This is a genomic window from Chitinilyticum aquatile DSM 21506 (assembly GCF_000430805.1).
GTDB lineage: Bacteria > Pseudomonadota > Gammaproteobacteria > Burkholderiales > Chitinibacteraceae > Chitinilyticum > Chitinilyticum aquatile.
In genome coordinates, this window is sequence record NZ_AUMS01000008.1 from 114,225 (window position 1) to 171,348 (window position 57,124).

The 57,124-nt window shown below is 61.5% G+C and carries 53 protein-coding genes and 1 pseudogene (2 of these 54 only partly in view); 24 read left to right on the top strand and 30 right to left on the bottom strand.

Going from position 1 to position 57,124, the window contains the following annotated elements; translation table 11 throughout:
* Together H559_RS19330 and H559_RS21560 are read left to right on the top strand one after the other, a co-directional pair.
* Positions 1–370, top strand: the 3' end of a protein-coding gene (locus tag H559_RS19330) for an ABC transporter permease (protein WP_034640135.1). Its footprint begins 2,081 nt before the window's first position; the window shows 370 of its 2,451 coding nt (coding positions 2,082–2,451); its start codon lies off the left edge, out of view; its stop codon occupies positions 368–370.
* A gap of 88 nt (positions 371–458) precedes the next feature.
* Positions 459–1,382 (top strand): phosphotransferase, encoded by a 924-nt coding sequence (locus H559_RS21560; protein WP_028452152.1) that lies wholly within the window; start codon positions 459–461, stop codon positions 1,380–1,382.
* A 107-nt stretch (positions 1,383–1,489) separates the two neighbouring features.
* On the opposite strand, the gene erpA is transcribed toward H559_RS21560, so the two are convergent.
* The 5 genes from erpA to rplM all read right to left on the bottom strand — a co-directional run bounded on the left by erpA (position 1,490) and on the right by rplM (position 4,152).
* The gene (gene erpA, locus H559_RS0107230; protein WP_028452153.1) at positions 1,490–1,840 is read right to left on the bottom strand and encodes an iron-sulfur cluster insertion protein ErpA; all 351 of its coding nucleotides are present in this window, start codon (positions 1,838–1,840) and stop codon (positions 1,490–1,492) included.
* A gap of 60 nt (positions 1,841–1,900) precedes the next feature.
* Positions 1,901–2,311, bottom strand: a complete 411-nt coding sequence (locus H559_RS19340) for a bactofilin family protein (protein ID WP_034640138.1) — start codon at positions 2,309–2,311, stop codon at positions 1,901–1,903.
* 2 nt (positions 2,312–2,313) lie between these two features.
* Entirely contained in the window at positions 2,314–3,033 is a 720-nt protein-coding gene (locus tag H559_RS0107240) for a DUF6776 family protein (protein ID WP_028452154.1), read from the bottom strand.
* 271 nt (positions 3,034–3,304) lie between these two features.
* Positions 3,305–3,697, bottom strand: a complete 393-nt coding sequence (gene rpsI, locus H559_RS0107245) for a 30S ribosomal protein S9 (RefSeq protein WP_028452155.1) — start codon at positions 3,695–3,697, stop codon at positions 3,305–3,307.
* Between the two features lie 26 nt (positions 3,698–3,723).
* Complete coding sequence (gene rplM / locus H559_RS0107250; RefSeq protein WP_028452156.1) at positions 3,724–4,152, bottom strand: 50S ribosomal protein L13; 429 nt, start codon at positions 4,150–4,152, stop codon at positions 3,724–3,726.
* Positions 4,153–4,339: 187 nt separating this feature from the next.
* On the opposite strand from rplM, the gene H559_RS0107255 reads away from it, so the two are divergent.
* Complete coding sequence (locus tag H559_RS0107255) at positions 4,340–4,759, top strand: OsmC family protein (protein ID WP_028452157.1); 420 nt, start codon at positions 4,340–4,342, stop codon at positions 4,757–4,759.
* Between the two features lie 39 nt (positions 4,760–4,798).
* Here H559_RS0107255 and H559_RS0107260 read toward each other — a convergent pair whose 3' ends face one another.
* The 5 genes from H559_RS0107260 to coq7 all read right to left on the bottom strand — a co-directional run bounded on the left by H559_RS0107260 (position 4,799) and on the right by coq7 (position 9,326).
* Positions 4,799–5,455, bottom strand: coding sequence for an MCP four helix bundle domain-containing protein (locus tag H559_RS0107260; RefSeq protein WP_028452158.1), 657 nt, complete (start codon positions 5,453–5,455; stop codon positions 4,799–4,801).
* An 8-nt stretch (positions 5,456–5,463) separates the two neighbouring features.
* On the bottom strand, positions 5,464–6,099 hold the full coding sequence (locus tag H559_RS0107265) for a cytochrome b/b6 domain-containing protein (RefSeq protein ID WP_028452159.1): 636 nt from the start codon (positions 6,097–6,099) through the stop codon (positions 5,464–5,466).
* Positions 6,099–6,926, bottom strand: coding sequence for a formate/nitrite transporter family protein (locus H559_RS0107270; protein WP_034640141.1), 828 nt, complete (start codon positions 6,924–6,926; stop codon positions 6,099–6,101). The genes H559_RS0107265 and H559_RS0107270 overlap by 1 nt, the downstream gene beginning before the upstream one ends.
* A gap of 131 nt (positions 6,927–7,057) precedes the next feature.
* Complete coding sequence (locus H559_RS0107275; RefSeq protein WP_034640144.1) at positions 7,058–8,356, bottom strand: L-lactate MFS transporter; 1,299 nt, start codon at positions 8,354–8,356, stop codon at positions 7,058–7,060.
* Between the two features lie 325 nt (positions 8,357–8,681).
* A complete protein-coding gene (gene coq7 / locus H559_RS0107280; protein ID WP_028452162.1) occupies positions 8,682–9,326 on the bottom strand; it encodes a 2-polyprenyl-3-methyl-6-methoxy-1,4-benzoquinone monooxygenase in 645 nt (214 codons plus the stop codon).
* Positions 9,327–9,489: 163 nt separating this feature from the next.
* Here coq7 and H559_RS19345 point away from each other — a divergent pair, with 163 nt between their 5' ends.
* The 3 genes from H559_RS19345 (at position 9,490) to H559_RS0107295 (ending at position 11,466) form a co-directional block, all read left to right on the top strand.
* Positions 9,490–10,113, top strand: coding sequence for a peptidylprolyl isomerase (locus H559_RS19345; RefSeq protein WP_081412919.1), 624 nt, complete (start codon positions 9,490–9,492; stop codon positions 10,111–10,113).
* A 57-nt stretch (positions 10,114–10,170) separates the two neighbouring features.
* Entirely contained in the window at positions 10,171–10,671 is a 501-nt protein-coding gene (locus H559_RS0107290) for a peptidylprolyl isomerase (protein WP_028452163.1), read from the top strand.
* 72 nt (positions 10,672–10,743) lie between these two features.
* Positions 10,744–11,466, top strand: coding sequence for a UDP-2,3-diacylglucosamine diphosphatase (locus tag H559_RS0107295; protein ID WP_034640147.1), 723 nt, complete (start codon positions 10,744–10,746; stop codon positions 11,464–11,466).
* Positions 11,467–11,607: 141 nt separating this feature from the next.
* Here the strand turns inward: H559_RS0107295 and H559_RS0107300 are convergent, their stop codons facing one another.
* Positions 11,608–12,069, bottom strand: a complete 462-nt coding sequence (locus tag H559_RS0107300; RefSeq protein WP_028452165.1) for a hypothetical protein — start codon at positions 12,067–12,069, stop codon at positions 11,608–11,610.
* A gap of 147 nt (positions 12,070–12,216) precedes the next feature.
* On the opposite strand from H559_RS0107300, the pseudogene recG reads away from it, so the two are divergent.
* Together recG and H559_RS0107310 are read left to right on the top strand one after the other, a co-directional pair.
* Positions 12,217–14,313, top strand: a pseudogene (recG, locus tag H559_RS0107305) (ATP-dependent DNA helicase RecG); the annotation flags it as partial.
* A gap of 114 nt (positions 14,314–14,427) precedes the next feature.
* Positions 14,428–14,886, top strand: coding sequence for an acyl-CoA thioesterase (locus H559_RS0107310; RefSeq protein WP_028452167.1), 459 nt, complete (start codon positions 14,428–14,430; stop codon positions 14,884–14,886).
* 25 nt (positions 14,887–14,911) lie between these two features.
* Here H559_RS0107310 and H559_RS19350 read toward each other — a convergent pair whose 3' ends face one another.
* Positions 14,912–16,252, bottom strand: a complete 1,341-nt coding sequence (locus H559_RS19350; protein ID WP_051279051.1) for a sensor histidine kinase — start codon at positions 16,250–16,252, stop codon at positions 14,912–14,914.
* A 198-nt stretch (positions 16,253–16,450) separates the two neighbouring features.
* On the opposite strand from H559_RS19350, the gene H559_RS0107320 reads away from it, so the two are divergent.
* From H559_RS0107320 to H559_RS0107335, 4 genes are read left to right on the top strand one after another with little or no spacing between them, the layout of a single operon-like run.
* Complete coding sequence (locus H559_RS0107320) at positions 16,451–17,404, top strand: HlyD family secretion protein (RefSeq protein WP_034640263.1); 954 nt, start codon at positions 16,451–16,453, stop codon at positions 17,402–17,404.
* Positions 17,401–18,381: an ABC transporter ATP-binding protein gene (locus H559_RS19355; RefSeq protein ID WP_051279053.1), complete on the top strand. Its 981-nt coding sequence runs from the start codon at positions 17,401–17,403 to the stop codon at positions 18,379–18,381. The genes H559_RS0107320 and H559_RS19355 overlap by 4 nt, the downstream gene beginning before the upstream one ends.
* The gene (locus H559_RS0107330; RefSeq protein ID WP_028452169.1) at positions 18,371–19,510 is read left to right on the top strand and encodes an ABC transporter permease; all 1,140 of its coding nucleotides are present in this window, start codon (positions 18,371–18,373) and stop codon (positions 19,508–19,510) included. The genes H559_RS19355 and H559_RS0107330 overlap by 11 nt, the downstream gene beginning before the upstream one ends.
* Before the next feature lie 58 nt (positions 19,511–19,568).
* Positions 19,569–20,390, top strand: coding sequence for a symmetrical bis(5'-nucleosyl)-tetraphosphatase (locus H559_RS0107335; RefSeq protein ID WP_028452170.1), 822 nt, complete (start codon positions 19,569–19,571; stop codon positions 20,388–20,390).
* Positions 20,391–20,591: 201 nt separating this feature from the next.
* On the opposite strand, the gene groL is transcribed toward H559_RS0107335, so the two are convergent.
* The 6 genes from groL to H559_RS0107365 form a co-directional block, all read right to left on the bottom strand.
* Positions 20,592–22,229 carry a chaperonin GroEL gene (groL, locus tag H559_RS0107340; RefSeq protein ID WP_028452171.1) on the bottom strand — a complete coding sequence of 546 codons (1,638 nt, stop codon included), beginning with the start codon at positions 22,227–22,229 and terminating at the stop codon, positions 20,592–20,594.
* A gap of 54 nt (positions 22,230–22,283) precedes the next feature.
* Positions 22,284–22,571 carry a co-chaperone GroES gene (groES, locus tag H559_RS0107345; protein ID WP_028452172.1) on the bottom strand — a complete coding sequence of 96 codons (288 nt, stop codon included), beginning with the start codon at positions 22,569–22,571 and terminating at the stop codon, positions 22,284–22,286.
* A 147-nt stretch (positions 22,572–22,718) separates the two neighbouring features.
* Complete coding sequence (locus H559_RS19360) at positions 22,719–24,479, bottom strand: SulP family inorganic anion transporter (RefSeq protein ID WP_051279055.1); 1,761 nt, start codon at positions 24,477–24,479, stop codon at positions 22,719–22,721.
* A gap of 246 nt (positions 24,480–24,725) precedes the next feature.
* Positions 24,726–26,354 (bottom strand): methyl-accepting chemotaxis protein, encoded by a 1,629-nt coding sequence (locus H559_RS0107355; RefSeq protein WP_051279057.1) that lies wholly within the window; start codon positions 26,352–26,354, stop codon positions 24,726–24,728.
* Positions 26,355–26,483: 129 nt separating this feature from the next.
* Positions 26,484–27,641: a L,D-transpeptidase family protein gene (locus H559_RS0107360; protein ID WP_028452174.1), complete on the bottom strand. Its 1,158-nt coding sequence runs from the start codon at positions 27,639–27,641 to the stop codon at positions 26,484–26,486.
* Between the two features lie 193 nt (positions 27,642–27,834).
* A complete protein-coding gene (locus H559_RS0107365; protein ID WP_028452175.1) occupies positions 27,835–29,022 on the bottom strand; it encodes a response regulator transcription factor in 1,188 nt (395 codons plus the stop codon).
* A gap of 144 nt (positions 29,023–29,166) precedes the next feature.
* Here H559_RS0107365 and bioA point away from each other — a divergent pair, with 144 nt between their 5' ends.
* From bioA to panD, 6 genes are all read left to right on the top strand, one after another.
* Positions 29,167–30,483, top strand: coding sequence for an adenosylmethionine--8-amino-7-oxononanoate transaminase (gene bioA / locus H559_RS19365; RefSeq protein ID WP_034640151.1), 1,317 nt, complete (start codon positions 29,167–29,169; stop codon positions 30,481–30,483).
* Between the two features lie 17 nt (positions 30,484–30,500).
* Positions 30,501–32,060 carry a cyclic-di-GMP receptor FimW-related protein gene (locus H559_RS0107375; protein WP_028452176.1) on the top strand — a complete coding sequence of 520 codons (1,560 nt, stop codon included), beginning with the start codon at positions 30,501–30,503 and terminating at the stop codon, positions 32,058–32,060.
* A gap of 55 nt (positions 32,061–32,115) precedes the next feature.
* Positions 32,116–33,144, top strand: coding sequence for an oxygen-dependent coproporphyrinogen oxidase (hemF, locus tag H559_RS0107380; protein ID WP_162143304.1), 1,029 nt, complete (start codon positions 32,116–32,118; stop codon positions 33,142–33,144).
* A gap of 110 nt (positions 33,145–33,254) precedes the next feature.
* Complete coding sequence (locus H559_RS0107385) at positions 33,255–35,102, top strand: ribonuclease catalytic domain-containing protein (RefSeq protein ID WP_028452178.1); 1,848 nt, start codon at positions 33,255–33,257, stop codon at positions 35,100–35,102.
* 151 nt (positions 35,103–35,253) lie between these two features.
* Entirely contained in the window at positions 35,254–35,832 is a 579-nt protein-coding gene (locus H559_RS0107390) for a hypothetical protein (protein WP_028452179.1), read from the top strand.
* A 95-nt stretch (positions 35,833–35,927) separates the two neighbouring features.
* Positions 35,928–36,308, top strand: a complete 381-nt coding sequence (gene panD, locus H559_RS0107395) for an aspartate 1-decarboxylase (RefSeq protein WP_028452180.1) — start codon at positions 35,928–35,930, stop codon at positions 36,306–36,308.
* A 106-nt stretch (positions 36,309–36,414) separates the two neighbouring features.
* Here the strand turns inward: panD and H559_RS0107400 are convergent, their stop codons facing one another.
* Entirely contained in the window at positions 36,415–37,326 is a 912-nt protein-coding gene (locus tag H559_RS0107400) for a PP2C family protein-serine/threonine phosphatase (protein ID WP_028452181.1), read from the bottom strand.
* Positions 37,327–37,333: 7 nt separating this feature from the next.
* Positions 37,334–38,299 carry a serine/threonine protein kinase gene (locus tag H559_RS0107405; RefSeq protein ID WP_028452182.1) on the bottom strand — a complete coding sequence of 322 codons (966 nt, stop codon included), beginning with the start codon at positions 38,297–38,299 and terminating at the stop codon, positions 37,334–37,336.
* Between the two features lie 103 nt (positions 38,300–38,402).
* On the opposite strand from H559_RS0107405, the gene H559_RS0107410 reads away from it, so the two are divergent.
* The 3 genes from H559_RS0107410 (at position 38,403) to H559_RS19370 (ending at position 42,321) form a co-directional block, all read left to right on the top strand.
* Entirely contained in the window at positions 38,403–39,260 is an 858-nt protein-coding gene (locus tag H559_RS0107410) for a YicC/YloC family endoribonuclease (protein WP_245579345.1), read from the top strand.
* Between the two features lie 191 nt (positions 39,261–39,451).
* Positions 39,452–40,675, top strand: a complete 1,224-nt coding sequence (locus H559_RS0107415; protein WP_081412921.1) for an MFS transporter — start codon at positions 39,452–39,454, stop codon at positions 40,673–40,675.
* Positions 40,676–40,752: 77 nt separating this feature from the next.
* Positions 40,753–42,321, top strand: coding sequence for a YiiX/YebB-like N1pC/P60 family cysteine hydrolase (locus H559_RS19370; RefSeq protein WP_051279061.1), 1,569 nt, complete (start codon positions 40,753–40,755; stop codon positions 42,319–42,321).
* 28 nt (positions 42,322–42,349) lie between these two features.
* On the opposite strand, the gene H559_RS0107425 is transcribed toward H559_RS19370, so the two are convergent.
* From H559_RS0107425 to H559_RS21565, 4 genes are all read right to left on the bottom strand, one after another.
* On the bottom strand, positions 42,350–43,834 hold the full coding sequence (locus H559_RS0107425; RefSeq protein ID WP_034640153.1) for an ATP-binding protein: 1,485 nt from the start codon (positions 43,832–43,834) through the stop codon (positions 42,350–42,352).
* Positions 43,835–43,939: 105 nt separating this feature from the next.
* Complete coding sequence (locus tag H559_RS0107430) at positions 43,940–44,650, bottom strand: response regulator (RefSeq protein ID WP_034640275.1); 711 nt, start codon at positions 44,648–44,650, stop codon at positions 43,940–43,942.
* A 2-nt stretch (positions 44,651–44,652) separates the two neighbouring features.
* Positions 44,653–45,933, bottom strand: a complete 1,281-nt coding sequence (locus H559_RS0107435) for an ABC transporter substrate-binding protein (RefSeq protein WP_245579346.1) — start codon at positions 45,931–45,933, stop codon at positions 44,653–44,655.
* A gap of 198 nt (positions 45,934–46,131) precedes the next feature.
* On the bottom strand, positions 46,132–49,137 hold the full coding sequence (locus H559_RS21565; RefSeq protein WP_051279066.1) for a bifunctional diguanylate cyclase/phosphodiesterase: 3,006 nt from the start codon (positions 49,135–49,137) through the stop codon (positions 46,132–46,134).
* Positions 49,138–49,416: 279 nt separating this feature from the next.
* On the opposite strand from H559_RS21565, the gene H559_RS0107445 reads away from it, so the two are divergent.
* Entirely contained in the window at positions 49,417–50,031 is a 615-nt protein-coding gene (locus tag H559_RS0107445) for a LysE family translocator (protein ID WP_028452188.1), read from the top strand.
* Between the two features lie 138 nt (positions 50,032–50,169).
* On the opposite strand, the gene panC is transcribed toward H559_RS0107445, so the two are convergent.
* The 5 genes from panC to pcnB all read right to left on the bottom strand — a co-directional run bounded on the left by panC (position 50,170) and on the right by pcnB (position 54,514).
* Positions 50,170–51,009 (bottom strand): pantoate--beta-alanine ligase, encoded by an 840-nt coding sequence (gene panC, locus H559_RS0107450; protein ID WP_028452189.1) that lies wholly within the window; start codon positions 51,007–51,009, stop codon positions 50,170–50,172.
* Positions 51,010–51,038: 29 nt separating this feature from the next.
* Positions 51,039–51,650: a transglutaminase-like domain-containing protein gene (locus tag H559_RS19380; protein WP_034640155.1), complete on the bottom strand. Its 612-nt coding sequence runs from the start codon at positions 51,648–51,650 to the stop codon at positions 51,039–51,041.
* A gap of 10 nt (positions 51,651–51,660) precedes the next feature.
* A complete protein-coding gene (panB, locus tag H559_RS0107460) occupies positions 51,661–52,449 on the bottom strand; it encodes a 3-methyl-2-oxobutanoate hydroxymethyltransferase (RefSeq protein WP_028452190.1) in 789 nt (262 codons plus the stop codon).
* A gap of 98 nt (positions 52,450–52,547) precedes the next feature.
* Entirely contained in the window at positions 52,548–53,048 is a 501-nt protein-coding gene (gene folK / locus H559_RS0107465; protein WP_028452191.1) for a 2-amino-4-hydroxy-6-hydroxymethyldihydropteridine diphosphokinase, read from the bottom strand.
* 122 nt (positions 53,049–53,170) lie between these two features.
* Entirely contained in the window at positions 53,171–54,514 is a 1,344-nt protein-coding gene (gene pcnB / locus H559_RS0107470; protein ID WP_028452192.1) for a polynucleotide adenylyltransferase PcnB, read from the bottom strand.
* A 209-nt stretch (positions 54,515–54,723) separates the two neighbouring features.
* Between pcnB and H559_RS0107475 the strand changes: the two genes are divergently transcribed.
* Positions 54,724–55,569 (top strand): PhzF family phenazine biosynthesis protein, encoded by an 846-nt coding sequence (locus H559_RS0107475; RefSeq protein ID WP_028452193.1) that lies wholly within the window; start codon positions 54,724–54,726, stop codon positions 55,567–55,569.
* Positions 55,570–56,061: 492 nt separating this feature from the next.
* Here H559_RS0107475 and H559_RS0107485 read toward each other — a convergent pair whose 3' ends face one another.
* Positions 56,062–56,880 (bottom strand): carcinine hydrolase/isopenicillin-N N-acyltransferase family protein, encoded by an 819-nt coding sequence (locus tag H559_RS0107485; RefSeq protein WP_081412923.1) that lies wholly within the window; start codon positions 56,878–56,880, stop codon positions 56,062–56,064.
* A gap of 204 nt (positions 56,881–57,084) precedes the next feature.
* Between H559_RS0107485 and H559_RS0107490 the strand changes: the two genes are divergently transcribed.
* Positions 57,085–57,124, top strand: partial view of a D-alanyl-D-alanine carboxypeptidase family protein gene (locus H559_RS0107490; RefSeq protein ID WP_028452195.1) — the beginning only. The gene runs 1,097 nt beyond the window's last position; the window shows 40 of its 1,137 coding nt (coding positions 1–40); it begins with the start codon at positions 57,085–57,087; its stop codon lies off the right edge, out of view.

Below are 57,124 nucleotides of genomic sequence, written 5' to 3' on the forward strand. Positions count from 1 at the left end.
GCAGCTGGTACTGGGCTTCTGCCTCGCCGCTGGCCTGACCGTACTCGCCGCTGCGCTGGAACTCAACGCCAGCGAACGCAGCCGCGAAGCTGCCCTGCTGCGTGCGCTGGGCGCCACGCAGGGACGACTGCGCAGGCTCTGGCTAACCGAGCAGAGCCTGCTGGGAGCCGCCAGCGGCCTGACGGCGGGGCTGCTCGCCAGTGGCACCGGCTGGGCGCTGGGACGGTATGCACTGGAACTGCCGGTGGGCTTCAACCTGTGGCTGCCGGGTGTCACGCTGCTCGCCGGCGCACTGCTCGCAACCGGGGTCAGCCAGTGGCGATTGCAGCGACTGGCACGCAGCTCGCCGGGGGAACTGTTGCGTAACTGACAACGTGCAGCAGCATCTTTGCGCGCGCGCAAAACGGTTGTCACTGACAGCAGGCATGCTGGCGTTCAATCATCACCGGAGCGCCCACATGTCAGCCCAGAGAATTGAAGGACTTCTTCCCGCCGGCCTGCCCGCCCTGATCCGCAAGCAACTTGGCGGCGCGATTGCGCATGTGGAGAAGTCTTCGGGCAGTCTGGCCGACATTTTCCGGGTAGAAGGCAATGGGCGCGAGCTGATCGCCAAATGCTACCGCCAGCCCGGCCAGGCCGCCCGCGAAGCCGCCAGCCTCGCGTTGCTGCAGTCGCACAGCCGCATCGCGCTGCCGGAAGTGATCGCCATCCATGCCGCGGGCGAGCCGGGCGAAGCGCTCCTGATGACCGTCATCGCCGGCGAACCGGCCAGTCATGTGCTGGATTCGCCGATCATGATCGACCGCTTTGCCGATGAATGCACCGATCTGCTGCTGGGCTGGCATGCGCTCGCCGGCGACGGCGTCTTCCAGACGCGTGCCGGAGCCCCATTCGACACCTTCACCGAGAGCTACCGCAGCGAACTTGCCAGCCTGTGCGACTGGCTGCATACGCCAGCGGCGGCACAGCTGCTGTATCTGAGCCAGCGGGATGCCCTGCTCGACCTGGCCCGCCATTTTGATGCCCTGCCGCCGTCGAGCGCCGGCACGCCCAGCCTGATCCATGACGAATGCCACGCGGCCAACTTCCTTGTCGATCCGGAAAGCCAGCGCCTGTGCGGCGTGCTCGACCCGGGCTGGGTGCGCTTCAGCCATCGCGAGCTCGACCTGCGCCACCTGAAGGAAGTGCGTCCGGATTTCCGCCTGCTGGAAACCTATCTGGCCAAATTCCCGCTGGATGCCGGCGTGCACAGCAGACTGGCCTTCTTCGGCGTCTGGGAAGGTGTGCGCCATCTGGAAGCTGGCGGCCGCTACAACCAGGAAGAGCTGAACCGCAAGATCGCGCGCGCGAAGCAGCTGCTGGCCCGCCCGGTACCGGCCTGATATACACAGCCATGTATCAAGTCGTAGCCATTTCCTATAAATGGCTACAGACAGATACCCAATAAAAAACCTCGCCGCAGCGAGGTTTTTTATTGGGATGTTCCGCCTCAGACCGAGAAGGACGAACCGCAGCCACAGGTCGATTGCGCATTCGGATTCTTGATCGTGAATTGCGAACCTTCCAGGCTTTCGACGTAATCGATTTCGGCGCCGACCAGATACTGGTAGCTCATCGGGTCGATCAGCAGCGTCACGCCGTTTTTCTGTACGGCGGTGTCGTCTTCGTTGGTGATCTCGTCAAAAGTGAAGCCGTACTGGAAACCGGAGCAGCCGCCACCCGTTACAAAAACACGCAGCTTCAGGTCAGGGTTGCCCTCTTCCAGAATCAGCTCATTCACTTTGGCTGCCGCATTATCGGTAAAAATGAACGGCATCGGGGTATCAGCAGCGGTGCTCATGCGAGGCTCCGAGAATAGTTGACTAATAAAGTAGGATTATCCGCGCTCTGCGCCGGCAGGTCAATTGGCGTCCTTGACCGGTTCGATCGACGCCGGGTCGACTTCGACGCGCTGGCCATTGGCCAGATGGATCAGCCTGCCTTCGATAATGGCTCCAGCGTGCATTTCCAGCGTCTGATAGCTCAGGTCACCGCGTACCCTGGCCTTGGGCTGCAACTCGACATACTTGAGCACCTCGATGGGGCCATTGATCTCGCCATTCAGAATCAGGTGACTGCAGCGCACGCTGCCGGTAATCACAGCCTTCTCGCTGACAACCAGCGTGCCGTTCTTCGGATCAGCGGCTACCACATCCCCTTCGACGCGGCCGTCGACGCGCAAACCGCCGGCAAAGTTGAGATTGCCGGAAAGACTGGTGCCCTGCCCGATCAGGCTGTCGATCTTGGTGCTGCCCTTCTTGTTGCCAAACATCCTTAATCCCCCTGTTTCTGCTGGCAGGATGCCAGCACATTGTTGTTGTCACCGACCACCCTGGCCTCAAACAGTTGTGCCCTGGCTCCGGCAGGCAGAGTCAGTACGCCTTCGCGGTTGCCATAGTGCCGGAAGCTGATCGCCTCGTCCGGCGCGGATTGCGCGGCAAGCTTGCCATCCTGGCGGTATTGCATACTGACCAGCAGCCTGCCCTTGAATTCGGCATCACGGTTGATTCCCTGCACCAGCAGGAGGCGGTAACGCAGCCTGTTGCCAGCCTCGGGAACGACACTGCAGACGGCCACGCTCACGGGACGGCTGCGGTCATTGGTTTGCAGCAGTGACTGGAAGAAAGCCAGCGCTTCCTGCTGCACGCTGAGTTGCCCGCGCAGACCGGCCAGCTCGTTCGCCTGAGCAGCCCGCTCGGCATCGCCAATACGCAGCTTCTGGTTCAGCAAGGCCTCGCGTGCCAGAACAGCGGCAAGCTCAGCCTCCAGGCTGGCACCACGCACCGCCGAAGCCTGTGACGATACGGCCGCTTGCTGCGGCCCCACCAGTGGCGGTTGGGCATAACGGTAGCCACCGTAGCCGCCAGCGGCAAGCAGCAAAAGCGCGACCAGCAGGCGCAGAGCCCAGTCCCGCAGCGGGTGGCCGGTCCGTATCCGGGGCGGGGCTTCCGCCAGGCGGCGGCGATGCGCGCGATGCCAGCGCTTCAGGGGCATGTGCGGCTCTCCTTATAACTGCAGTGGCACACAATCGAGCCCCGCCATGTTCGGCATGCCGAACCGTAGTCTCCTGTACCCTGCTCCGCCAGCAACCCCAGCCTTAATCATGCAGACTTCCTTTCAACCAAGTGTCCGCCTGCGATATTAAAGCAAAAAGCCGCCAGACGGCGACTTTGCGGGCATGGATTCTGACCACGAAAAACACAAAAGCCACCCCGGAGGGTGGCTTTTTGCGTGGGCAAGCAGTCCGGCGAAATCGGATGAACGATTAGCGCTTGGAGAATTGCTTGCGACGACGGGCGCCGCGCAGACCCACTTTCTTACGTTCAACTTCACGAGCATCGCGGGTAACGAGGCCGGCAGCCTTCAGGGTACCCTTCAGAGTAGCGTCGAAGTCGATCAGGGCGCGGGTCAGGCCGTGGCGAATAGCGCCAGCCTGGCCGGTTTCGCCGCCGCCGTTCACGTTAACCATCACGTCGAAAGCTTCGAGGTTGCTGGTCAGAACGAGCGGTTGACGAACAACCATGCGGCCAGTTTCGCGAGCGAAATACTGATCCACCGGCTTGCCGTTAACAACGATATTGCCAGTACCCTTGATCAGGAACACGCGAGCAACTGCGCTCTTGCGACGACCGGTACCGTAGTTGTACTTACCTACCATTTTACAATCCTTTCCTCAACGCCGGCTTACAGAGCCAGGGCTTTCGGTTGTTGCGCAGTGTGCGGATGCTCGCCACCGGCATAAACCTTCAGCTTCTTGATCATGGCGTAGCCGAGCGGGCCTTTCGGCAGCATGCCCTTCACGGCCATTTCCAGCGCACGACCCGGGAACTTGGCTTGCATCTCGGAGAAGGTACGCTCATAAATGCCACCCGGGAAACCGGTATGGCGGTAATACTTCTTGCTGGTGGCTTTGTCACCGGTCACGCGCAGCTTGTCGGCGTTGACTACTACGATGTAGTCGCCGCAATCTACGTGCGGGGTGTACTCAGCCTTGTGCTTGCCACGCAGGCGCTTGGCAACTTCAGCCGCTACACGGCCGAGCACGAGGTCGGTGGCATCAACAACGAGCCACTCGCGCTTCACCTCATGAGGCTTGGCAGAAAAGGTTTTCATGACTGCTATTCCACGTTTTCTGATTTCGAGAAAGTCGCAGATAATAAACGAGGAAGCAAGGCGATGTCAAACCCTCAATGCCACCGATCGCAAAATGTGTCTGCTCCGATTTACGCACCAGCATCCCGCTGGCTGCGCTAACCCGCTACAATGCGCCATCCTGCCCGATATCACAAGGTAAATCGTCATGAAAGTGCGTTTGAAGTGGGTTGAAGAAGTCAGTTTCCTCGCGCAAAGCGAGTCCGGCCATGCGGTGCTGATGGATGGCCCGCCCGAAGGTGGCGGCCGCAATCTGGGCCCGCGCCCGATGGAAATGCTGCTGATGGGTGCCGCTGGCTGCTCGACGTACGACGTCATCCACATCCTGAAGAAAGGCCGCGCCGACGTGCGCGACTGCGTGGTGGAAGTCGAGGCGGATCGCGCGGACACCGAACCCAAGGTCTTCACCCGCATTCACCTTCATTTCATCGTCAAGGGCAAGGGCCTGAAGCCCGAGCAGGTCGAGCGCGCCATCAGGCTGTCGGCCGAGAAATACTGCTCGGCCACAATCATGCTGGCCAAGACGGCGGAGGTCACGCATGACTTCGAAGTGCTTGAAGCTGACTGAAGTGATGTGCGCAGCGTCCAGCGCGCTGCGCCGGCCCTTCTAGGGCTGCTGGCTGCCGTGCAGGCTGCGCCGGAACAGCCAGGCGACCGCCAGCACCAGCAGAACGCCGACAGCGGTCACCAGCAGCAGAATCCAGGCGTTGCGGCGCCCGCTGTGCATCGATTGCTGCACAACCTGATCGACCAGGCGCTCCTTGTAGCGGGTATGGTCGGCGAACGCCGCGGTCAGGCGTTCGCCCGCCGGTTTCCACTCCCCTTCCACCACCGCCAGCGCCTCTTCGCGCTGGCCGGCATTGGATGCCGCCAGCACCTTCTCCAGCGCAGCCAGGTACTCGGCGAGCAGCTGGCGATCTCGCTGCAACAGTTCGCCATCCTGGCGGTTCACGATCAGCTCTTTCTCGTAATCATCAAGATGCTGGTGAATCTGGGTGATGTTGTGCCGGATGGTGTTTTCGTGCGGCGCCCGCCGGTTTGCCTCGGCATAGGAAAGATGGTACAGCGCGTTCACCCGGATCAACAGGAAGTCGCGCTCGACACTGGAGAGAATCGCAAGGCTGCGGATGATGTTTTCATCGGTAAATTCCAGCTCTTCGGTCATCTGCTGAGAGCTGAAAAAACCGATCAGGCCAGTGGCCACCACGGCGACTATCGCGCCGATGACCACTGCCAGAAACCGCTGATTGACCCCGCGATTCACGCATCACCCTAACGGGTATTACCCAGGGACCCAGTATCAGCAAGATCCAGACGAGCATACCCGTCAGACTCAACCGGAGCCGACACATAATCGGCCAGCTTGCCCTCGACGGCCATTTTCTGCATGACGGGCTTGCCTCCCAGCAACTGCATGGCCAGCGCCAGCAGGATATGAGCCAGGCTGACAAATACCAGCGCCATCCCGGCCATGACATGCACCTGTGATGTCAGCTGCATAGCGCCGCCAGTCATCAGCAGCGGAACCGTCCAGCCCAGTACCTGATAACCGGCTGCGTGAGCAGCCATCAGCAAGGTGCCGGTACAGGCCAGAAACCCCACCAGGCCGTACAGCAACGCGTGCAGCACGCGAGCGACCAGTACCTGTTGTCCATCACACCCTTCCGGCTCGGGCGTGCCAAAGGCGCTGAAAACCAGCAGGCGCAGCAGATTGACCAGAAAGAGCAACTGGCCACTGATCAGGTGAACATTCATCAGCGTGGCATGCCAGGAGCTGAGCCTGCCCACTTGCGTAGCCAGCAGAATGCTGAGCATGCACACCAGTGCCAGCACTGCAACCAGCCAGTGACTGACAACCGAAAGCGGATGATACGACGCAGGAGCAGGAGCGGTCATGGTGGCACGCATCAGGGCAGGTCAATGTCGGTCGGATTTTCCACACGGCCATCCGTTTCGGAATAGAGCCACGCATAGGGCAGACCGATCAGGACTGCGCCACCGACAATATTTCCAAGCGTAGCAGGAATCAGGTTGTTGATCACGAACTCGCCGATGCCGATGTCCGCGCCGGCCAGCATTGCCGCGGGGATGAAAAAGAGATTGGCGATACTGTGCTCCATGCCCAGCGCCACGAACGCCATCACAGGCGCCCAGATGCCGACCATGCGACCCAGCGTATCTTTTGCCGAATACCCCTGCCAGGCCGCGACGCACACCAGCATATTGGCCAGCACGCCCTTGATGAATACCACCAGGAAAGGCTGGTCCACCTTGTGTTCGGCCAGATGCTGCGCATAGGCAGCCCAAGGCTGGTGTGCATCCAGCAGGCCGGTCATGTAAGCAAAGAAAAAGGCAGCAAAAAGTGCGCCGACCAGATTGCCGCCATAAGACACCCCCCAGACACGGAGCACTTCACTCAGTTTGATCTGGCGGCGGTAGAGCGGCACCATCTGGGTGGCACAGTTGGACGTGAAGAGATCGGCACCGGTCAGCACCACGGCAATAAAGCCGACTGGAAAGACTGCTCCGAAGAGCAGCTTGTCGAGCCCGGGATTTTGCGCTGCAAGCGTCGTTGCGCCGCCGGCGACCACCAGCGCAAGCAATGCGCCGAGGGCAATATAGACGCCACCGAGAAATGCCATCACCAGCAGCCGCGGCTGCTGCAGACCCGCCTTGCTGACGGCGGAATCGTTGATGTAATTGACCAGGTAATTCGGAGAAAGAATCTGAGCCATGACAACCAGACAAAAATGACGGAAGAATACGGAATACTCTACGCCGCAAGAGCCTGGCCGGCTTTGTGCATAATTAACAAAAAGGGCGCCGGGCGCCCTTTTTGTATCAATCATTGTGCCAGATCAAACAGCTACTTGACCTCTTCGTCGGCCGCAGCCAGAGCCAGGCCATCCGCCTCGACCTGGGCGTAGCCCAGATGACGGCGTGCCAGCTCGCGATTCACGAACAGCTTCATGGCGATCGACACGCCCAAAGCCACCACGAAGATGCCGGCAAAGACTGTCGTCATTGCGGCATAGCTGCCGGTTGCCTCGCGCAGGAAGGAAGCGAAGGACGAACCAACCAGACCGGCCATGGCCCAAGCTGTCAGTACATAGCCATGAATCGCCGAAACCTGCTTGGTACCGAACAGATCACCGATGTAGGCAGGCAGGGTCGAGAAACCGCCGCCGTAGCAGGTCATGATCAGATACAGCACCACCTGGAATACCAGAACGTCCTTGAGCGACGGGAGCAGGAAGAACGCCACTACTTCGATGAGGAAAAACGCGATATAGGTATTCGGCCGGCCCAGCACATCGGAAAACGCCGCCCAGCCCAGACGGCCACCGCCGTTGAAAAGGCCGATCATGCCGACCACGGCACCGGCTGCCAGCGCACTCATGCCGGTTACTTCCTGCGCCATCGGGGATGCGACCGAAATCACGGCAATACCGCAGGTGATGTTGATGAACATCATGATCCACAAGCCATAGAAGGGCTTGGTTTTCACCGCCTCGTTGGCCGTCATCGGCATCAGGTCCATCGCCACCTTTTTCTTGCCGCTTGCCTGTGCCTCGTCAAAACCGGCCGGTTTCCAGCCTGCCGGCGGCGGCTCCAGATAGCGCGCAGAAGCAAGCATGACCACGGCGTAAATACAGCCCAGCGTATAGAAGGTATTGGCAATACCGACCGACTGGATCAACTTGGCCATCAGCGGCGCGCCAAGGAAGGATGCAAAACCGAACCCCATGATGGCCAGCCCTGTCGCCAGGCCACGACGATCCGGGAACCACTTCATCAGGGTGGACACGGGAGTCACATAACCGGTACCAAGACCGACACCACCGACCACGCCGAAGCTCAGATACAGCAGCCAGAGATTGCCCATGTCAACGGCAGCTCCGGCCCCCAGCAGACCCAGCGACCAGAAAATGCCGGCGAGAGTGCCCGAAAAGCGCGGGCCGCGCTTTTCAACCACATGCCCCATGACTGCAGCCGACATGCCGAGCATGAAAATGGCCAGACCGAAGGTGAATCCGACCTCTTTCAGGCTCCAGCCAAACTGGGCCATCAGCGGCTTGGAGAACACGCTCCACGCATATACCGAGCCGATCGAGATGTGGATGCCCACCCCCGATGCAGCGATCAACCATCTGTTCTTGACCATCACTCGCTCCTGGTTTTGTAAATAATTACGTACATGAATTTTTAACGAGAGTGCCACCGGCCTGCTCCGTGAGAGTTGACAGGCATCAATGAGCACACAGAAGCAACACCCCCGCACGGCGGAAACAAGGAGCTGTTTCGCAATGCCTTTTACATAAGTTAACAAGCAGAAAGGCACACGAAAGGCCGTGCACGAACAATAAAAAAACCGCTGCACGCAGCAGCGGTTTTCAAGACTATCCGGACTGCTGTTGCAATCCTCCCTTCTGGCCAGCAACGGCTTGCAGTCCGCCGGGCATCGGCAAAGCTGGCCTTTCCGGGCAGCCCTAGACCCGGTAGGACAGCGATGTCATCACCCGGGACGACTGCTGCATCAGCAGCTTCACCGGCGCCGGCAATTCTGCGGCACCCAGCTCGACCGCCTTGTCGGCATGGTTCATTTCATCACTGTACATCTGCGCCACGATGGCGCGGCTTTTCGCATCCAGCTCGGGCAACGACTGCAGGTGCGATTGCAGATGGGCGCCGACCTGCCGCTCGGTCTCCGCCAGAAAACCCAGATTCCACTTGTCACCGATCAGGCCGGCCGTTACACCGATGGCCAGGCTGCCGGCATACCACAGCGGATTGAGCAGCGACTTGTGGCTGCCCAGCTCGGCAATCCGCTGTTCGGTCCATGCCAGATGCTCGACTTCCTCGTGCGCGGCTTCGCGCAGGGCCTCACGTGCTGCCGGGTCGCGCGCGGTGAGCGCCTGCCCCTGGTAGAGCGCCTGTGCGCAGACTTCGCCGCAATGATTCACCCGCATCAGCCCGGCCGCATGCCGCTTTTCGGCCGCCGAGAGCTCCGCTTCATCCACCTGCCGGTCCGGATGCGGGCGCACGCTCTGTGCACTGGCCGCCAGAGTGCGCAGCACGGTATCGAATTCGCAAATCAGGGTATCCAGGCTTGGCGGTGCGGGCAGTTTGAACATGTATCAGGCATCCTCGAATCGGTACGGGCAGGAAGGGTGGATTGAAAAGCCGCTCCCGTGCCCGCAATTCTATCATCCTATCACTGCCTGTCGCCCCACTGCAGGGCACGCCGGGCATGCTATATTCTCGACTTCATCGTTCAATTCATTCACGGGCGCCCGCATGAAACGTTTTATTGCCTCCCTCACACTGACACTGCTCAGCTGTGCAGCCTTCGCTGCCAATCCACAAGTGGAACTCAACACCAGCCAGGGCAAGATTGTGCTGGAACTCTATCCGGACAAGGCACCGAAGACTGTGGCCAACTTCCTGCAATACGTGAAGGAAAAGCAGTATGACGGTGTGATTTTCCATCGCGTTATCAATGACTTCATGATCCAGGGTGGCGGCATGACCCCCGACATGAAGGAAAAGCCCACCCGTGCCCCGATCAAGAACGAGGCGAACAACGGCCTGAAAAACGATGCCTACACGATTGCCATGGCCCGCACGCAGGACCCGCATTCGGCATCAGCCCAGTTCTTCATTAATGTGAAGAACAACGATTTCCTGAACTTCACCGATGAAAGCATCCGCGGCTGGGGCTACGCCGTCTTCGGCAAGGTCGTCGACGGCAAGACTGTCGTCGACAAGATCAAGGCAGTACCGACCGGCACCTCCGGCTACCATCAGGATGTGCCGACGACACCGGTCGTCATCCTCAGCGCGCGCGAACTGCCGGCAACTGATGCCAAGACCAAGGCTCCGGCCAAGGCAGGCGCCAGCAAGGCAGCAGCCAGCAAGTAAACTGTAAAAGCAATCCGGGCCGGCGCCGGCGCGCCGGCATCACGACAAGGAAAAAACATGACCAAAGTAAAGCTCAGCACTTCGATGGGTGACATCGTTCTGGAACTCGACGAAGCCAAGGCGCCGATCACCGTTGCCAACTTCGTGCAGTACGTCAACGATGGCCACTACGACGGCACCATCTTCCACCGCGTCATCGACGGCTTCATGATCCAGGGTGGCGGTTTCGAGCCAGGCCTCAAGCAGAAGAAAACCCGCGACAACATCCAGAACGAAGCCAAGAACGGCCTGAAGAACGTGGCCTACAGCATCGCCATGGCGCGCACGCCGGACCCGCATTCAGCCTCCTCCCAGTTCTTCATCAATGTCAGCAACAATGACTTCCTCGACTTCCGCAGCGAAAGCCCGCAAGGCTGGGGCTACGCCGTATTCGGCGCGGTCGTCGAAGGCCGCGATGTCGTCGACCAGATCAAGAGCGTGAAAACCGGCAGCTCGGGCTTTCACCAGGATGTACCGAAAGAGGACGTACTGATCAACAAGGCCGAAGTGCTCGCCTGATCACGATCCTTCACGACGCGGCCTGTCATATCCGATAGGCCGCGTTTTTCTTTGCCCAGCCCGCCGCTAGCCATGACCGCCCCCACCCTGTTCATCGCCGACCTGCATCTGAACCCGAATGACCCGGCCACCGCTGCGGCATTCCGGTCCTTTCTGGAAGGCCCGGCACGCGTAGCGGCCAGCCTCTATATTCTTGGCGATCTGTTCGATTACTGGCTGGGTGACGATCAACTCGACGATCCGTTTTACGCCGAGCAGGCTGCCGCGTTGCGCACGCTGTCCGCTCATGGCGTACGCGTGCATTTCATGCCCGGCAACCGCGACTTCCTCTGTGCGCGCCGCTTTGCGGCTGCCGCCGGACTGAGCATCATCCCCGACCCGAGCATCATCACGCTTGATAATGAGCGGCTGCTGCTCGCGCATGGCGATGCCTACTGCACCGACGATGTCGCCTACCAGCGCTTTCGCCGTGTCATCCGCAACCGGCTACTGCAGGCCATCCTCTGGCATGCGCTGCCGAAAAGCTGGCGCCAGAAGAAGGCGCAGCAGCTGCGCGAACGCTCGCGCCAGAGCAACCGCCGCAAGGATTACCGCATCATGGACGTAAGTGCCGCAGCGATCGACCTCGCGCTCGAAAAAGCAGGCAGCCGCCAGCTGATCCACGGCCATACGCATCGCCCGGCCACGCACGAACACACGCAAGGCCTGCGCCATGTCTTGCCGGACTGGCACGATGGCCAGGGCGGCTACCTGTGCTGGCAGGACGGACAGCTCAGCCAGCACCAACTACACTAAAGGGTATTGCCCTGCAGCCATTTACCAAGAATGGCTACAGGGCAATACCCTTCAAATCCAGATGAATCGTGTGAAATACTGAACAGCAGAAATCGCTGTTACCACCCCCGGCACCATTGCGCACCGGGGAAGCAGGAACGGTCAGGCTTTGGCCTCGGCAGTTTCGCCATCCTCCGTATCCTCGTCGTCATCCCGGCTGTTCCTGCGACCATAGATATACAGGCCGACCAGACCAGCCAGCATCAGCCAGATGCCGAACCTGTTCCAGAATGAACGCTTGATGTCGCTCAGCGGGTATTTGCTGCCCAGTTCAGTGGCCAGCTCGTCGGGCAAGTCGTAGTAGGTGCTGGCTTCCTGGTTTACCAGTGCGATCTTGCAATCCCAGGTCCAGACATCCGCCCAGAAAATGCCGAAATGCTGACAGAAATAGCCAACCTTGGTGTTCACCGGATCATCGACGCCCGCCTTGAAGGACTCCGGCAAATCGGCCACTTCGAACATTTCATCGCCCGTGTTGAAAATCATCGGCGCTTTGGCGGCAAGGGCCGAGCCGCTCCAGCCCAGGGCCAGCATCGCAACCAGCAACAACAGAAAATGGCGCATCACTACTCTCCTCATGAATGACATTGTCAGTATTTTGATATTGCAGCGTCACAATAAATCACACAACGAAAGCATGTCGAATGATTTGAGTCAGAAAAAGGCCAAATCTGTGAATGATGTAACAGCTCGCCAGCCCGCCACGCAAGGCACTTCCGTGCATCCGGCAAACCGGTTAAAGTTGCCAAATCGAACGTTCGTACACCATTAAGCGGCATGGACTTCAACGCCCTTTCCCCTGCCATGCAGTCGCGCCTGGCCAAGCTCGGCATCACCCGCTCTTTCGATCTGGTGCTGCACCTGCCCTTGCGCTACGAAGACGAAACGCAGCTCTACCCGATTGCCGAGGCGCCACTGGGCTGCCCGGTGCTGGTCGAGGCGACCGTCACCAGCGTGGAAAAGCAGTTCAAGCCCAGAAAACAGCTGATTGCCCGCGTGAAGGACGCCAGCGGCACACTGAACGTGCGATTGATCCACTTCTACCCCAGCCAGGCCCAGCAGCTGATGACCGGCAACACGGTACGCCTGTACGGCGAGATCAGAAGGGGCTATTTCGGCGACGAGATGGTGCACCCGAAAATCCGTGTCGGTGGGGAAGAGAAATCGCTCAATGACGCGCTGACCCCGGTCTACCCGACCACCAGCGGGCTCAACCAGAACACGCTGACCAAACTGATCCACATGGCACTGCGCCACACGCCACAGCCGGAAACCCTGCCGCCGGCGCTGCTCGACGAACTGGGCCTGCCCGGTTTCGCACAAAGTGTCGCGCTGCTGCACGCGCCGCCACCCGACATTGCCCGCGTACTACTCACCGAGCGCATCCACCCGGCCTGGCGACGCATCAAGTTCGACGAACTGCTCGCCCAGCAACTAAGCCTGCGCATCGCGCATGCGGTGCGCCGCGAGCGCAATGCGCCGGTACTGGCGCCAGCCGGCACCCTGGCGGCGCAACTGCTTGCCGCCCTGCCCTTTCCACTGACCGGCGCGCAAACACGTGTGGTTGCAGAGATCAACGCCGATCTGGCGCAGGCGCACCCGATGCAGCGGCTGCTGCAAGGCGACGTCGGAGCCGGCAAAACCATTGTCGCCGCGCTCGCCGCCTGCCAGGCCATCGAGGCGGGTTATCAGGTGGCGCTGCTGGCGCCCACCGAAATCCTCGCCGAGCAGCACTACCGCAAGCTGGAGCACTGGCTCACACCGCTCGGCGTCAAGGTGGCCTGGCTGGCCGGCTCGCTGAAAGCCAAGGCCAAGCGCGAGGCGCTGGAAGCCGCGGCAGATGGTTCAGCGCAACTGGTGTGTGGCACGCACGCGATTTTCCAGAGCAAGGTGGAATTCCAGAAGCTCGGCCTTGCGCTGGTCGACGAGCAGCACCGCTTCGGCGTCGCCCAGCGCCTCGCGCTGCGCGACAAGGCCGGCGACATGAGCCCGCACCAGCTGATGATGAGCGCGACGCCGATTCCGCGCACGCTGGCGATGAGCTATTACGCCGATCTGGACGTGAGCATCATCGACGAGCTGCCGCCGGGGCGCACGCCGATTGTCACCAAGCTGATCTCCGACGCCCGCCGCGATGAGGTCATCGAGCGCATCGCCGCCAAGGTGGCGGAAGGCCGGCAAGTCTACTGGGTGTGCCCGCTGATCGAGGAATCCGAAGCGCTGCAGCTGCAGACGGCGGTGGATACGCACGAACAGCTCGCGGAAGAACTGGAAGGCATCACGGTGGGCCTCTTGCACGGGCGGATGAAGCCTGACGAAAAGGCCGCGATCATGGCCGATTTCCTCGCCAACAACATCCAGGTGCTGGTCGCCACCACCGTCATCGAAGTCGGTGTCGATGTGCCGAACGCCAGCCTGATGGTCATCGAGCATTCCGAGCGCATGGGCCTGTCGCAGCTGCACCAGCTGCGCGGTCGCGTCGGCCGTGGCGCGCACGCCAGCCTGTGCGTGCTGCTCTACAGCGGGCCGCTGGGCGACACCGCCAAGGCGCGGCTCAAGGTGATTTATGAAAACACCGACGGCTTCGAGATTGCCCGCCAGGATCTGCAGATCCGCGGGCCGGGCGAGCTGGCAGGCGTGCGGCAATCGGGCGTGCCGATGCTGCGCTTTGCCGATCTGGAGGCCGATGCCGATCTATTGGATGCCGCGCGCGAGGTTGCCGAAACCCTGCTCGCGACCCGGCCGGACATCGTGCAGCAGCATCTCGACCGCTGGCTGCCGGGACGCGAAGCTTTGCTGCGGGTGTAGCAAACAGGGTATGTGATCGCAGCCCATGAAAAGAAAGGGCTGCAAAGCCATAAGCAGTACCGTATATATAAACAAACCATCAGGGCGCGCTGCCCGCCGCCTTCCGGAGCCGCCATGTCCGACCTGCCCCGCCACGAACTGACCATGACCGTGCTGATGACGCCGGATCTCGCCAATTTTTCCGGCAATGTGCACGGCGGCCAGCTGCTCAAGTTGCTTGATGAAGTCGCGTACGCCTGTGCGAGCCGCTATGCCGGCACCTATGTCGTCACGCTGTCGGTTGACCAGGTACTATTCAAGCAGCCGATTCACGTCGGCGAGCTGGTCACTTTTCTCGCCAGCGTGAATCACACCGGTCGCACGTCGATGGAAATCGGCATCAAGGTGATTGCAGAAAACATTCGCGATCGCTCGGTGCGCGACACCAACAGCTGCTATTTCACCATGGTCGCCATGGGGGACGACGGCAAGCCGGTGCCCGTGCCGCCACTGAAGCCGCAAACCGCAGTCGAGCGTGATCGCTGGCAAGCCGCCGAGCGCCGGCGCAAACTGCGCCTGGATGCCGGGGACTGAGGCTGGCCATGCAGAGTGACGGGTATCAGCTCAGCGCCTGGTCCGGGAGGTAAATTTCGTAAGACAAGCCCGAGCATGGCGGGCTGGTGACCTCGATGTCGCCCTTGAGTTGCTGCACCAGATTGAAGATCACACTCAAGCCGAGCCCGTTATTGCCTTGTGCGCGTCGCGTGGTGAAGAACGGCTCGAACATTTGCTGGCGAACCGTCTCGGTGACGCCCACACCATTATCCGCAAAATACAACACAGTCCCTGCCCCCCGGCGGGCTGCATCAATGGTGATGACGGGGTCTGCCGTGCCTTCGAAGGCATGCGTTACGGCATTGAGTACCAGCTGGGCCATGAGTTGCACCACGACACCGGCAGGCAGCAGGACTTCCAGTTGCACAGGAGTGCGATTGACCACCCGAATGCCCTGGGCATCGAGCAAGACGCAATAGGCCTTCATCACCGTATCCAGTTGCTGGGCCAGGCAAAAACGTACGACCTGCTCCTGCTCCTGTGCGACGGCCAGGTGTTTGAAATCACTGACCAATTGGCCTGCTCGCAACAAGTTTTCCACGGTCATGGCCGTGGCCTCTGCAAGCACGCCGGCTATCCGGCGCAACTCGTTGCGCGAGACCTTTTCCTCGCCCAGCAGCTTCTCAAGGCATGCGACCTCATGCTGGATGCTGCTGGACGCCGTTACCGCGACGCCCAGAGGCGTATTGATCTCGTGGGCGATGCCGGCCACCATGCCGCCAAGCGCAGCCATTTTTTCCTGTTCCAGCAAACGGCGATGCGCTTTTTTCAGATTCCGGGTGCGCTCTTCAAGCACGGCTTCCAGTTCAGCCTCGCGGTGCTGATGCTCCAGCTCGGCAGCGGCACGCGCAGAAAAAATCGACAGCAACGACAAGGCGAAGACGCGTTTGGCCTCATCCATCGGCCGGACGTCCAGTGCCACAAGGATGCCCAGCGTACGTCCTTCCGTACCCACCATCGGCATGCCGATGTAGCTCTCGGCCTTCATGTCCATCAACAGCGTATCCAGTGGATACTCCTGCTGGATGCTGCACGGATGAAAGCACATGCTCTGATCAGCGACATTCCGACAGGGGGTATTGGCCAGATCGTACTGCATATTCGCCAGCAAACCACTGCCAGCCCAGACAGCCAGCGTGCGGATCGCTTCATGGCCCTCATCATTGGCGATCACTTCGCCGGCAATGACATACTGAACCGCCATTGCTGCAGCCAGCTCCTGCACCAGCGCCTGGAAAAATGCCTCGCCACTCTTGCGTGATGTTGCCAGAGAGATCGATCGGAGGGCTGCTTCGGCAACCTTTTGCTGCTCGTCGGGTGTAAAGGTGATGGAGGTTTCGGTCATGTCGAGTTGAGTAATGTCTGCCCGCGTGAGTTGAACTATAAGTTGCTGCCTTTTGCATGCAAGCCCGATCTTGCAAGCAGGAATCACTCAGCACAATCCGCAAATGATCCAGTGTCGCCCAACCTGTACATGATGGAATTGGGTGCGGCGAACCGCAAGCGCTACACTGCTACCGTGCCTCGCCCCGCCGGATACGCCATGCACCGCCTGCTGCTTGCCCCGCTTCTTGCCTTGCCACTCCTGCTCGGTGCCTGCTCGCCCGCGCCATCCGCCGCCTTTCAGGGCTATGTCGAAGGTGATTATGTGTACGTGGCCACCTCGCAGGCCGGCCGGCTGGATAAACTGCACGTGCAGCGCGGCCAGAACGTCAGCGCCAGCGCCCCGCTGTTTGTACTCGACGCCCAGCCGGAGGCCGCGCTGGCGGCGCAGGCCAGCGCCCAGCTGGCAGCGGCAGAGGCCACTCTGGCCGATCTGCGCGAGGGCAAGCGCCCGCCCGAACTCGATGTGATCCGGGCACAATTGCGCGAAGCCGAGAGCGAACTCGCCAATGCCCGCAGCAAGGCGACTCGCCATGCCGAGCTGGTCCGCGACAATGCACTTCCCAAAGAAAACGCCGACGATAGTGCGACCGCCCTCGCCGTTGCTCTGGCGCGGCGCGATGCCGTGCAGGCACAACTGAAAGTCGCACAGCTTGCCGCGCGCGATGAGCAGATCCGCGCACAGGAAGCACAGGCAAGAGCACAGCGGGCCCTGCTTGCCCAGGCGCAGTGGCAGCTGCAGCAGAAAGCCGTGCGCAGCACGCAGGATGCGCGCGTGATCGACACGCTGTATCGGAGCGGCGAATGGGTGGCGGCCGGCAAGCCGGTGGTGAAGCTGCTGCCGCCAGGCAACATCCTGCTGCGCTTTTTTGTTCCGGAAGCGGAGCTTGGCAAGCTGCAGCAAGGTATGCAGCTGCAAGCCACACAACAGAATGGCTCCAAACCAATACCTGTAAAAGTTACTTTCATTTCTCCGGTTGCGGAGTACAACCCGCCGGTGATCTACAGCAATGAGAGCCGCCACCGTCTGGTCTTCCGTGTCGAAGCGACGCCAGCAGCGTCCGAGGCAGTCAGCCTCCATCCCGGACAGCCGGTCGAGGTCAGCGCGCCATGACACTGGCAATCGATGTCGCGGGGCTGAACAAGCATTTCGGCGCGCGCCATGTGGTCAAGGACCTGAACCTGCAGATCGGCCGCGGCGAGATTTTCGGTTTTCTCGGGCCGAACGGCAGCGGCAAGACCACGTCGATCCGCATGCTCTGCGGCCTGCTCACGCCGGATTCCGGCCACGGCCAGTGCCTGGGCTTCGACCTGCTGCGCGAGCACCGGGAAATCAAGCGCCGCACCGGCTACATGACGCAGAAGTTTTCCTTCTGGGATGATCTGAGCATCCGCGAGAACCTCGATTTCTTCGCCCGCCTCTACCAGCTGCCGCAACGCCGCCGGCAGGTCGATGCGGCACTGGAACGGCTGGGGCTCTGCAGCCGCGCCAGCCAGCTCGCCGGCACGCTCTCGGGCGGCTGGAAACAGCGCCTGGCACTGGCCGCCTGCATGCTGCACGAACCCGAACTGCTGCTGCTTGACGAACCTACCGCCGGCGTCGACCCGTCGGCCCGGCGCGATTTCTGGGAAGAGCTGCACCGGCTCGCAGCCAGCGGCATCTCGGTACTGGTCAGCACACATTACATGGACGAGGCTGAGCGCTGCCACAAGCTGGCCTACATTGCCTGGGGGCAGTTGCTGGCCCAGGGCAGCGCCGCCAGCATCATCGCCGGGCAGGCCCTGCATACCTGGCAGGTCAGCGGCGCAGCACTCAACCGGGAAATGGCCAGACTGCAGCACCTGCCCGGCGTCGAGCAGACCGTGATTTTCGGCAGCGCGCTGCACGTCAGCGGCCGCAACGAGGCGCTGTTGTCAGCCAGCCTGCAGGCCGCCTGCGCACAAGACCAGCTGACCCTGCAGCGCATCCCGACCGGGCTGGAGGATGTTTTCATCCACCTGATGCAAAGCATCACAGATCAGACGCAAGGCATCACCGATTGGACGCAGCGCGCCCCCGACCAGCCGGCGGAGGCGACGGATGGCCGCTGAACGCTTCAGCTGGACACGCTGGTGGGCCATCGTCCTGAAAGAGTTTCTGCAGCTGCGGCGCGACCGGCTCACCTTTGCCATGATCATCGGCCTGCCCATCGTGCAGATGGCGCTGTTCGGCTATGCCATCAACACCGATCCGCGCAATCTGCCCACCTATGTGGTGAGCGGCGACCACAGCGAATTCAGCCGGCGCCTTGTGAGCGCACTGCAGACGTCCAGCTATTTCCGTGTCGAGGGTACGCTGCCCGATGCAGCCAGCGCCGACCGGATGCTGCGCGGCGGACAGGCCGTATTCGTGCTGCACATCCCGCCCGATTTCAGCCGGCAGCTGGTACGCGGCGAACAGCCGGCGCTGCTGCTGGATACGGACGCCAGCGACCCGCTGGCCCCCGGCATGGCGCTGGCGGCGCTCAACCCCATCGTCGAGCAGGTCAGCCGGGAAACGCTGGCCGGGCCGCTCAGTGCGCTTGCACCGCAGCCGGCGCCATTCAGCGTGATGGTCCACCGCCTCTACAACCCGGAAAACAACACGCAGTACAACGTCGTTCCCGGCCTGATGGGCGTGGTGCTGACACTGACGATGGTGATGATGACGGGGCTTGCCATGACGCGCGAGCGCGAGCGCGGCACGATGGAAAACCTGCTGGCCACGCCGGTGCGGCCGCTGGAAGTCATCAGCGGCAAGATCATTCCCTACGTCGCCATCGGCATGGTGCAGAGCACGATCATCCTGCTGGCGGCGCACTGGGTGTTTCACGTGCCCTTTGTCGGCAGCGTGCTGGCGGTGTATCTGGTGGCGCTGCTCTTCATCGCCGCCAACCTCACCGTGGGCATCACGCTCTCGTCGCTGGCGGGCAACCAGCTGCAGGCGATGCAGCTCACCATTTTCTATTTCCTGCCCAGCATCCTGCTTTCCGGCTTCATGTTCCCGTTCCGCGGCATGCCGGGCTGGGCGCAGGTGATCGGCGAAGTCCTGCCGCTCACGCATTTCAACCGGCTGATCCGCGGCATTCTGCTCAAAGGCAGCCATTGGGGGGAATTGTGGCCCGACATCTGGCCGCTACTGTTGTTTACCGTGCTGCTGATGGGGCTTGCCGTCACCTTCTACCGCCGCACGCTGGACTAGGTGACCTTCGCGGTTTTATCCTGCCCCTCCGACCCCGTTCAAGCAAAGGCGATCCGGCATGGCCCGTTATGCAATCGGCGACCTGCAAGGCTGTTTCGACGAATTCATCAGCCTGCTGGCCCGCATCCGCTTCGACCCCGAGCATGATCGCCTCTACCTGCTGGGCGATCTGGTCAGCCGCGGGCCGAAATCGCTGGAAGTATTGCGCTGGGTAGTGGCCCACCAGCATTGCACGCGGGTAGTGCTCGGCAATCACGACCTGCATCTGCTGGCCTGCTGGGCGCAGGCGACCAGCCGCAAACCCGATGATTCCACACTCAATGTCTTCACCGCGCCGGATGCCGATGTGCTGATGCACTGGCTGCGCTGCCAGCCACTTTTGATCGAACTGCCCGACTACCTGCTCTGCCACGCCGGCATCTGGCCGGGCTGGTCGCTGGATGAAGCCCGCACGGAAGCGCGCCGCGTCGAAGAACAGCTGGCCGGCCCCTCGTACCGCAGCCTGCTCTCCGACATGTATGGCAGCAGCCCGTCCGACTGGGAAACCGCGCGCAAACAGCCGGTCAGCCGTTCGCGCTTCACCGTGAATGCCTTTACCCGCATGCGCTTCATCAATGCCGGCGGCGAACTCGCCATGGCCTTCAAGGGCGACCGGGCGGATGCCGGCTACCTGCCGTGGTTCACCTGGCCACAGCGCCAGCTGCTGGATAAGCCGGTGCTGTTCGGCCACTGGTCAGCACTCGGCATCAAGGTCACACCGGAAATCATCGCACTGGACGCCGGCTGCGTCTGGGGCGGCATGCTGGTGGGGATGAATCTGGAAAGCGGCATGCTGATCCAGACACCTGCCAAGCGCATCTATCAGGCGATCAGCGATTAAACAACCGCTAGACGTATATTTCCACAACCCTTGTATTCAAAGGACTACAGACTCATACCCATTTACTAAAGCAGCAATTGGACAGACTGCCTGATCAAAAACTGGTGAACACAGATGCAAAAACGACAACGCCACCCGAAGGTGGCGTTGTCGTTTGCTGCATGTACTACAGCTGGCGTTTCAGGTCGGTCTGACCGGCAATTACATCATGCCGCCCATGCCGCCCATGCCACCCATGTCCGGCATCGCCGGTGCATCCTTCTTCGGCAGCTCGGCCACCATGCAGTCGGTGGTCAGCAGCAGGCCGGCAATCGATGCGGCGTGTTGCAGTGCGGAGCGGGTTACCTTGGCCGGATCCAGCACGCCCTGCTCAACCATGTCACCGTATTCACCGGTGGCGGCGTTGTAGCCGTAGTTGCCCTTGCCAGCCAGTACGTTGTTGATGACAACAGACGGCTCGTCGCCGGCGTTGGCCACGATCTGGCGCAGCGGGGCTTCGATGGCCTTCAGGACGATCTTCACGCCCTGCTCCTGGTCGTGGTTGGAAGTCGCCACTTCACCGAGGTTGGCGCGGGCGCGCAGCAGGGCAACGCCACCACCGGCCACAATGCCTTCTTCCACGGCAGCGCGAGTCGCGTGCAGTGCATCTTCCACGCGCGCCTTCTTTTCCTTCATTTCGACTTCGGTCGCAGCGCCGACCTTGATCACGGCAACACCGCCGGCCAGCTTGGCCACGCGCTCTTGCAGCTTTTCACGGTCGTAATCGCTGGTGGCTTCGTCGATTTGCTTGCGGATGGTGGCAACACGCGCCTTGATGGCATCTTCAGCGCCAGCGCCGTCGATGATGGTGGTGTTTTCCTTGCCCACTTCGATGCGCGCAGCGCGACCGAGCTGGTCAAGAGTAGCCTTTTCCAGGGTCAGGCCGACTTCTTCGGCAATCACGGTACCGCCGGTCAGGATGGCGATGTCTTCCAGCATGGCCTTGCGACGGTCGCCAAAGCCCGGAGCCTTGACGGCAACAGTCTTCAGGATGCCGCGGATGTTGTTCACAACCAGAGTGGCCAGCGCTTCACCGTCCACGTCTTCGGCGATGATCAGCAGCGGACGGCCAGCCTTGGCAACTTGTTCCAGTACCGGCAGCAGATCGCGGATGTTGCTGATCTTCTTGTCGAACAGCAGCACGAACGGGTTTTCCAGGGCAGCAATCTGCTTGTCCGGATTGTTGATGAAGTACGGGGACAGGTAGCCGCGGTCGAATTGCATGCCTTCAACCACGTCCAGCTCGTTGTTCAGGCTCTTGCCGTCTTCAACGGTGATGACGCCTTCCTTGCCGACCTTGTCCATCGCGTCGGCGATAATCTGGCCAACGTCAGCGTCGGAGTTGGCGGAGATGGAACCAACCTGGGCGATTTCCTTGGAGGTGGTGGTCGGCTTGGCGATGTTCTTCAGCTCGCCAACCAGCGCCACGACAGCCTTGTCGATACCGCGCTTCAGATCGGTCGGGTTGAAGCCGGCAGCAACGTACTTCATGCCTTCCTGAACGATGGCCTGAGCCAGAACAGTGGCGGTAGTGGTACCGTCACCGGCGATGTCGGAAGTCTTGGAAGCCACTTCCTTCACCAGCTGGGCGCCCATGTTTTCGAACTTGTCTTCCAGTTCGATTTCCTTGGCAACGGAAACACCATCCTTGGTGATGGTCGGCGCGCCGAAGGAGCGATCCAGAACCACGTTACGGCCCTTCGGGCCCAGGGTTACCTTAACCGCGTTAGCCAGTACGTTAACGCCATTAACCATCTTGGCACGGGCGTTGTCGCCAAACAGAACTTCTTTTGCAGCCATTTTCAATTACTCCGTATTCGGTAAAAAAACGTGTTGAAGAGCGGATGCGCTCGATTATTCAACAACGGCGAAGATGTCTTCTTCGCGCAGGACGGTCAGTTCTTCGCCATCCAGCTTCACGGTCTGACCGCTGTACTTGCCGAGGATAACCTTGTCGCCAACCTTGACCGACAGGGCACGCACGGTGCCGTCATCCAGCAGCTTGCCAGTGCCCACGGCAACGACTTCGCCCATGTCCGGCTTTTCGGCAGCAGCGCCCGGCAGCACGATGCCGGAGGCGGTCTTTTCTTCTGCTTCAACGCGCTTGATCACGACGCGGTCATGCAAGGGACGAATTTTCATGGTCTTACTCTCCTGATGAATGAGGTGAGAATGGTAAAAGCTTGCAAATCAATGATTTGATTCGGGCAGTTAGCACTCTCGGCTAACGAGTGCCAATGATATGGGCGGGTTTTCCGCTTTTCAAGAGGCGAAAGCGCAAATTTTCACTCAGGCGCTGCGGCGCTCGATGCCATCCCAGCCCAGCGTCGGCGCAAGCTCGGGCCCGACATCGGGGTGCAATTGACGGTAGGTGTCGATCGCATCATGGACGTGATTGAAAAAACTGTCGGCACCGATGGCCATGGTGACGCCATAGCGGTCGAGCGCCTCGCGCAGCGGCCGGTTGCAGCGGGCAAACTTGAGATCGATGCCGGCCTCTTCCAGCTGGCGGTTAAGCTGTAGTAATTGCTCGGCAGCCGTCACATCCAGAAAGGTGATGGCCTGCGCGTCGATCAGCACCCAGCGCGTATCACCGTCATCGGCCACCAGCCGGCTGATGCGCTCGACAAAAAAACCGCTGTTGGCAAACAGCAGCGGTGCATAGAAGCGGTAGACCAGCAGGCCCTGCAGATAGCGCGAATGGCCACTCATGTCCGGATCGCCGGCATCATGAAAGCCCTTGCGCCCTTCCACCGAGCTGAGCACCGCATCGAAGGGGCGTGCCATGAACTGTATGAGGTATGCCAGCGAAAGCATGATGCCGAGAATGATGCCAGGCAATACCCCCACCAGCAGCACGCCAGCCGTGGTAATCAGCGAAAACATGGCCGCCGTGCGGTCGACCCGGTACATCGCATGCCAGTCGCGCACGTCGATGAGACCGAAGCCGGCCACCACCAGCAAGGCCGAGAGCGTGGTCACCGGCAGATAGCGCAGCGAATCCGACAGGAAAAGCAGGAACAGCAGCAGCAGCAGTGCCGCCACCAGCCCGGAAAACGCCGACTTGCAGCCCGCCAGATCATTGATCGCAGTACGTGACTGGCTGGCCCCCAGCGCAAATCCCTGCCAGCAACTGGCCGCAATATTGGCCAGTCCAAGAGCTGCCAGTTCGCGGTTGGGCTGGATTTCATAGCCATTCTTGCGGGCAAAGGCACGCGACAGCAGAATGCCCTCCGGCATCGCCAGCAAGGCAATACCGGCAGCAGCAGGCAGCAGGGTGGTGATTTGCGATAGCGAAATCTGCGGCACAGCCAGCGCCGGCAGGCCGGTCGGCAAGGCGCCGAGCAGCGCGACACCATGCTGATCCAGCCGGAGGAAATAGGCTACTGCAATCGCCAGCACGAAAACCGGCAGCGCCGCCGGAAAGGTCGGGCGCAGCTTGCGCAGCAAGACCAGCAGCCCGATGGACAGGCCACCGACGAGCGCCGTGTTCGGCCTGATTTCCGGCAGGCGACCGGCCAGCTCCAGCATGCGCGGGAAAAACTCCTCCTGCTGCAGGCGCAGGCCGGTAAGCTTGCCAAGCTGGCTGGCGATCAGGATCAGCGCCGCGCCATTCATGAAGCCCAGCAGCACGGGCTTGGACAGCAGATCGGCAATCGCACCCAGCTTCGCCTTGGCAGCAATCAGCATCAGGATGCCTACCAGCAAGGCCAGCTCGCCGGCCAGCACGGCATACTGCAGCGGGTTGCCGGCAGCAAGCGGGGTGACTGCAGCCGTTACCAATAGCGCCAGCGCCGCATCCGGCCCCACAATCAGATGTCGCGAACTGCCAAAGAGCGCGTAGACCAGCATGCCGGCCAGCGCCGTATACAGGCCGCTCTCTGCCGGCATTCCAGCCAGCTCGGCATAGGCCACGCAGGCCGGAATCAGCACCACACAGACACTCAGCCCGGCGAAGGCATCACCCAGCAGGTTGTCGCGTCGCAGGGTGGCCAACCCGGATTGCGACCACAGTGCCATCAGTTTTTCCCTGCCCAGGCGGCTTTGCATGCTCGCTCCTCATTGCCCTCATTCGAGTGTAGCCAGTTTTTGCCGGGCAAACAGGCAATACGGTTTCACCGCGCCACTGCCATGGCTCTGCCGCAACAAATCACAGGGTATACACCCACACCCATTACGCATGAAAGGCCGTAACTCGATACGCGGCAATGTATAAAAAGAAACCCCGGTCATCAACCGGGGTTTGTGCTGCTTGCCCGCAGCTGCTGGCGGGCGGCTGAGCGCCTTTCTAATCCATTAGACCCGGAAGCGGCTGACCAGCTCGTTGAGCGTACGGGCAATGCGCTCGACTTCGTTGGCGTTTTCGGCGGCGTGATGAATCGAGGTGCTGGTTTCTTCCACCATTTGTGAAATGTCCTCGACGCGGCTGGCAATGCTGTTGCTGGCGATACTCTGCTCGCGCGTTGCGGCCGACACTTCGCGCAGGTGCGAGAGGGTATCCTCGGCGCCGGTGTGGATGCGGCCCAGCGATTCAGCCACATTGCGGGCCAACTCGACCCCGCGCTCCACCTGCGGAATGGCATCTTCCATCACGCCAGCGACCGTCATGGTTTCGCCCTGAATGGTGGCGAGCATCTGTTCAATATCGATGGTTGCGCTGGCCGTGCGCTCGGCCAGCTTGCGCACCTCATCGGCCACCACGGCAAAGCCGCGCCCCTGCTCGCCGGCGCGCGCGGCTTCGATCGCCGCATTGAGTGCCAGCAGATTGGTCTGCCCGGCGATATCCTTGATGACGGCGGCAATCCCCGAAATTTCGCGCGCTTTCACATCCAGCTGGCGAATCTGGCCGGTGGCCTGGGTAACGCTGCTGGCAATGTTTTCCATGGTGCTGGTCGCAGAAGTCACCTGCCCTACACCGGTCTGCGCCAGCTCGGTGGCCTGGCGCGAGGCCTGCTCGGTAATGCCGGAGCTGTCGGAAATGTGGTTGATGCTCACGGTGAGCTCTTCCATCGCGGCCGCCATCGAGGTGGTGGCATCGGCCTGCCGGCCTGCTGCCAGCGAGATTTCACGGCTGGAATTGGCAATCTGCGAGGCCTGCCGGCTCAACACTTCGGCATCTCCGCGCACCTGTTTCATGATACCGCGCAAACCGCTCACCATCTCGCCCAGCGAGGCCAGCATGCTGCCGGCCGGAGCGGCGGAAATATCCACCTGCAGATCGCCATCGGCAACGCGGCGCATGATGGCAATGCCATCCTGCGGCTCGCCGCCCAGCTGCTGCAGCACGCTGCGTGTAATCAGCCAGGCCAGCCCGATGAGGATCAACGCCAGCACGACCAGTTTTGCCACACCCTGCAGCAGCAATTCACGATACTCGCGGTCGACATCATCGACATAAATGCCGGTACCGATAACCCAGTTCCAGTCCGGAATCAGCAGGGCATAGGAAACCTTCGGCTCCGGCTTGTCCGACCCCAGCTTGGTGAAGTAATAATCGACAAAGCCGCCCCCACGCTGCGCGGCAGCCGTCATTTCCTTCAGGATCAGTTTGCCGTTGGTATCCTTGAGGTCACCCTTGTTCTGCCCCTCGAACTCGGGCTTGGTTGGCATCAGGCGATAAACCTGGCTGGTATCGAAGATGAAAAAGTATTCCGTCTTGTCATAACGGACCTTGCGCAGAGCAGCGACGGCCGCTTTCTGGGCGTCTTCCTGTGACATCTGCCCGCCCGTGGCGAGACTGCGGTAATGCTCGATCACGCCGGCAGCGGTTTCAACCTGGGTTCGCACCTTGGCCATGCGGTCTTCCATCATGGTCTGTCGCTCGCTGGAGAGCGCCAGAATGGTCAGCACCACCATGCCCAAAAGTGCAATGGCACTCAGTAGCAGCAGACGGGTACGCACCCGCATCGTTAACAGCATTTTCATTTTTCTCTCCCTGAATTGCCCAGCTTGTAATGCCAGTTAAGTGGTTCCAGTCTAGACCGACTGCACTGGTGCGGCTATGGCAGACGGGACTGGATTTATGATGCTTTCGCTCAGCACTCGCTGGTGTCCCTAGTTCCTCACCAGCCGCCCCCCCGCCTTTGCCGTCACCGGACGGGACTGCAACGCGACATTGATACCCTGCGGGCGCAGGTAAAGCCCATACACATCGTCACGCCAGCGCAACACATTGCCTTCCGGCTCGGCCGGCCAGTAGACCAGATACACCCTGACCGGCTCCGCAAGTGGCTGATAACTGCTGCGCCCCTTGGCAACACGCGCCATGACGTCGGCCGGCGGTTTCTGCAGCACCCAGCCGGCCAGATCCTCCCAGCGCTGTACACGCACACAGCCGGATGACGCCGTGCGGGTTTCGCGCTCGAAGCCGCTTTTCTGCGGCGTGTCGTGCAGATAGATGTTGTTGCTGCTGGTCAGCACGAATTTGAGCTTGCCCAATGCATTGCGGTCACCGGGCGACTGGTAGTAGCGATAGGCAAACAGATTGGCTTCCGGGTCGGCGGCAACAACAGCCGGATCAACGGCCTCGCCCTCGGCATTGAGCATGACCAGCTTCTTCTGCCGCAACTTGTCGGTATCCAGCCGGCCCTGCTTGATCAGGTCGTTCTTGACCACGGTCGGCGGTGCCGACCAGGACGGGTTGTACTGCAGGGCAACGATCTGGCTCGACAGCAACGGCGTCTGCCGGTCAGGCCGGCCGATCACCACGCGTGACTGCAGCACGGGCTGGCCAGCCTCATATGCGGTCAGCATGAAAGCGGGGATATTGACGACAACAAAGCGCTCGCCGCCACTAGCGGCAAGGGCTTCCATCTGCGGCAACTGCCACTGCAGCAGCCTGAGCCGGGTGGCATTGTCGAGGTTCAGGTTATAGCGTGTCTGCCGGTCGACTACGCCATCTTCCTTCAAACCCTGATCTTTCTGGTAGTCCTTCACGGCCAGCGTGATCGAGGCATCGAACTCGTCGCTGTGATTGGCCGGATAACCCAGCTCGCGCAGGCGCTGCTTGAGGAGTGCAACAGCAGGGCCGCTCATGCCCTCTTTCAGCGCGGGGCCGGCTGGCAGCACGGTCTGCGCCACCACAGGGGCCGCCTGCAGACGGCTGATTTCAGCACGTACCAGATCAAGCGGCGTTGCATTCAGGCGCGCCAATGGCAGCAGCAGGAACAGTGTCAGAAGGGATACGACGAGAGGGTGGAAACGGATGAACATTGCGGATGACCGATCGGAACCTGAGGGTTAAGGGGTACTCCTCATAGTAGGCAAGCCCCGAAACTTACGCAGCACCATTGCAGGGTAAACAGCGCAAGTAAGCACAGATCAGGTTTGGCAAGCCACATACATCAAGCTGTATATGACCACAGCCATTTATTCTGAATGGCTGCAGTCATATACCCATCAAAAACTAAAAGAGAAGAATATCACTCGTCTCATCCGCCGACTGTGGCGTTTGTGCCGGCACCTCGCGCGCAACCAGTGACGACAACTCGGCCAGAATGCCGTCGAAGTGGTTGTCGAGCATCAGCCCGGCCTCGTAAAGTGCTGCCGCATCAAGCGCGGTGCTGTCGATATGCTGCAAGATGCTGCGTTCCTGCTGGTCACTCAAACCCAGGCTGGTGAGCAGGGGATCGAGGTTGTAGCGCATGCTGTCGAACAGCTGCATGGTGCTGGACTGCTGCAACTTGTAGTTCTGCTCCAGAATGCCGATCACGTCGCGCAGATGGCGCAGCGATTGCTGGATCATTTCGCTCTGCTGGCGGTTCAGCGCTTCGATGCGGATGCCGTGCAGGCGGTGGTCGGCCGCCTCGACCATGATGGCCAGGTGGTCGCGCAGCCGGCCGACGTAGCTTTCATCGTCCAGTGGCAGATCCTTCACCTGGATGATCAGGCCGGGGTAGTTCACCACCAGCCGGTGGCCATACTGGAAAATGCGCGCCCCTTCTTCGGCGTGCTTGGCCAGCAGCTCGGCCTCGAGCGGGCTGGAGCGACCTTCGGTGTTCAGGGTTTTCTGCTCGCCCTCCAGACGCACCTGAGCGGCGGCTTTCAGATTGAAGCGGCTGGACAGCGTCGAGAGCAGCGCCTTCAGCAGCGACTCGGCATCCATGCAATGCATCGCGCGCTTGATGAAGTCGATCACGCCCCCCATTTCGCTGGTGTTGCTGATCGCCAGCAGCGCCACCTCGTTGGCTTCCTGCAGCGAACGCTGCAGGCGCTCGGCGTCTTCATTGATGCGCAGCAGCAGCTCGACCTTGCGCTGCAGTTCTTCGAGATTGAATGGCGCGCCCAGATAGTCATCCGCACCGGCCAGATAGGCATCCAGCCGCGCCTGCTCGCTGCTTTCTCCCGCATGATGATTGATGAAGAGAATCCGCGTGTCGGGCCGGGCGCGCCGCATGATGCGGCACAGCTCGTGACAATCGCCGGCGTGCAGCTCGGTGCTCAGCAGCACGATCGCCGGCTTGAGCTCGGCCAGATCCTGCAGTGCCGCAGCCGGCGATGCCGCCACGCTCAGCTCGCCCAATCCCGCCAGACTGTCGGCAATCAGCGCACCGGTTTGCCGCGCATCGTCCACCACCAGAATCTGTTTGCCCATGACCTTCTCCGCTCTTTCTTGAAACACAATTTATTCTTACTTTTCAAAAAAGCATGTCAAGACCGCGCTAAGGCGGGAAGTGCCGCAAGGCTGTCGCTCGTCCCAGCCCTCATGCGAGAATCACCATCCACACGGAGTAGAAGCATGAACACGAATTCGCTGCTTTCCCGCAGCCTTGCTGCGGTCTGGCACCCCTGCACGCAGATGAAGCACCATGAAACACTGCCCCTGTTACCGATTGCCGGCGGCGAAGGTGTCTGGCTGCAGGATTCCGACGGACGGCGTTATCTGGACGCTGTGTCGAGCTGGTGGGTCAACCTGTTCGGCCATAACGAGCCGCGCATCAAGGCAGCCATCCGCGAGCAGCTCGACCGCATCGAGCATGTGATGCTGGCCGGCTTCACGCACGAGCCGGTGGTGGCGCTCTCGGAACAGCTGGGCGAGCTGACCGGGCTGGGCCATGCCTTCTACGGCTCGGACGGCGCCTCGGCCACGGAAATCGCACTGAAAATGGCAGCGCACTACTGGCGCAACCTCGGCCAGCCGCAGAAATCGCGGTTTGTGTATCTGCAGGACAGCTACCACGGCGAAACGCTGGGCGCGCTGTCCGTTACCGACGTGCCCATCTTCCGCAGCGCCTATGCGCCGCTGGTACGCGACAATTTCATAGTCATGAGCCCGGACGCTCGCCGCGCCGAAGCCGGCGAAAGCGCCCGGGATGTGGCCGAACGCGCCGCGCAGGCACTGGAAACAACGCTCGCCGCACATCACAGCGAGATTGCGGCGGTGATCGTCGAACCGCTGGTGCAGGGTGCAGCCGGCATGGCGATGTACGACCCGCTCTACCTGACACGCGCGCGCGAACTGTGCGACCGCTATCAGGTGCTGCTGATCGCCGATGAAATCGCTGTCGGCTTTGGCCGCACCGGCACACTGTTCGCCTGCGAGCAGGCCGGCATCCGCCCGGACCTGATCTGCCTGTCCAAGGGCATTACCGGGGGGTATCTGCCGCTAGCCGTTGTGCTGTGTACCGATGCGATCTATACCGCCTTTTATGATGACAGCAGCGCGCGCGCTTTCCTGCATTCGCACTCCTACACGGGCAACCCGCTCGCCTGCGCGGCCGCCCTGGCCACGCTGGCGATTTTCCGCAGCGATGACGTGATTGCCCGCAACCGGGACAAGGCGGCACGCTGGTCGGAAGGCCCCTTTGCTGACCTGGCCGCACATCCGCGCATCCGGAACTGGCGCCAGCAAGGCATGATCTGGGCCGGCGATGTCAGCGCTGCACCGGAAGGCTTCGCCCGCAAGCTCTATCTGGCAAGTCTGCAACAGGGCATCCTGCTGCGGCCGATAGGGTCTACCCTGTACTTCATGCCACCCTATATACTGGATGACAGCGACGCGGCATTTCTGGCCCGCGGCACCCGTGCGGCGCTGGATGCCGTACTGAACGACTGACCTGCGACCCACCCATTATGCCCCTGCAGCTTTCCCTGCCCGACTACGACCCCGCATTGAACGGCTCGGCCGAGACCAATCCGAAAAAGCTGAAGGAATGGCTCATCGCGCTGCCGACCGGCAATGTGCAGGAGGCAGGCCGCCAGATCAACGATGCGCTGAGTACGCTCAACCGCATCAAGCTCGACCCGGACGAACGCGCCAGGCTGCTGAACGAATACCAGACCACGCTCGAACTGCTCTCGGGCAGTTTCGAGCTGTGCTATGCCGCCAGCGGCCTGCCGCTGAAAGATGCCGCGCGGGCCGCTGCACAACTGGTGCGCAATCTGTGGCTGGAGCTGGCCATCGGCTGGAAACGTGCGCTGTTCGACCGCAGCGAAAAACGTTTTGTGCTGAACAACGGCAAGATCCTGCCCGGCTTCGTACTGGCGGTACTGCACTGCTACTGGCGACTCTACCAGGTAAGCTGCCGGCTCTACATGACGCTGCCACCGGGCGTCTGGCATGACGCACACCAGATGTTCCTGCTCGGCGTTGAAGGACGCTATCTCGACGAACCCAAGGAAAACGGCGCCGAGCGCTGCATTGCCGGCATGTACAAGCGCCTCTTGATGCTGGCACTCGCTGACCCCTTGCGCTTCGCCGGACCGGAAGTCGAAAAGGTGCTGGAACTCACCGAAAGCTACGCGCATCTGGCGCATTTCCAGCCAGTCACCAAGCTCAGCAATGCTCCCGGCTTTTTCCTGATCGAGCTGGAAACCGACAAACCCGCACAATTCATCGGCACCCGCCACATCGAACTCTCGGACGGCAAGCTGATTCTGCTCGACACGCACGAGCTGGAGCACAAGCTCAGACGGGTCGAACAGGGCATCGAAGCGAAAGCCCCCACGGCCAGCGACCGCGGCAAGGTGCTGGCCTGGCTGGAGCTGGTGCGCCGCGTGGCACGGCAGTGGACCATCACGCCGCAACGGCTGTATCAGCGCATCCCCGCCGAGTCGCTCGTCGAGCTTGCCGCCGGTCTGCGCGCAGCCACCTTCATTCTCAACAATGGCCAGGCCATCCCCGTGCAGCTGGCCGACGGCAGCACGCCGGACAGCACACAGCCGCACGCGGATGACCTGCTGCTGAGCAGCTGGCACGTTATCAACGAAAGCCCGGGGGGCTATGCCATCCGCCTGGACACCTCGCCCAGCGAGCGCCTGCGCGCCGGCGAAATCGTCGCGCTGCGCAGTGGCGTCGATGCAGGCTGGCTGGCCTGCTCGATCCGCTGGCTGCAGCAGCATGAAGATGGCGCCATCGAAATGGGCCTGCAGGTCCTCTCAGCCCGTGCCGTCCCGCTGCTCTTGCGGCCCAGCATCGGCGCCGAGCACCTGCCCTTCCTGCCCGCCCTCCTGCTGCCGGAAATTCCGGCACTGAAACAGCCGGCGCGCATCGCCGCCAGCAAGGGCGTCTACACCCCGCTGCGCGAACTGATTCTGGTCAACAGCGACGGCGAGCAACGCGTGCGCGGCAACCGCCTGTGCGAGCAGCAGATGGGCTACGATCTGTTCGAATTCCAGCCCTCCGAAAGCTGAAGCCGGATATCTAGCGGGGTATACCCCTGCAGCTCTTATAAATAATGGATTTCAAGTGAATACCCTGCAAGTCAAGGATTACCTGCTCACACTGCAGCAGAACATTGTTGCCACCCTCGAACAACTTGATGGCGGATGCTTCCATACCGACAGCTGGGAACGCCCCGGCGGTGGTGGCGGCGTCACCCGCGTCATCGAAGGCGGACAGCTGTTCGAGCGCGGCGGCGTGAATTTCTCGCACGTGACGGGCGACAAGCTGCCACCTTCGGCCTCGGCACATCGCCCCGAGCTGGCCGGGCGCAGCTTCGAGGCCATGGGCGTGTCGCTGGTGCTGCACCCGCGCAATCCCTACATCCCGACCGTGCACATGAATGTGCGCATGTTCATCGCTCATCCGGTTAACGATAAATCGGCAAAGAATGCGGAGGCGAGCCAAGGCGGCAAGGAAGCAGCGACGCAGCAATACCAGAGTGTATTGCGAGGAGAGGCTGACGCTGCCAACGCCGGCGCAGCCCCGCAATCACAGCCGATTTTCTGGTTTGGCGGCGGCATGGATTTGACGCCCTACTACGGCCACGAGACCGATGCCATCCATTTCCACCAGACCTGCAAGGACGCACTCGACCCGTTTGGCGCGCGCTACTACCCCGATTTCAAGGCCTGGTGCGACCGCTACTTCTTCCTGAAGCACCGCAACGAGCCGCGCGGCATTGGCGGCGTCTTTTTCGACGATTTCAGCGAACTGGGCTTTGACGGCAGCTTTGCGCTGATGCAAGCCGTCGGCAACACCTTCCTGCCTGCCTACACGCCCATTGTCGAGCGCCGCCGCGAGCTGGAATACGGCAGCCGCGAACGCGACTGGCAGGCCTACCGGCGCGGTCGCTACGTCGAATTCAACCTCGTCTTCGATCGCGGAACGCTGTTCGGCCTGCAATCGGGCGGGCGCACCGAATCCATCCTGATGTCGCTGCCGCCGGTGGTGAACTGGCGCTACGACTATCATCCGGAAGCCGGCACGCCGGAAGCCGCACTATTGGCCGATTTCCTGTGCGAGCGCGACTGGCTGGGTGGCGGCGCAAAATGAAGCCGGGCTGAAAGCTTGATTTTCTTGGGTTTTCCCCTAAAGGGTGTCGCCTGCTGACGCCCTTTTTTGTTATAATTCCGCCCTTTTTCCGCGCACAGCAAACACACCCCATGAACGTATTTTACGAAGAAGACGGGCACTTCAAGGTTGCCACCATCAAGGACGAGCAGCAGGCCAGCCTGATGGTGGAAGACCAGCGCGGCAAACGCTCCAAGATCAAGACCGCCAACGTATTGCTGCGCTTTGACCGCATGGGGCTGGATGAATTTCTGAATGCGGCCGAAGCCGAGGCCGCAGGCATTGATACCGACTTCCTGTGGGAATGCTGCGGCAGCGACGAATTTGCCTTCCAGGACATTGCTTCTGAATACTTCGGTGCTGGCGCCACGCCGCAACAGCAGGCGGCGGCGGCCATCGGCCTGCATGGCGCGCCGATGTACTTCTACCGCAAGGGGCGTGGCCGCTACAAGGCCGCGCCGGAAGAAAACCTGAAGGCCGCCAAGGCCGGGGCCGAGCGCAAGGCGCGCGAGGCCGAACAGATGGCCATCTGGCAGGGCGAGCTGCAGGCCGGCACCCTGCCCGCAGCCTTCGCGCCCATCATCAACAAGCTGCTGTTCCGTCCCGACAAGAACGGCATCGAATGGAAGGCGCTGGCCGCTGCTGCCGAAGCCGCGCAAATGTCACCCTTGCGGCTGATGCAGAAGGTCGGCGCCATTCCCAGCGTAGCGCGCTACTTTTTCGATGAATTCCAGCACGAGCATTTCCCGAAAGGGCTGGATTTCCCCGAGTTCCCGCCTGTCACGATGCCGGACGATCTGCCGCTGGCCGATGTCGCCGGCTTCAGCATCGACGACGCCAGCACCACCGAGATCGACGACGCCTTCAGCCTGAAGCAACTGGCCAACGGCAACTGGCAGGTCGGCATCCACATTGCCGCACCGGTACTCGGCATCGCTCCGGGCTCAGCGCTCGACCAGGTCATTTTCGACCGTCTGTCCACCGTCTACATGCCGGGCGACAAGATCACCATGCTGCCCGACGCGGCCGTCGACGTGTTCACGCTGAAAGAAGGTGCCGCGCGGCCGGCACTGTCGATGTATCTGGAAGTGAACGCCGGCTATGAAATTCTCAGCCACCGCTCCTGCATCGAGCTGGTTCCCATCGCCGCCAACCTGCGGCACGACCAGATCGAGCCGCTGTTCAACGAAGAAACCGCCGGGCGTGAAGGCTCGCCCGATTTCCAGTGGAAGGACGAGCTGACCTGGCTGTGGCGCATGGCCGGCGAGCTGGAAGGCCGCCGCGGCAAGGCGGAGAACCAGATCCAGCGCCTGGATTACAGCTTCAGCATCGACCGCGATGGCGAACAGGAAACCGTGCGCATCATTCCGCGCAAGCGCGGCGCGCCGATGGACAAGCTCGTGGCCGAGCTGATGATTCTGGTCAACAGCCAGTGGGGCAAGGATCTGCGCGACGCGCAGATCGCCGGCATCTACCGAGCCCAGGTGGCTGGGCGCGTGCGCATGACCACGCAGCCGGGCCAGCACATCGGGCTGGGCGTCGAATGCTACGCCTGGTCATCGTCTCCGCTGCGCCGCGCGGTGGATTTCGTGAACCAGACCCAGCTGATTGCACTGCTGCGCAATGAAAAACCGCGCTTTGCCAAGAATGATGCCGAGCTTTTCAGCATCATCTCCAGCTTCGATACTGCCTACGCCGCCTACGCCGACTTCCAGGACAAGATGGAACGCTACTGGTGCCTGCGCTATATCGAACAGGAAGGCATGAAAGAACTGTCCGCCAGCGTAATCAAGGAAAACCTGGTGCGCATCGACAGCATGCCGCTGGTCGTCCGCGTGGGCGGTCTGCCCGAACTGCCGGCCGGCACCAACATCAAACTGCAGGTACTGGGCATTGATTATCTGGACCTTCATGCCGATCTGCGCATGGCGACCCTCTGATCACATTGCAGCCGGCAGGGCGAGGCAAGCCCCGGATGATCGACCATTCATGTTCTACTTCGCATACACTTGCGCCGGCCGGGCCGGCAATCACCGAGCCCCGGCCGCGAGCTGAACTTACCGCCAGGCACCGCCGAACACGAGAACCAGCATGCTTCCGAACCGACCACTGAACGAATACCTGCCGCAGAAATTCGCCAATGGCGAACAGGTGCGGCAATTCTCCAAACCCTGCATCCAGTGCGGCGCCATGCTGCATGCCCGCAACATGCACGGTGTCGCCCGGCTGGTGGAGGAACACATCGCCATCGCGGCCAGTGCACAGTGCCCGCAGTGCGGTACCCGCTTCGGCGTCGCCTGCGTGATCGACAGCAACAAGCGCGTGCGCCGCGTCATCCTGCCGCGCCCGCTGTTCAATCTCTATCTGCGCTATCTGCCCATGCAGGCTGGTGAAACGCCGGCGGGCAGCAAACTCGACGAAGTCAGCGTCCCCACTCCCGCAAGTCCCGCCCCTGCCACGGCCGCCTCACCGCAGCCGGCGGCGATGGCAGGCGACGGCAGCATCGTCCGGGCAGCTGACAGCGTGGGCCGCTACCAGGACCGGCCGATACCAGCCTGGGTCGAAGTTGGCGGCCGTCGCCTGCAGTTCGACCGCGTTGCCCTGAATGCCGGGGCCGTGCAAACCGGCGAATATCTGCTGGATGGCTGCCTTGTTTACCGTCCGCTTTGATATCGGGCAGGAAAAGCTTGTCGGATACGCTTGGCTTTTCCGCCCAGCGTTTTATAATCGCACCCTTTCCGTGCACTGAAAGGCAGGAGACGTACATGCAACGCTCGATGCTGAAATCCAAAATCCACCGCGTGACCGCGACCCACGCCGAACTGCATTACGAAGGTTCGTGCGCCATCGACGAGGCACTGCTGGAAGCGGCCAACATCCGTGAATACGAAGAAATCCACATCTGGAACATCAATAACGGCGCGCGCTTTTCCACCTATGCCATCAAGGGGGCCCGCGGCTCCGGCATCATTTCGGTAAACGGCTCGGCCGCACGCCACGCCCAGGTCGGCGACCTGCTGATCATCGCGACCTTTGCGCAGTACGACGAGGCCGATCTTGGCGATCATCATCCGACGCTGGTGTACGTGGACTCCGCCAACCGCATGACCAATGTGAAGAACGCGATTCCGACGCAGGCAGCCTGAGCGCGTCGCGCCAGCAACAACAAAGCCACCCTCGGGTGGCTTTGTTGTTTTCAGGGTATATGGTCACAGCCCTTCATGGCAAAGGGCTGCACGGCAATACCCCGTGCTATTTGGAATATTTGGCAATCGCCGACTGGATTTCCTGGATCGCGCGCTCGATGTCATCGTCGGTAATGTCGCTGACCTGCTTGATCGACAGCGGGTCGACATGCGTGCTGATCGTGAACTGGTCGAGTTTCTGCGTGGATACCAGACCGGGCTCGTTCGGATCAGGCTCGATATCCTCGTGCCAGTTGATCGCCAGCGCAGTGAGGTTGTCGCCATACTTGCCACCACGGAATTCGGCACGATCCATCAGCTGCGGCACGGCAAACAGCACCGGGAAGGACGACATGAAATGCGTGAGCTCGGCATCGACCGTCGAGCCCCAGAAACCGTCGGTGCACAGCAGGATGCTGTCACCATCCTGCAGCGGCACCTTGCCGCCGACTTCCACCTCGGGCGTCATGCTGCCGCCCAGGCAGTTGTAGATCTTGTTGCGCTCGGGATGCACCGCCGCCTCGGCCGCCGTGATCATGCCGGAATCCATCAGCTTGCGGACCTTGGAGTGATCGCGCGTCATGGCTACAACGGTGTCCTTGCGGATCAGATAAAGTCGCGAATCACCGACATGCGCCCAGTAGGCCATGCCGTCCTGCACGATGCAGGCGACCGCCGTCGTGCGCGGAATTTCCAGCAGGTGGTGGTTGCCGGCGTAGTTGTAGATGGCATCATGGCTTTTCAGCAGCGCATCTTCCAGAAACTCCAGTGGCCGGTGGATGATGGGATTGGCCTTCTGCTGGAACTGGTCCGAGAGCAGCTGCACCACGATCTGCGCGGCCACTTCACCGTGCAGATGCCCGCCCATCCCGTCCGCCACCACCAGCAGCAGCGCCTCGCGGCTGTAGGAATAGCCGACACGGTCCTGATTGTATTTGCGGCCACCCTGGCGACTGTCCTGATAAACCGTGAATTTCATCAAGCACTCACTCCCTGTTGCGCGGCATGGTCATATTGATCCACGCACGCTTGATGGTGGCGACCAGCGAGCTGCGGCGCACGGGCTTGGAGGCCGGCTCCAGCAGCGTTTTCTGGATTTGCGGCACGCTCTGCGGCCGCAGCGTAGGGTCAAGCCGCAGGCACTGATGGATCAGCTCCAGCAACTCGGGGGAATAGCGGTCACCGTACTTGTGGGTCAGGTGTTCCAGCTTGTCTTCCTTCTCGCGCGCATCGGCCGATTGCGGCGCCGTGCCGGCGATGCACGCATACATCGTTGCACCCACGCCGTAGATGTCGGTCCAGGGCCCGAGCTGCTCCTTCTTGCGATACTGTTCGGGCGCGGCGAAACCGGGCGTGTACATCGGCGTGAGGCGGGAGTGCTCGGTAGTCAGTGACTGCCGGGCCGAGCCGAAATCCAGCAGTACCGGCGAACCATCCTTGCGGATGTAGATATTGGCCGGCTTGATGTCGAGGTGCAGCAGCTTGTTGAGGTGCACCTCGCGCAAGCCGTTGAGCAGATGGAAAAACACATGACGGATCAGGTTCTCGTCCACGCCTTCACGGCCGAACTTGAGCTGGATTTCCTTCTGCAGCGTGCGTCCGCGCTCGTATTCCATCACCATGTAGACGGTTTCGTTGGCGCGGAAGAAATTGATCACGCGTACGATGTTCGGATGCTGGATGCGGGCGAGCGTCTTGCCTTCCTCGAAGAAGCATTTCAGGCCATGGCGAAACAGCGCCAGATTCTCGTCGCTGGTCGCCTGCACCACCGCCACGCCTTCGCGGCGCAGCGCCAGCGAATTGGGCAGGTATTCCTTGATGGCAACGGGATAATCGTTTTCGTCGTGCGCCAGATAGACGATACTGAACCCGCCCGCAGACAAGAGCTTGGCGATGGTGTAATTCTGGAGCTGGAATCCGCGTGCTAACGGTTGATTGCTGGGGGTGGCCATCCGCTTTCGTTATACTTGTGAAGCCTGATTTGAATTGTGATTGCTGCACTGCCCAAATGTAAAGGACAGTCTCACTAAATGGATACCTGCAATGATCTATAGCATGACTGGCTATGCCAGTGCCCAGCGTGAACTGGAACAGGGCGTACTCGCCGTCGAGCTGCGCGCCGTCAACCACCGCTTCCTGGACGCAACGCTGCGCCTGCCCGAGGAATTCCGCGCACTGGAAGGCGCCATCCGTGAAAAACTGGCCGGCCGCCTGCAGCGCGGCAAGGTCGAATGCCGGGTCAATTTCAACGCACGCGCCGGTGGCAGCAGCAGCCTGCGACTCAACACCGCGCTGCTGGCGGAACTGTTGCGTTTGTCCGACGAGTTGCGCGAACACCAGCCCGGAGCAGGCGAATTGCGCACCGGCGAACTGCTGCGCTGGCCGGGTGTGATCGAATCCGACGCCCTGCCCATCGAAACCCTGCAGGCCACCGCGCTGGAACTGCTCGACGCCGCACTGGACGACTTCCTGGCCAGCCGGGGTCGCGAAGGTGAAAAGCTCACCGGCATCCTGCGCGAACGTGCCGACGCGATGGAAAAGCTGGTCGAAGGTGTCAAGCCGCTGATTCCGCAAATCGTTGCCGACTACGAAGCCCGCCTGACCCAGCGTCTCGTCGACGCACTCGGTGCCGGCGCCGAGGAAGAACGCGTGCGCCAGGAAGTCGTGGTTTTTGCCCAGAAGGTCGACATCCAGGAAGAAATCGACCGCCTGATGACGCACATTGCCGAGCTGCGCCGCATCCTGAAAGCCGGCGGCTCGGCCGGCAAGCGGCTGGATTTCCTGATGCAGGAACTCAACCGCGAGGCCAACACGCTCGGCTCCAAATCGGTATCGAGCGACACCAGCAAGGTGTCGATGGAGCTGAAGGTGCTGATTGAACAGATGCGGGAACAGGTTCAGAACATCGAGTAATCTCATGTATATGCCTGCAGCCCTTTTATATAAATGGCTGCAGGCATATACCCCAATTTTACAAATCCAGCCTCCCTTCCTGGCGCCTCAGCGCTCCGCCGCGCTGGCAAAATCGCAATTTCTGATAGGAACACGCGGACCGGAGTGGCTACCATGACAGCACGTTCATTTTGTCTGCCAGCTGTCATTCCATGCCCCTTCCCTCGCTCTTTCGCAACCGCAACTTCCTGATGCTCTGGCTCGCCAGTATCATCGGCAACTTCACGCTGGCCGTGGCCATGCTGGCCGAGACCTGGTATGTGGTCAAAACCCTGGATGCCAAGGAACAGCTGGGCTACGTGATGATTGCCGGCTCGGTGCCGCGCATCCTGCTGATGGCCGTCGGCGGTGTACTGGCCGACCGCTTCAAGCGCGGCCACATCGTCATGGTTTCGATGGGGGTGCGCGTGCTGTTGCTGTTCGCGCTGATCGTCCTGCTGCATTACGGCCGCCTCGACATCGTGGCACTGACCATCTTTGCCTTTCTGTATGGCGCGCTGGATGCCTTCTTCTGGCCTGCGCAAGGCGCAATCATTCCGAGCATCGTGCCGGAAGCCGAACTCACGCGCGCCAATTCCATCATGCTGACCACCAACCAGATCGGGCTGGTGTTCGGCCCCACCATCGGTACGGCCCTGCTGGCACTATTCAGTTATGAAAGCGTCTTCGGCATGGCCGGCATCGGCCTGCTGCTGGGCGCGGCGTGCATGCTGCTGCTGAACGAGCCACCACCGGTGCCGCGAACCACATCGGACAAACCCGGCAGCGCCATGCTGCATGAACTGAAGGAAGGCCTGCTCTATACGCTGCAGACGCCGGTGCTGCGCAGCATGATGATCATCTATGCCTTTGCCAACCTGCTGTTCATGGGCCCCTTGTCCATTGGCATTCCGCTGGTTGTCACCCAGCATCTGGACGGCGAAGTCACCACACTGGGCTTTCTGCAAAGTGCAGGGGCAGCCGGCATGGTGGCCGGCGGCATCCTGCTGACGCTGTTCCCGCCCAAGAGCAAGCGACTGATGATGATCACGCTCGTCATTGCTGCCGAGGGCGTATTGCTGGCGCTGCAGGGGCATACCTACTGGGTGTGGCTGGCCATCGGCATCCAGTTCCTGCTCGGGCTGGGCATCGTGTCGAACAATGTGCCGATGATGTCGGTCATCCAGCAATACAGTGACCGCGACAAGATTGGCCGGGTAATGAGCCTGAACAATATGGCGTCAATGGGCCTGTCGCCCATTTCCTATGCCATGGTGACCGGGCTGCTGGCCCTGCACGTCAGCATCGGCTGGATCATGCCGATTTTCGGTCTGGCCATGTCGGCCGCCATGCTCTGGTGCATCTTTGCCATGCCGGTAGTCCGCCAGAGCAACTGATTGCCTGCCTGCCGTGTTGCAGCTTCTTTACAGCACGGGTCAGAGCAGGCACGATGCCGCCACAGGAGGATTATCCGATGTGGCGTATTACCGGTCTGCTTTGTCTTTGTCTGCTGAGCCTGCCCGCGCTGGGCAGAAGCGATCAGGCAACGTTCCAGAAACAGGTGGGAGAACTGATCGAGCTGCGCTCGTCAGCCTACCGTTTTGCGCAAGACAACGGCATTCTCGGCAAGCAAGCTCCAAAGCTCACGCGCGCGCAGAGCAATCAGCTGCGTGATCTTGCGGCGCGCTACATCACGCTGCGCGCAGCGCTGATGCCGAACGCCACCCAGGTGGCTCCGCTCTTCCAGCTCGGCACCCGCATCACACTGGTCACGGACCGCCCCACCGCCGAAGAAGCCCGCGCGGTAACGGTCAGCACAAGCCGCGGCGGCCTGCAGCGCCAGCTGTGGATCAACCCGAATGACAGCGCCGGCCAGCAGCAACTGCTCGACATCCAGTACGGACTGGCCACCGCACTGCTGCTGATGGACAGCTACCAGATCGCGGTCGAACCCTATGCCAGCAACAAGAGCATTGATTACCTGCTGACCTATGATGTGGCCAGCAGTGCCAATCTGCGCGAGCTGGCCGACAACTATCACTCGACCACCTTCCGCACCCAGATCAGCAATGCCACCCGCTTTGTCGACGAATACATGGCCTGGAAGCGCGAGAACGGCAAGCCCGCCACGCCGGAAGAAAACTATCTGTACACGCTGATGCAGAGCACGGTCTGGTATGTAACGCTGCATGGTGACAAGGCCTTCAGCGTGACCGACAAGATCAACTATCTGGCGCGTGACCTGGAAATCCGCAACCAGAACGTGCAGAACATCGTCAGCCATGGCCTGAGTATGGGCTTCGGCAATATGGTCGGTGTGGTGCAGACCCGCAAGGGCAAGCTCACCCAGCTCGGCAGCGCCGAGCAGGCCGCACTGGCAGCAGAACTCAGGCCGCTCGACATCCTGCTGGAAAAAACCCCCTTCCGCCTGACCGACAAGATGATTCCGGGCCACTATGGGCATGTCGCCGTCTGGCTGGGCTCTGAGAACGAGCTGAAGGCTCTGGGCGTATGGGATCGCATCGCGCCGAACTACCAGCAGCAGATTCGCCAGGGCGGGCGCATCGTCGAAGCATTGCGCAGCGGGGTCACCATCAGCACGCTGGAGCACTTCCTGAATATCGACGACCTGCTGGTACTGCGCGACCGCCGCCCGGTCGATGCCCGCTATCGCGGCGAGGCCGTGCTGACCGCGCTGGAGCAGGTAGGCAAGGAATACGATTTCAACTTCGATGTGATGACGCACGAACGCATCGTATGCTCCGAGCTGGCCTATGTGGTGTTCCCGGATATCGACTGGCCACTGGAGCGCACGCTGGGCCGCTACACGATCAGCCCCGACAATGTGGCGCAGCTCGCCATCAGCAATCAGCCCGTACTTGATCCGGTGATTCTGTTTCGTGACGGCAAGCGCAACAATGATCAGATGCGCAAGATCATTACCGAGTTGCTGAGCAAGGAAAAACCGCCGGCACAACTGAGCTCGCTGAAACAGACAATGCCAATACCCAAGATTGTATTCCCAGCCAGCGCAAGGCCATAAAGGGTCATAAGCACATACCCGGCAAGCTTCAGGCTGGCAGCGTGACCTGGGCCAGCAGCCCACCCTGCGGATGATTGCTCAGGCTGAGGGTGCCGCCGTGCGCCTGGATGATGTTGCGGGCAATGCCCAGCCCCAGCCCCATGCCATGGCGATTGCTTTGCCGGCCGTGGTCCAGCCGCACATACGGCTCGAACAAACGGGCCATGGCTTCCTCGGGAATGCCTGGGCCATGATCGCGCAGCGAGATGACAACCTTGCCCACCCCCTCATCGCAGCGTAAATCGACACGCTGGCCGTAGGCCAGTCCGTTTTCCAGCAGGTTGGACAGCGCACGCTTGAGTGCCAGCGGCTTGGCCAGCACGGTCAGCCCGCAGGGCTCGTAATGGGCACTCTGCCCGGCCAGCTGCGCGTCACGCACCAACCGCCCCAGCAGGGCATCCAGGCTGACCCGTGTACGGTTTTCATGGATGTCGCTGTCCTTCACCGTCTGCAGCGCCCCCTTGACCATCACGTCGAGTTCGTCGAGGTCCTCATGGAATTCGCGGCGGGCCGCGTCATCATCCAGCATTTCGGCACGCAGCTTCAGGCGGGTAATCGGCGTGCGCAGGTCATGCGAAATGGCGGCAAACAGCTTCTCGCGATCTTCGATATAGCGCTGGATACGTTCCTGCATCGCCGCAAAGGCGCGCGCACTGCGCACATATTCGCGACTGCCGGTTTCCGGCAGCACGGGCAAATCACCCTTGCCGAACGCCTCGGCTGCATCGGCCAGCATGTCGAGCGGGCGCGTCAGCCAGCGCACGACAATCAGCGACAAAAGCAGTACCGTGGCCAGCGTCAGCACCTGCAGCACGATGCGATCCAGCGTATAGGGGCTGTTGGTTTCCAGAAAATACGGGTCGGGCATCACGGTCGCCAGATACAACCAGTTGCCCGGCTCGATTTCGGCCTGGATCACCAGCACCGGCGCCGGGCGCGGCTTGATCAGGAGAATGTGCTGCACCCAGTTGTCGGGCAGATCCTGTGCCGTGATGCGCTCGTCCGATACCGGCAGGCTTTCCACCGGAGCGAAAGCAATTTCGAAGCGCGACAGTGGCGGCAATTCCCGGCGCAGCGTGGCGGCCACTTCGGCATTCACCAGCTGCGTCAGCGGCTGGTCGATCTTGAAGGGCAGAAACACCGGCTGCCGGTTCATGTTGATAAAGAATCGCGTACCACCCATTTCGTGCAGCTGTTCGAGCATCAGCGGCCGGTAATTGGGTGGCAGGCTTTTGAAAAAGCGCAGCGCACTGGCGGCGCTGAAACCGATGTGCTGCGCGGCGGCGCGGGTTTCCACCTCGGCGCTGCTGCGCATCTGGGTTGCCCAGAGTCCGCTGACCACCATCTGGGTCGCCAGCACGCCGGCAACCATGACCAGCGACAGGCGGCCATACAGCGAATCCGGCCAGAGCCGCAGCAGCCAGCGCGCACCGGGCAGGCTGCTGGCAGGACGGTCGAAAAGACGCTTCAGCATGGGCGGAACGGGCACGGGACTGAACCCGGTGCATGGCATGGCTCGGCAGTCACAAGGTCACTCCTGTGCCTGCATGCCGTATGGCGCCCGTTGCGGAATAAAACGCTAGGCATGAACAGCGCTGACCTCGGCAGAGAACACATAGCCGGCACCGCGCACGGTCTTGATGATGGCGGGCTGTTTGCCGTCGTCATTCAGGCGCTGGCGCAGGCGGCTGACCTGCACGTCGAGCGAGCGGTCCAGCGGGCCGGCATCCCGCCCGCGCGTTTCTTCGGCCAGCAGATTGCGATCAAGAATTTCACCCGGGTGCTCGACAAAAAGCTTGAGCAGCTGGAAATCCAGCCCGGTGAGGCGCACGGTCTCGCCCGTCGGATCGGTCAGAGAGCGCTCGACCACATCCAGCGAGAAACCGAGAAAGCGGTAATAACGCGGCGGGGCGCTGGCCTCGCCACCGGTGCGGCGCAAAATGGCCTTGATGCGCGCCAGCAGTTCGCGCGGATTATAGGGTTTGGCGATGTAATCATCCGCGCCCATTTCCAGCCCGACGATGCGATCGGTTTCATCCGAACTGGCAGTGAGCATGATGATGGGAACACTGCAGCGCTTCCTGACCATCTGGCACAGCACGAAGCCGTCGGTATCCGGCAGCATGACATCCAGAATGACCAGTGACAGCTCGTCCTTGTAGCGCTCGAATTCGGCCTCGAAGCTGTTGCCGTCATGCGCAAGGCGGACATCGTACTGGTTCTTTTCCAGATAGGTTTTCAGCAGGTCGCGGGTTTTCTGGTCATCATCGACGATCAGGATCTTGCGCATGGTCATCCTCCCTCATTGGCCAGCGCACGCGCCTGCGCGGCCAGCCTGCGCTGCACTTCGGCAACGCTCATTGTGTCATCCATGAAAAAGCGGTGTACCTGGGCCACCACCGCATCCTTGAACGGTTCATCACTGGCCATGCGGTGCACGAGGCTGGGCGCCTGCATGCCCGGACCGCGGGCAAATGCCTGCCAGGAAGCGCGGGCGCACACGTCCAGACCGGCCAGATCCTGGTCACGGCGCACCGGCACCGAGCCCTTCAGGCGCGAAAACCCGAGCTGGATGTTCGGCTGCAGCAGCAGTTGCGCAAAACGGTGCTGGGCATTTTCCAGCGAGTCGTCCACGGCAAACATCGCCAGGGTATCAATGCTGTAGAGATGATAATCCGTCGTGTCCGGTACAGGAACACAGCTGAAATCTTCGCCGGTTACCAGCCCCATGCCGTTGAGCTCAGCCTTGGCCCAGTCCCCCATTACCATCATGCCGACCTCGCCGCGCGCGAGTTGCCGCACCATTTCCGGCCATGGCTTCTCGCTGGGCGCCATCCAGCGCTTCAGGTCCCGCAGGTGCTGCAAAGCCCGGGCCAGCTTAGGGTCGGCATAGGCGCCTGGCTGCCGTTTCACGAACAGTTCCCGATAGTAAGCGGGGCCGCCCTCGGACAGGATCAGCGTCTCGAACAATGTAGCCACCTGCCAGGGTTCGCTGCTCTGCCCCAGTGGCGTGATGCCGCTGGCCTGCATGCGGCGGGCGGCCTGCTCGAAATCGGCCCAGCGGCGTGGCACCGGCAGCCCTAGGCGCTTGAAGACCTTGCGGTTGTAGAACAGGGTATTGATGCGGTGAATGCCCAGCGGCACACCAAGCACATGCCCCTTGTACTGCACCAGCTGCCATGCGGTCGGGAACAGATGATCCTGCCAGGCTCCTGCCTGGGCGACATCATCAAGCGGCAGGATCAGCCCCAGCTTGGCCCATTCGCTGATCGACGGGCCGATCAACTGCGCTGCAGCGGGAGGCTGCTTGGCCAGAATGCGGCTTTTCAGCACCTTGACGGCGCCGACACCGGCACCACCGGGAATGGCCACGTCGTGCCACTCGATATTTTCATCGCCGAGCTTCTGCGCGAGAAAATCGGCTGCACGCCGCTCGCTGCCCGAAGTCCACCAATGCAGCACATCCAGCGTTTCGGCATGCGTTTCGGCGGCGAACAGCAATGCGGCGGCAATGCCTAGCATCACGCCGCACCGCAACTGCCCCGCCACTTTACTGACCCATGCCTGAAACACGCGCACCTCTCCCTTGTCAACCCACGACTATAACGTAAGCAACTCCTAATCAATGTAAAAAAAGTTGATTTTTTATTGCCGAACCATCGCAGAAACAGTCAGTGAGGGCTTACACGGCAGTCTGCACGTGCGCGCAAACCGCACTTCCGGCAAAAACCGGAACAGAGTCGAAGACACTGGAATGAAAACGGGGGCAAATCAGAGCGAAAGAGAAATGCCCTTGCGAACAAGCTCGACAAACTCCGCTTCCGGTACCGGTTTGCTGAACAGGAAGCCCTGGATTGAGTCGGTCGATGCCTGGCGCAGAAAATCGAGCTGGGCCCGCGTCTCCACCCCTTCCGCCAGCACCGACATGCCCAGCGTCTTGCCAAGCCCGATGATGGCCAGCACGATCGCAGTGTCGTTGGGGTCGTCCGAGAGATCGCGCACGAAGCTCTGGTCGACCTTGAGCTTGTCGAACGCAAAGCGCTTCAGGTAGGACAGGCTGGAATAACCCGTACCAAAGTCATCAATGGAGAGCTTGACTCCCAGCGCATTGAACGCATCCAGCGTCGCTGCGACCTGGTCTACATCCTGCATCACCACCGACTCGGTCACTTCCAGCTCCAGCTGGCGGGCCGGCAGCTGGTAGGTGTGCAGGCAGTCCTTCACCAGCTGCACCAGATTGGGCTGGCTGAACTGCAGGGGCGAGAGGTTCACCGCCACGGTCAGCGGCGGCAGCCCCTGCCCGGCCCAGGCAGCGGCCAGCCGGCAGGATTCCTGCAGCACCCAGGTTCCGAGCGGGACGATCAGCCGGCTTTCTTCGGCAACCGGAATGAACTTGCCTGGTGGAATCATGCCCTGCTCGGGATGATTCCAGCGGATCAGCGCCTCGGCACCGATAATCCGTCCGTCCTGCAGACTGACCTGCGGCTGGAAATACAGCACGAATTCGTTCTGCTCCAGCCCGCGCCGCATGCTGCTCTCGAGCACCAGCCGCTCGGACGCTCGTGCATTCATGTCGGCGGTAAAGAACTGGTAATTGCCACGGCCATTGGCCTTGGCCTGATACATGGCCACATCGGCATTGCGGATCAATTCATCCGGGTCGGCACCGTCGTCCGGATAAATGCTGATCCCGATCGATGTGGATGATGCAAAACCGCCGGCATCCAGCTCGAATGGTGCGGCAAAGGACGCAAGAATCCGGTCGGCAATGCTGCCGGCAGCCAGCGGCCCGTCGATATCATTGAGCACGACCACGAACTCGTCGCCGCCCTGGCGGGCAAGAATGTCGGTCTTGCCGACAACCGAGCGCAGGCGGCTGGCCACTTGCGCCAGCACCATGTCGCCCGCAGTATGGCCCAGCGAATCGTTGATGGTCTTGAAGCGGTCAAGGTCAAGGAAGAGCACCGCCAGATGCCGGCCGAAACGCTCGGCAGCGGCCAGCGCCAGCCGCAATTCGTCGCGCAGCAGATTGCGGTTGGCAAGGCCGGTTACCGCGTCGAAATTGGCCAGCTCGATGATGCGGTCCTGCGCTTCCTTGCGCTCGGTAATGTCAGTCATCGTGCCGATCAGTCGGGTCGGCTTGCCACGATAGTCAAACTCGACAAAACGCCCGCGCGACAGAAACCAGCGATATTCGCCATTTTTCAGCCTGCGCCGGTATTCGACGGAAAACTGCGTCGAGTTGCCGACGTAATAATCACGCAGCGCACCGATGGTTTGTTCACGATCCTGCGGATGAACCTGGTCTTTCCACTTGTCAAAAGTCTCGGCCAGCTCGCCCGGCTGATAACCGAGCAGGCGGTCGTATTCGGGGCTGGTAATCGCGGTACGGCGCCCTTCCAGCGGCATGTCGAACAACCCGGTATTCGACGCTTCGAGTGCCAGACGCAACTGCTGCTCACTCTTGATGATGGCCTGCTCGGCAAGCCGGCGCTCTGAAATGTCGCGCATCACCGCGCAGTTGTACTCCTCGCCCTTGAACTGCACGTAATTGGAATACGCCTCGATCGGAAAAAGCTCGCCGGCACGCGTGCACAGCTCCAGCTCGTCAAACAGATGCTTCTTGTGTCGCAGGCTTTGCCAGAATTTTGGCCACGCATCCGGATGAAAATCCGGATTGATGTCCTTGAAGCGCATGTTCAGCAGCTCGTTTTCCGCATATCCCAGCCGACTGCAGGCAGTGGCATTGACGTAACGGATATGCCCCTGCATGTCGATCCAGATCGCCATGTCGGCGCCACGCTCGACAGCCACCTTGGTCAAGTACAGGTCTGCCTCGGTTCGCTCCATGCGCCGCAGTTGTACAAGCAGGTAAAGCAGCAAGGCGAGCGAGCCGGCGCAAAGCAAGCCAGCCACACCGACATTGATTGCGATTTCGGTATACCACGCCTCCAGCGTCGACTCGGTATCCAGTGTCAGCAATACTCCCATCGGCCAGCCATCGATGCGCCGCCAGGCCAGCAGGCGCTCGATATTGTCCAGCTTGCCGGTTTCATATTGCACACCAGACAGCTTTTCACGGAAATCACCGGAAAAAAAACCCATGTGGGCGATGCTGCGGCCGATTTCGGCATCGCGTTGCGGGTAATGCGCTAGCGTGACGCCATCATCGCGAAAGAGCTGCACAACCACGCCGGGCTGGCGGACCACAGACGCAAAAAACCGCTGCAGATCATCCGGATTGATGCCGGCTACGAGCGTGCCGGCAAACAGCCCTTCCTTGTCGATCAGTGGTAACGCCAGCTGCAGCCCGTCACGCTGACCGCTCGGATCGGGCTGGAACTCACCCAGTACGAAAGGGCGTTGCGAGCGGGCCCGGGCAGCACGGAAATACTGCAGCTGGCTCAGGTTATAAGCCGGAACGGGAAACTGCAGGCTGCTTGCCAGCAGCAAGCCATCGCGGTCCAGTACGGCCAGCGAATTGAACTGCGGCGCGCCGGCTGCCTGGGAATGCAGATAGGCATACAGGCAGGCCCGGTCAGTGCTGTTCAGGCAGGCACGGAAGACGTCATCACTGCGGATGGCCTGCAGCGAACGCAGGCTGTTTTCCATGGTGCGGGCGACATGCTCGTCCAGCGTCAGGCTCAGCACATCCAGATGGGATTCGGCACTCTTGAGCGATTCGCGGTAATCCCGCAGGCTGGACCATGCCACAACCGCCAGCGCCCCCAGCAGCACGAGGCCAGAGAGCACAGCCAGCAAGCGCCGCATGTGCATGAACGACCGCGCATGTTCCTCGCTGTTTCGTGGAGTCTGGATTGGGGGCAAAATCGGAATTCCTGTTTTCTGATGACGCGATGATTCGTGATGCCGGCCAAGGGCCGGTGCACCCGCCACTGTGCATTATTCGCCATTCTTCAGAAAATGCAGCCCCCATTGCAAGGACTGCCCCGCAGCATCTGCCCCCGTCACGCCAGTCCGTTGCCGGACGTGGCCCTTCTGCCGCTTTTGCGCCACAATGCTTCGCGGCCCGCCTTCGCGGGAGAAGGAATAGCGATGCCCCTGGACCTGTTTTTCGCCTTCATTGTCACCACGCTCTTCATTTCAGCCACGCCGGGGCCGAACATGCTGCTGATGCTCAGTCACGGCGCCCGCTACGGCTGGCGTGCCACGCTGGCCACCATGGCGGGGGCGCTTTCCGGGCTGGCACTGCTGATCGGCCTTTCCGCACTGGGGCTCGCCACCATCCTTGCGGCCTCGGCCGAGCTGTTTCTGGTGCTGAAGCTCGTCGGCGCCGCCTATCTGGTCTATCTGGGCTGGCAATGCTGGCGCGCTGGCATCGAACTGAAACTGCCGGCGGCGATGGGCGAAACGGCGCTGGCACGCTATCGCACCGGGCTGGCCGTGGCACTCTCGAACCCGAAGGCCATCCTCTTTGCCGGCGCCTTCCTGCCACAGTTCATCAATGCCCAGCTGCCGCAAGGCCCGCAATGGGCCATGCTGCTGGCGACGTTCTTCGTCATCGAATCAAGCTGGCAGCTCGCTTATGCCGTCGGCGGAGTCGGCCTCGCCCGCTGGCTGTCTGCGCCGCGCCGGGTACGCTTCTTCAACCGTGGCTGCGGGCTGGCCTTCTGGGCGGTCGGCGGCATGCTGGCGCTGGCAAAACGCTAAAACAAAGGGTATTGCCATACAATCCTTTAATTTAAAGGGCTGTATGGCAATACCCGAAAAAGCATCATTCGTGCATGGCGCGCATGCCTGCAGCCCCCCTCATCGGCACACCGCAGGCTGACCGGACCCGCGGCTGGCTCAGACGCTGAAATCCAGATTGTCGATCAGCCGCGTCTTGCCCAGACGTGCCGCGACCAGAATGACGAGTTCATGATCGGTGTGCGTGGCGGGCTTCAGTGTTTTCGCATTGCGCACTTCGATGTAATCCACCTCCGCCCAGCCGCGCGTCAGCAGATCGCTGCTTGCTTCTTCCGCCAGTGCGGCGAAATCGCGCTCGCCAGCCAGAATCGCCTTGTGCATGCGCTCCAGATGGAAATGAATGCGGGGCGCTTCCGCGCGCTCGTCTGCCGAGAGATAGCCATTGCGGCTAGACAGCGCCAGCCCATCCGGCGCCCGCCCGGTATCCACCGGAACAATGGTGATCGGCATGTTCAGCTCTTCCACCATGCTGCGGATCACGAAGAGCTGCTGGTAGTCCTTTTTGCCGAAGCAGGCCACGTCCGGCTGCACGATGTTGAAGAGTTTGGTCACGACAGTGGCCACACCTCGGAAATGCCCGGGGCGGAAGGCGCCGCACAGCTCGTCCTGGATGGCCGGCGGTTCGACCTTGTACTGCTGGATCACATGCGGGTAGAGCTCTTTTTCGTCCGGCGCAAAAATCACGGCGTTGCTGCAGCGTTCAGCCACCAGCGCGGCATCCTGCTGCAGGGTGCGCGGATAACAGTCGAAATCCTCGCCTTGGCCAAACTGCAGGCGGTTGACGAAAATGCTGACCACCACGGCATCGGCGTGCTTTTTGGCTTCTTCCACCAGTGCCATATGGCCGGCGTGCAGATTGCCCATGGTCGGTACGAAGGCCACGCGGGCCTGCTGTTTGCGCCAGGCGCGCAATTCGGAAATGGTATGGATGATTTGCATGGCTGTTCTCGACACGACAAATTGATTGTTCAGGAGAGGCCGTCTCCGGACGGCCAGTAATCGGCGGGGCGGGCGCGATAGCTTTGCCAGTCATGGCTGGCGCGGATCGCGGCAAGCACGGCGGGCAGGGGCTCGACCCAGAGCCCGGGGAAGGTCAGCTCGCCATCACCGCTCGGGGTATAGGCCAGAGACTCTTCTGGAAATTCGAATTCGCACCGGATACCTGGCTTGGTATTGCCACGCGGGTCACAGCGATACCAGCCATGCCCATCCAGCCAGACCGCGGCAAAACCGTGCAGGCCATGCGTGGGCGAGCCGGGCGGCGGATCACTGCGCAAGAGGCGCTGATAACCCAGCGCGGCAGGCAGGCCATTGGCACGCAGCAAGGCCACCAGCAGGTGTGCCTTGGCAAAACACAACCCTGAACCTGCGGCCAGCACATCGGACGCCCGCCAGGGCATTTCCGTGCACTGGAAATCGAGGCTGTGGCGCACGTTGTCGCGCACCCAGAGAAAGGCGGTGCGAGCCGTGGCCAGCGCATCCGTATGCAGCAGCCGTGCCGCAAGCGCCCGCACCGCCGGATGCCGGTGGTCAATCGTCGCGCAGGCGCCCAGACAGGCAACCGGGTCGGGGCTATCCATCAAAGATGCATCAGAAGCTGTGTTCGTCAGCCGGGAAGCTCATGCTCTTCACCGCCTGCACGTAATTCTCGATGGCACCCTGGATGCTGGATGCGCCCATCATGAAGTTCTTCACGAAGCGCGCCTTCTTGCCCGGATAGATGCCGAGCATGTCATGCAGCACCAGCACCTGGCCATCGACACCGACACCGGCCCCGATGCCGATGGTCGGCACAGCCACCGCCTCGGTAACCGCGCGGCCGACACTGGCCGGCACCATTTCCATCAGGATCATGCCGGCGCCAGCAGCCTCCAGCGCCTGGGCGTCGGCAATCAGCGCGGCGCCACCATCGTCCTTGCCCTGCACCTTGTAGCCACCGTAGGCATGCACCGACTGCGGCTGCAGGCCGATGTGCGCACACACCGGAATGCCGCGACGCGCGAGGAACTCGACCGTTTCCAGCATCACGCTGCCGCCTTCGATCTTGACCATCTCGGCGCCGGCTGCCATCAGCTCGGCCGCATTGGCGAAGGTGGCCTGCGGGCTGACCTGCGAGGTGCCGAAGCTCATGTCGGCCAGCACCAGTGCATTCTTGTTGCCACGCGCCACGCAGGCAGTGTGGTAGACCATGTCGCGCTGCGTGACAGGCAGGGTGGATGCCTGCCCCTGGATGACATTACCGAGCGAATCGCCCACCAGCAGGATATCGACGCCGCTGCTATCAAGCAGCGCGGCAAAACTTGCGTCGTAACAGGTGAGCATGGCGATTTTCTGGCCGTCCTGCTTCATTTTGGCCAGCGTGGTCAGCGTAACTTTCATCGTGGGTTTCCGTAGCAAAGTGACTGGGCACACTTGTGATGCACCGCAAGGCATTCACGGCACCGCATACAGCGCCGGAAACGCCAGTGTACCCAAGCTCAGGCCGCCGGCACAGCCAGCCGCGTCAAGTTCTGGTCAGCAACATGCGGTAAAAATGCCGCCGCCGGGCCGAGGCCGGGAATATGCAGTTCCGGTGCCAGCTCCAGCAGGGGCAACAGCACGAAGGCTCGCTCGTGCATGCGCGGATGCGGCAGGGTCAGCGTAGTGGACGCCAGCACCGCGTCGCCGTGCAGCAGTACGTCCAGATCCAGCGTGCGCGGGGCGTTGCGGAAAGTACGCACCCGCCCGAGCTGCTGCTCGATGTCGAGCAGCGCGTCGAGCAGCTGCTGCGGCGCGAGTGTCGTGCTGACCGCCGCCACCGCATTCACGAAATCCGGCTGGTCGGCGTAGCCGACCGGCGCGCTGGCATAGAAGGAGGACGTAGCCTGCAGAGTCAACGCGGGGTGCGCAGCAATCGCCGCCAGGGCGGCCTGCAACTGTGCCACGGGGTCGCCCAGATTGGCACCCAGCGCGATATAGGCACAAACGGATGAATTCATTGAGTGATCCGGCCGGGGTAGCACGCTGCCACGGCAAGCAACAATACAGGGTATATGACTAAAGCCAATACACAACAAAGGCTGCAGTCACATACCCGACCAATACAGTCAGCGCAAGCGGTTCACTCGCCCGACTGGCCTGCTGCGGGCTTGCGGCGGCGACGCGGCTTGCTGCGCTTGGCTCCGGCTGCCGGGGCTTCCTGCTTCTCGCGCGGCACGCTGGCAATCAGGCTGGAACGCATCACATCATCGGCAAACTGGAATTTATTCCACCATTCCGCGAGTTCCTTGTCCGCAAGGCCGCACTCGGCACGCAGCTCCAGAAAATCGTAGGCAGCGCGGAAGCGCTGCTGCTCCATCAGGCGGAAAGGACGCTGGCCGACGCGCTGCTCGAAACGCGGCTGCAGGAGCCAGATTTCCTTCATCGCGGCGCCATAGCGGTTCGGTATCGCCAGCCGGCGCGACACCTTGGCATCGACCTCGTTCATCGCATCGACGAGCGCCGGCACGGAATGCTCGCCGGCGGCTTTCTTCTTCTGCCACAGCGCCTCGACTTCGTGCCACAGCAGCGTGGCAAACATGAAGCCGGCCGACACCGGCTTGTCATCACGGATGCGCGCATCGGTATTGTCGAGCGCCTTCTTCAGGAAAGCGGCGGTCGACGCCTGCGACACCAGCTTGTCGAGCAGCGGGAACAGCGGCTTGTGCAGGCCGTTTTCGCGCAGCGCGGTCAGGCAATCCCAGGCACGGCCCGAGAGCAGCAGCTTCATCATTTCATCGAACAGCCGTGCCGACGGGATGTTTTCCAGCAGGCGCGCATGCACGGCGATCGGCGCTTTCGTCGCCGGAGCGATGGCCAGGTCCAGCTTGGTCGCCAGGCGCACGGCACGCAGCATGCGCACCGGATCTTCGTGATAACGCTTCACCGGGTCGCCGATCATCGCCAGCTTGCGGCTTTCCAGATCACTCACGCCGTGGTGGAAGTCGATGATGACTTCGCGGTTCGGATCGTAATACAGCGCATTCACCGTGAAGTCGCGCCGCGAGGCGTCTTCCTCGATCGTGCCGTAAACATTGTCGCGCAGGATGCGCCCGGATTCGTCGGTCGGCGCGTCGCTCGCGCCGCGGAAGGTCGTCACCTCGATGATTTCCTCGCCACCGCGCTCGAAGAACGGCACGTGCACGATGCGGAAACGCTTGCCGATGATGCGCGAGCGGTGGAAGACATGGCGCACCTGCTCAGGCGTGGCATTGGTAGCCACATCGAAATCCTTGGGCGACTTGCCCAGCATCAGGTCACGCACGGCGCCGCCGACCACATAGGCCTCGAAGCCGGCATCCTGCAGGCGGTCACAGACCTTCAGTGCGGCAGAATGCAGCTGGTCGCGGCGGATGCCGTAATGCTTGGCATGCAGCACCTGCTTGCCGGGACGGCGCAACACCTTGCCGATGAGTTTACGAATCATGGATGACTCTTGTTGGTAAAACACGCAATAAAGGCGGGGATTATACCGCCAGAATGCCCGAATACGACGATTGTCTTGACAGTCAGCAAGCGGCCCTCCGCCCGCCACCAGCGCGGCACTGTATTGCCACAGCCACAACGCCACTGTCGCTTGCTGCAGGGCAGCATATGCCGCATGCTTCCGGCATGCTACTCACCGGGAATCCGTCCATGCCTGCCTGCCGCTACCACCTGCTCAATGTCTTTGCCGAAAGCCATTTCGGCGGCAACCCGCTCGCCGTATTCCCCGACGCACGCGGGCTGGACACCGCCACGATGCAGGCGATTGCCCGGCAGCTCAGCCTGTCGGAAACCACCTTTGTCACCCCGTCGGACAAGGCCACTGTACGCGTGCGCATTTTCACACCCGGCTACGAGTTGCCGTTTGCCGGTCACCCGACACTGGGAACGGCCTGGCTGGTGAACCGCCTGCAGCGCTGCGGCGGCCAGGTCACGCTCGAATTGCCGGCCGGCATCATTCCGGTTGCTGTGGGCGAACACGACGCCACGCTGACCGCCAACGCCCCAGCCTATCGCGTCGGCCCCGGCAGGACTGAGCTGGCGGAGGTGCTCGGCATTCGTGCAGCAGATTTCGCCGGCGAGCCCACCTTCGTGAATTGCGGTACTGAGCAGCTGATGGTGCCGCTGGCCAGCAGCGACGCCGTCAGCCGTTGCAAACCCGATTACGCCGGTTTCGAGCGCTTCGCAGGCAATGCCGACGGCATCGCTGGCGCCTACGTGTGGGCAGCGGAAGGCGCGGTCTGGCCGGCCCGCTATTTCTGGACGCAGCACGGGCAGGTCAGCGAGGATTACGGCACCGGATCGGCCTGCGCCAATCTGGGTGCCTACCTGCTGCGCCAGGGCGCGAGCCTGCCGCTCTCACAGAAGATTACTCAGGGGTATCTAACCGGGCGCGAAGCGATTCTTGGGCTGCAGATCGATACAGATGGATGTATCAAGGTCAGCGGGCGGGTCATCGACATCGGCAGCGGTGAGTTGCTGCTGCCCGGCCGCTGAAACGGCAAGGGCTGCAGCCAGTCTGGCGCAGCCATCACAAACAGATGCCGGCAGCGCACGAGGCGGAGCCGGCATGTCGTTTTGCGCTACCGGCGCCGGCCCGGCTCAAGGCCGGGAATGACCGGTTCAGGCGCAAGCCCTGTTACGCAACAGCAGTTTCCAGATAATCCAGCCAGAGCTGGATCCAGATCGGGGTCGGCGGAACGATGTGCTGGGTCAGGGTCAGATGGTCAGCTTCTTGCAAGCTCATGATGGTCTCCACAGGGAGTAAATAACCTCTCCACCATCCGCCTCATGCTGCAGCGCAACATTGACATGGATCATGTTTGCGCCATTCCATCCGCATTTTCCGGGCATCCCGCCTGGCATTTTGCGAAACCATGTACTAGTGCAATCAAACGGCAATATTCAGCGTGAATATTCGTTATCTCCCGGTAATAAAACCGTCAGCGAAGCTCCTGCACCGCTCTTCTGCGGCAAGACCCCAGCCGGCTACTGCCAGAATGCGGCATCCAGCCGCAGGGTCTGCTGTACTCCGGCATGCCCCGGATTATCCAGCCAGACGCGCAACTCGGGCGCCCCACCCGCCGGCAGGGCGATCTGCCAGCGGGCCAGCGTGACTTCCCTGCCCTGCCGGAAAAGGCTGTTCTCCGGGCCGTGCACGCTGTCACGCGCAAAACGCCCGAAGTCGTCGAGCGTGGGCGACGCGGCCGTTTCCGCCAGCAATTGCCGGATGCGCTGCAGCCGCTGCACACTGCTCGCCCCGGGTTTATCCTGCCCGCCGGTCAGTGCGGCATCGAAATAGTGATTGGCGTGCGCGAGGCTGCCCTGCTGCTGCCGCGTCAGGCGGTAGCGTCCTTCCGTGCCGACTTCCACCAGCAGGATTTCGCGCGCATCGGCAACCAGGTAGAAACCGGCCCGCGCCGATCCGAACAACGCGGGAGCGGCATCAACAACGTTCTCCACCGTGTGGGACTGCCGCAGAATCTGCGCGATCCGCCCCTGCCGGCCCGGCTGATCATCACGCAGCGCACGAGGCAGGCCACTGGCTGCCGCCGTCACCACCGTCAGCCCCGCCTCGTTCACGCCGGCCTTGATGCCCGGCATGCGGCCGCTGTCGGCAAAGAGGCCGAGATAAGCCAGCCCGCCGGTAGGGCGCAGCAGGCGCAATGACTGCACATGATCGGGAGCCCAGTCGCGGTTCTTGGCGAGCAGCACGCCACCGGGCGTGACACTGGCCCAGAGCGTGCAGGCCTGCGCCGGTACTGCCAACAGCAGCGCCGGCAACATCAGCAACGCGGATCTGTTCATTGCAGCCCCCCCCCCCTGAAACGGCTTGACCGTCCTGCCGGCCAAAATACGCCGCCGTCAATGCACTGTCATGACGAAATTGTACCGCTGCGGGTGAACGCTTATTCATGGGCAGTGTCTATCCAGCCACGTATAATCGCCCCTTTCGTAGTCGCCCTTTCGCAACCCTCCTTGCAGCCCCTCACCCCGAGTTGTTATCCCATGATGTCGCGTCGCCTGCTTGTTTCCGTTTCCCTCCTGTTTG

Bases quoted from the DNA above. Each gene is read 5' to 3' on its own strand.
- H559_RS21560 (WP_028452152.1), top strand. From the start codon at position 459: ATGTCAGCCCAGAGAATTGAAGGACTTCTTCCCGCCGGCCTGCCCGCC.
- erpA (WP_028452153.1), bottom strand. From the start codon at position 1,840: ATGAGCACCGCTGCTGATACCCCGATGCCGTTCATTTTTACCGATAAT.
- H559_RS19340 (WP_034640138.1), bottom strand. From the start codon at position 2,311: ATGTTTGGCAACAAGAAGGGCAGCACCAAGATCGACAGCCTGATCGGG.
- H559_RS0107240 (WP_028452154.1), bottom strand. From the start codon at position 3,033: ATGCCCCTGAAGCGCTGGCATCGCGCGCATCGCCGCCGCCTGGCGGAA.
- rpsI (WP_028452155.1), bottom strand. From the start codon at position 3,697: ATGGTAGGTAAGTACAACTACGGTACCGGTCGTCGCAAGAGCGCAGTT.
- rplM (WP_028452156.1), bottom strand. From the start codon at position 4,152: ATGAAAACCTTTTCTGCCAAGCCTCATGAGGTGAAGCGCGAGTGGCTC.
- H559_RS0107255 (WP_028452157.1), top strand. From the start codon at position 4,340: ATGAAAGTGCGTTTGAAGTGGGTTGAAGAAGTCAGTTTCCTCGCGCAA.
- H559_RS0107265 (WP_028452159.1), bottom strand. From the start codon at position 6,099: ATGCGTGCCACCATGACCGCTCCTGCTCCTGCGTCGTATCATCCGCTT.
- H559_RS0107270 (WP_034640141.1), bottom strand. From the start codon at position 6,926: ATGGCTCAGATTCTTTCTCCGAATTACCTGGTCAATTACATCAACGAT.
- H559_RS0107275 (WP_034640144.1), bottom strand. From the start codon at position 8,356: ATGGTCAAGAACAGATGGTTGATCGCTGCATCGGGGGTGGGCATCCAC.
- coq7 (WP_028452162.1), bottom strand. From the start codon at position 9,326: ATGTTCAAACTGCCCGCACCGCCAAGCCTGGATACCCTGATTTGCGAA.
- H559_RS19345 (WP_081412919.1), top strand. From the start codon at position 9,490: ATGAAACGTTTTATTGCCTCCCTCACACTGACACTGCTCAGCTGTGCA.
- H559_RS0107290 (WP_028452163.1), top strand. From the start codon at position 10,171: ATGACCAAAGTAAAGCTCAGCACTTCGATGGGTGACATCGTTCTGGAA.
- H559_RS0107295 (WP_034640147.1), top strand. From the start codon at position 10,744: ATGACCGCCCCCACCCTGTTCATCGCCGACCTGCATCTGAACCCGAAT.
- H559_RS0107300 (WP_028452165.1), bottom strand. From the start codon at position 12,069: ATGCGCCATTTTCTGTTGTTGCTGGTTGCGATGCTGGCCCTGGGCTGG.
- H559_RS0107310 (WP_028452167.1), top strand. From the start codon at position 14,428: ATGTCCGACCTGCCCCGCCACGAACTGACCATGACCGTGCTGATGACG.
- H559_RS19350 (WP_051279051.1), bottom strand. From the start codon at position 16,252: ATGACCGAAACCTCCATCACCTTTACACCCGACGAGCAGCAAAAGGTT.
- H559_RS0107320 (WP_034640263.1), top strand. From the start codon at position 16,451: ATGCACCGCCTGCTGCTTGCCCCGCTTCTTGCCTTGCCACTCCTGCTC.
- H559_RS19355 (WP_051279053.1), top strand. From the start codon at position 17,401: ATGACACTGGCAATCGATGTCGCGGGGCTGAACAAGCATTTCGGCGCG.
- H559_RS0107330 (WP_028452169.1), top strand. From the start codon at position 18,371: ATGGCCGCTGAACGCTTCAGCTGGACACGCTGGTGGGCCATCGTCCTG.
- H559_RS0107335 (WP_028452170.1), top strand. From the start codon at position 19,569: ATGGCCCGTTATGCAATCGGCGACCTGCAAGGCTGTTTCGACGAATTC.
- groL (WP_028452171.1), bottom strand. From the start codon at position 22,229: ATGGCTGCAAAAGAAGTTCTGTTTGGCGACAACGCCCGTGCCAAGATG.
- groES (WP_028452172.1), bottom strand. From the start codon at position 22,571: ATGAAAATTCGTCCCTTGCATGACCGCGTCGTGATCAAGCGCGTTGAA.
- H559_RS19360 (WP_051279055.1), bottom strand. From the start codon at position 24,479: ATGCAAAGCCGCCTGGGCAGGGAAAAACTGATGGCACTGTGGTCGCAA.
- H559_RS0107355 (WP_051279057.1), bottom strand. From the start codon at position 26,354: ATGAAAATGCTGTTAACGATGCGGGTGCGTACCCGTCTGCTGCTACTG.
- H559_RS0107360 (WP_028452174.1), bottom strand. From the start codon at position 27,641: ATGTTCATCCGTTTCCACCCTCTCGTCGTATCCCTTCTGACACTGTTC.
- H559_RS0107365 (WP_028452175.1), bottom strand. From the start codon at position 29,022: ATGGGCAAACAGATTCTGGTGGTGGACGATGCGCGGCAAACCGGTGCG.
- bioA (WP_034640151.1), top strand. From the start codon at position 29,167: ATGAACACGAATTCGCTGCTTTCCCGCAGCCTTGCTGCGGTCTGGCAC.
- H559_RS0107375 (WP_028452176.1), top strand. From the start codon at position 30,501: ATGCCCCTGCAGCTTTCCCTGCCCGACTACGACCCCGCATTGAACGGC.
- H559_RS0107385 (WP_028452178.1), top strand. From the start codon at position 33,255: ATGAACGTATTTTACGAAGAAGACGGGCACTTCAAGGTTGCCACCATC.
- H559_RS0107390 (WP_028452179.1), top strand. From the start codon at position 35,254: ATGCTTCCGAACCGACCACTGAACGAATACCTGCCGCAGAAATTCGCC.
- panD (WP_028452180.1), top strand. From the start codon at position 35,928: ATGCAACGCTCGATGCTGAAATCCAAAATCCACCGCGTGACCGCGACC.
- H559_RS0107400 (WP_028452181.1), bottom strand. From the start codon at position 37,326: ATGAAATTCACGGTTTATCAGGACAGTCGCCAGGGTGGCCGCAAATAC.
- H559_RS0107405 (WP_028452182.1), bottom strand. From the start codon at position 38,299: ATGGCCACCCCCAGCAATCAACCGTTAGCACGCGGATTCCAGCTCCAG.
- H559_RS0107410 (WP_245579345.1), top strand. From the start codon at position 38,403: ATGACTGGCTATGCCAGTGCCCAGCGTGAACTGGAACAGGGCGTACTC.
- H559_RS0107415 (WP_081412921.1), top strand. From the start codon at position 39,452: ATGCCCCTTCCCTCGCTCTTTCGCAACCGCAACTTCCTGATGCTCTGG.
- H559_RS19370 (WP_051279061.1), top strand. From the start codon at position 40,753: ATGTGGCGTATTACCGGTCTGCTTTGTCTTTGTCTGCTGAGCCTGCCC.
- H559_RS0107425 (WP_034640153.1), bottom strand. From the start codon at position 43,834: ATGCTGAAGCGTCTTTTCGACCGTCCTGCCAGCAGCCTGCCCGGTGCG.
- H559_RS0107430 (WP_034640275.1), bottom strand. From the start codon at position 44,650: ATGCGCAAGATCCTGATCGTCGATGATGACCAGAAAACCCGCGACCTG.
- H559_RS21565 (WP_051279066.1), bottom strand. From the start codon at position 49,137: ATGCACATGCGGCGCTTGCTGGCTGTGCTCTCTGGCCTCGTGCTGCTG.
- H559_RS0107445 (WP_028452188.1), top strand. From the start codon at position 49,417: ATGCCCCTGGACCTGTTTTTCGCCTTCATTGTCACCACGCTCTTCATT.
- panC (WP_028452189.1), bottom strand. From the start codon at position 51,009: ATGCAAATCATCCATACCATTTCCGAATTGCGCGCCTGGCGCAAACAG.
- H559_RS19380 (WP_034640155.1), bottom strand. From the start codon at position 51,650: ATGGATAGCCCCGACCCGGTTGCCTGTCTGGGCGCCTGCGCGACGATT.
- panB (WP_028452190.1), bottom strand. From the start codon at position 52,449: ATGAAAGTTACGCTGACCACGCTGGCCAAAATGAAGCAGGACGGCCAG.
- folK (WP_028452191.1), bottom strand. From the start codon at position 53,048: ATGAATTCATCCGTTTGTGCCTATATCGCGCTGGGTGCCAATCTGGGC.
- pcnB (WP_028452192.1), bottom strand. From the start codon at position 54,514: ATGATTCGTAAACTCATCGGCAAGGTGTTGCGCCGTCCCGGCAAGCAG.
- H559_RS0107475 (WP_028452193.1), top strand. From the start codon at position 54,724: ATGCCTGCCTGCCGCTACCACCTGCTCAATGTCTTTGCCGAAAGCCAT.
- H559_RS0107485 (WP_081412923.1), bottom strand. From the start codon at position 56,880: ATGAACAGATCCGCGTTGCTGATGTTGCCGGCGCTGCTGTTGGCAGTA.